49 protein-coding genes and 3 pseudogenes (2 of these 52 cut by a window edge) are annotated in these 57,671 nt (G+C 70.9%); 23 read left to right on the forward strand and 29 right to left on the reverse strand.

The window, feature by feature from the left end; all coding sequences use genetic code 11:
- The 3 genes from BCD48_RS06560 to BCD48_RS06570 all read right to left on the reverse strand — a co-directional run.
- Positions 1-115, reverse strand: the 5' portion of a protein-coding gene (locus tag BCD48_RS06560) for an amidohydrolase family protein (protein ID WP_071047398.1). 1,121 nt of this gene lie to the left of the window's left edge; the window shows 115 of its 1,236 coding nt (coding positions 1-115); its start codon is at positions 113-115; the stop codon falls past the left edge of the window.
- A gap of 19 nt (positions 116-134) precedes the next feature.
- On the reverse strand, positions 135-899 hold the full coding sequence (locus BCD48_RS06565) for an acetoacetate decarboxylase family protein (protein ID WP_071047399.1): 765 nt from the start codon (positions 897-899) through the stop codon (positions 135-137).
- Positions 900-1,003: 104 nt separating this feature from the next.
- Positions 1,004-2,119 carry a Rieske 2Fe-2S domain-containing protein gene (locus BCD48_RS06570; protein ID WP_083418258.1) on the reverse strand — a complete coding sequence of 372 codons (1,116 nt, stop codon included), beginning with the start codon at positions 2,117-2,119 and terminating at the stop codon, positions 1,004-1,006.
- Between the two features lie 174 nt (positions 2,120-2,293).
- Between BCD48_RS06570 and BCD48_RS06575 the strand changes: the two genes are divergently transcribed.
- Positions 2,294-3,928: an AMP-binding protein gene (locus tag BCD48_RS06575; RefSeq protein WP_071047400.1), complete on the forward strand. Its 1,635-nt coding sequence runs from the start codon at positions 2,294-2,296 to the stop codon at positions 3,926-3,928.
- Positions 3,929-4,025: 97 nt separating this feature from the next.
- Here BCD48_RS06575 and BCD48_RS06580 read toward each other — a convergent pair whose 3' ends face one another.
- The 4 genes from BCD48_RS06580 to BCD48_RS06595 all read right to left on the reverse strand — a co-directional run bounded on the left by BCD48_RS06580 (position 4,026) and on the right by BCD48_RS06595 (position 10,536).
- On the reverse strand, positions 4,026-4,721 hold the full coding sequence (locus tag BCD48_RS06580; RefSeq protein WP_071047401.1) for a GntR family transcriptional regulator: 696 nt from the start codon (positions 4,719-4,721) through the stop codon (positions 4,026-4,028).
- 652 nt (positions 4,722-5,373) lie between these two features.
- On the reverse strand, positions 5,374-8,214 hold the full coding sequence (locus BCD48_RS06585; RefSeq protein WP_071047402.1) for an ABC transporter permease subunit: 2,841 nt from the start codon (positions 8,212-8,214) through the stop codon (positions 5,374-5,376).
- Between the two features lie 138 nt (positions 8,215-8,352).
- Entirely contained in the window at positions 8,353-9,213 is an 861-nt protein-coding gene (locus BCD48_RS06590; protein ID WP_241841561.1) for an ABC transporter ATP-binding protein, read from the reverse strand.
- Positions 9,214-9,390: 177 nt separating this feature from the next.
- The gene (locus BCD48_RS06595) at positions 9,391-10,536 is read right to left on the reverse strand and encodes a thiolase C-terminal domain-containing protein (RefSeq protein WP_071047403.1); all 1,146 of its coding nucleotides are present in this window, start codon (positions 10,534-10,536) and stop codon (positions 9,391-9,393) included.
- 283 nt (positions 10,537-10,819) lie between these two features.
- On the opposite strand from BCD48_RS06595, the gene BCD48_RS06600 reads away from it, so the two are divergent.
- The 4 genes from BCD48_RS06600 (at position 10,820) to BCD48_RS06615 (ending at position 13,583) form a co-directional block, all read left to right on the forward strand.
- Positions 10,820-11,293 (forward strand): MaoC family dehydratase, encoded by a 474-nt coding sequence (locus BCD48_RS06600; RefSeq protein ID WP_083418259.1) that lies wholly within the window; start codon positions 10,820-10,822, stop codon positions 11,291-11,293.
- Positions 11,290-11,700 carry a Zn-ribbon domain-containing OB-fold protein gene (locus tag BCD48_RS06605; protein WP_071047404.1) on the forward strand — a complete coding sequence of 137 codons (411 nt, stop codon included), beginning with the start codon at positions 11,290-11,292 and terminating at the stop codon, positions 11,698-11,700. The genes BCD48_RS06600 and BCD48_RS06605 overlap by 4 nt, the downstream gene beginning before the upstream one ends.
- Positions 11,701-11,752: 52 nt before the next feature.
- On the forward strand, positions 11,753-12,241 hold the full coding sequence (locus tag BCD48_RS06610) for an FAS1-like dehydratase domain-containing protein (protein WP_071047405.1): 489 nt from the start codon (positions 11,753-11,755) through the stop codon (positions 12,239-12,241).
- Positions 12,242-12,338: 97 nt separating this feature from the next.
- Entirely contained in the window at positions 12,339-13,583 is a 1,245-nt protein-coding gene (locus BCD48_RS06615; RefSeq protein WP_491677119.1) for a CaiB/BaiF CoA transferase family protein, read from the forward strand.
- Here BCD48_RS06615 and BCD48_RS06620 read toward each other — a convergent pair.
- Positions 13,580-13,957, reverse strand: coding sequence for a PLP-dependent aminotransferase family protein (locus tag BCD48_RS06620; RefSeq protein ID WP_071047406.1), 378 nt, complete (start codon positions 13,955-13,957; stop codon positions 13,580-13,582). The two genes, BCD48_RS06615 and BCD48_RS06620, sit on opposite strands and share 4 nt — an antisense overlap.
- A gap of 99 nt (positions 13,958-14,056) precedes the next feature.
- On the opposite strand from BCD48_RS06620, the gene BCD48_RS52080 reads away from it, so the two are divergent.
- Positions 14,057-14,221, forward strand: coding sequence for a hypothetical protein (locus BCD48_RS52080; RefSeq protein WP_198543137.1), 165 nt, complete (start codon positions 14,057-14,059; stop codon positions 14,219-14,221).
- A 136-nt stretch (positions 14,222-14,357) separates the two neighbouring features.
- On the opposite strand, the gene BCD48_RS06625 is transcribed toward BCD48_RS52080, so the two are convergent.
- The 4 genes and pseudogenes from BCD48_RS06625 to BCD48_RS06640 all read right to left on the reverse strand — a co-directional run bounded on the left by BCD48_RS06625 (position 14,358) and on the right by BCD48_RS06640 (position 19,056).
- Positions 14,358-16,004, reverse strand: a complete 1,647-nt coding sequence (locus tag BCD48_RS06625) for a recombinase family protein (protein ID WP_083418260.1) — start codon at positions 16,002-16,004, stop codon at positions 14,358-14,360.
- Entirely contained in the window at positions 16,001-16,546 is a 546-nt protein-coding gene (locus BCD48_RS06630) for a hypothetical protein (protein WP_071047408.1), read from the reverse strand. The genes BCD48_RS06625 and BCD48_RS06630 overlap by 4 nt, the downstream gene beginning before the upstream one ends.
- 42 nt (positions 16,547-16,588) lie before the next feature.
- Positions 16,589-17,596, reverse strand: a pseudogene (gad, locus tag BCD48_RS06635) (glutamate decarboxylase); the annotation flags it as partial.
- A gap of 116 nt (positions 17,597-17,712) precedes the next feature.
- The gene (locus tag BCD48_RS06640; RefSeq protein WP_083418261.1) at positions 17,713-19,056 is read right to left on the reverse strand and encodes an ABC transporter substrate-binding protein; all 1,344 of its coding nucleotides are present in this window, start codon (positions 19,054-19,056) and stop codon (positions 17,713-17,715) included.
- A gap of 553 nt (positions 19,057-19,609) precedes the next feature.
- On the opposite strand from BCD48_RS06640, the gene BCD48_RS06645 reads away from it, so the two are divergent.
- Positions 19,610-20,275, forward strand: coding sequence for a TetR/AcrR family transcriptional regulator (locus tag BCD48_RS06645; protein WP_071047409.1), 666 nt, complete (start codon positions 19,610-19,612; stop codon positions 20,273-20,275).
- A gap of 197 nt (positions 20,276-20,472) precedes the next feature.
- On the opposite strand, the gene BCD48_RS06650 is transcribed toward BCD48_RS06645, so the two are convergent.
- The 5 genes from BCD48_RS06650 to BCD48_RS06670 form a co-directional block, all read right to left on the reverse strand.
- Positions 20,473-21,270 carry an OmpA family protein gene (locus tag BCD48_RS06650; protein WP_083418262.1) on the reverse strand — a complete coding sequence of 266 codons (798 nt, stop codon included), beginning with the start codon at positions 21,268-21,270 and terminating at the stop codon, positions 20,473-20,475.
- Positions 21,271-21,773: 503 nt separating this feature from the next.
- Positions 21,774-23,951 (reverse strand): acetate--CoA ligase family protein, encoded by a 2,178-nt coding sequence (locus BCD48_RS06655; protein WP_071047411.1) that lies wholly within the window; start codon positions 23,949-23,951, stop codon positions 21,774-21,776.
- A gap of 45 nt (positions 23,952-23,996) precedes the next feature.
- Positions 23,997-24,851: an enoyl-CoA hydratase/isomerase family protein gene (locus tag BCD48_RS06660; protein WP_071047412.1), complete on the reverse strand. Its 855-nt coding sequence runs from the start codon at positions 24,849-24,851 to the stop codon at positions 23,997-23,999.
- Between the two features lie 109 nt (positions 24,852-24,960).
- Positions 24,961-26,028, reverse strand: coding sequence for an acyl-CoA dehydrogenase family protein (locus BCD48_RS06665; protein WP_071047413.1), 1,068 nt, complete (start codon positions 26,026-26,028; stop codon positions 24,961-24,963).
- A 3-nt stretch (positions 26,029-26,031) separates the two neighbouring features.
- Positions 26,032-27,267, reverse strand: a complete 1,236-nt coding sequence (locus BCD48_RS06670) for an acyl-CoA dehydrogenase family protein (RefSeq protein ID WP_071047414.1) — start codon at positions 27,265-27,267, stop codon at positions 26,032-26,034.
- 371 nt (positions 27,268-27,638) lie between these two features.
- Between BCD48_RS06670 and BCD48_RS06675 the strand changes: the two genes are divergently transcribed.
- The 7 genes from BCD48_RS06675 to BCD48_RS06705 all read left to right on the forward strand — a co-directional run bounded on the left by BCD48_RS06675 (position 27,639) and on the right by BCD48_RS06705 (position 36,627).
- The gene (locus tag BCD48_RS06675) at positions 27,639-28,892 is read left to right on the forward strand and encodes an amidohydrolase family protein (protein ID WP_083418263.1); all 1,254 of its coding nucleotides are present in this window, start codon (positions 27,639-27,641) and stop codon (positions 28,890-28,892) included.
- Between the two features lie 296 nt (positions 28,893-29,188).
- Entirely contained in the window at positions 29,189-30,520 is a 1,332-nt protein-coding gene (locus BCD48_RS06680) for a hotdog family protein (protein ID WP_198543125.1), read from the forward strand.
- A gap of 60 nt (positions 30,521-30,580) precedes the next feature.
- Positions 30,581-31,423, forward strand: a complete 843-nt coding sequence (locus BCD48_RS06685; RefSeq protein ID WP_071047415.1) for an enoyl-CoA hydratase-related protein — start codon at positions 30,581-30,583, stop codon at positions 31,421-31,423.
- 5 nt (positions 31,424-31,428) lie between these two features.
- The gene (locus BCD48_RS06690; protein WP_198543126.1) at positions 31,429-32,850 is read left to right on the forward strand and encodes an acyl-CoA dehydrogenase family protein; all 1,422 of its coding nucleotides are present in this window, start codon (positions 31,429-31,431) and stop codon (positions 32,848-32,850) included.
- A 115-nt stretch (positions 32,851-32,965) separates the two neighbouring features.
- A complete protein-coding gene (locus BCD48_RS06695; RefSeq protein ID WP_071047416.1) occupies positions 32,966-33,829 on the forward strand; it encodes an enoyl-CoA hydratase/isomerase family protein in 864 nt (287 codons plus the stop codon).
- Positions 33,830-34,105: 276 nt separating this feature from the next.
- Positions 34,106-35,095, forward strand: coding sequence for an enoyl-CoA hydratase/isomerase family protein (locus BCD48_RS06700; protein WP_071047417.1), 990 nt, complete (start codon positions 34,106-34,108; stop codon positions 35,093-35,095).
- On the forward strand, positions 35,092-36,627 hold the full coding sequence (locus BCD48_RS06705; RefSeq protein WP_071047418.1) for a class I adenylate-forming enzyme family protein: 1,536 nt from the start codon (positions 35,092-35,094) through the stop codon (positions 36,625-36,627). Before BCD48_RS06700 ends, BCD48_RS06705 begins: the two co-directional genes overlap by 4 nt.
- 277 nt (positions 36,628-36,904) lie before the next feature.
- On the opposite strand, the gene BCD48_RS50515 is transcribed toward BCD48_RS06705, so the two are convergent.
- Positions 36,905-37,351, reverse strand: a complete 447-nt coding sequence (locus tag BCD48_RS50515) for a hypothetical protein (protein ID WP_131803821.1) — start codon at positions 37,349-37,351, stop codon at positions 36,905-36,907.
- A 698-nt stretch (positions 37,352-38,049) separates the two neighbouring features.
- Here BCD48_RS50515 and BCD48_RS06715 point away from each other — a divergent pair.
- A complete protein-coding gene (locus tag BCD48_RS06715) occupies positions 38,050-39,018 on the forward strand; it encodes a TIGR03621 family F420-dependent LLM class oxidoreductase (RefSeq protein ID WP_071047420.1) in 969 nt (322 codons plus the stop codon).
- A gap of 109 nt (positions 39,019-39,127) precedes the next feature.
- Here BCD48_RS06715 and BCD48_RS06720 read toward each other — a convergent pair whose 3' ends face one another.
- Entirely contained in the window at positions 39,128-39,883 is a 756-nt protein-coding gene (locus BCD48_RS06720; RefSeq protein WP_071047421.1) for an SDR family NAD(P)-dependent oxidoreductase, read from the reverse strand.
- Between the two features lie 50 nt (positions 39,884-39,933).
- Between BCD48_RS06720 and BCD48_RS06725 the strand changes: the two genes are divergently transcribed.
- Positions 39,934-40,695, forward strand: a complete 762-nt coding sequence (locus tag BCD48_RS06725) for a sugar phosphate isomerase/epimerase family protein (RefSeq protein WP_071047422.1) — start codon at positions 39,934-39,936, stop codon at positions 40,693-40,695.
- 11 nt (positions 40,696-40,706) lie between these two features.
- Here the strand turns inward: BCD48_RS06725 and BCD48_RS06730 are convergent, their stop codons facing one another.
- Entirely contained in the window at positions 40,707-42,245 is a 1,539-nt protein-coding gene (locus tag BCD48_RS06730; RefSeq protein ID WP_071047423.1) for a class I adenylate-forming enzyme family protein, read from the reverse strand.
- A gap of 5 nt (positions 42,246-42,250) precedes the next feature.
- Entirely contained in the window at positions 42,251-43,045 is a 795-nt protein-coding gene (locus BCD48_RS06735) for a class II aldolase/adducin family protein (protein ID WP_071047424.1), read from the reverse strand.
- Between the two features lie 127 nt (positions 43,046-43,172).
- Here BCD48_RS06735 and BCD48_RS06740 point away from each other — a divergent pair, with 127 nt between their 5' ends.
- The 3 genes and pseudogenes from BCD48_RS06740 to BCD48_RS56425 all read left to right on the forward strand — a co-directional run.
- Complete coding sequence (locus BCD48_RS06740) at positions 43,173-43,721, forward strand: TetR/AcrR family transcriptional regulator (protein ID WP_071047425.1); 549 nt, start codon at positions 43,173-43,175, stop codon at positions 43,719-43,721.
- A gap of 436 nt (positions 43,722-44,157) precedes the next feature.
- Entirely contained in the window at positions 44,158-44,586 is a 429-nt protein-coding gene (locus BCD48_RS06745; RefSeq protein WP_241841563.1) for a hypothetical protein, read from the forward strand.
- 132 nt (positions 44,587-44,718) lie between these two features.
- Positions 44,719-45,525, forward strand: a pseudogene (locus tag BCD48_RS56425) (helix-turn-helix domain-containing protein); the annotation flags it as partial.
- Positions 45,526-45,737: 212 nt separating this feature from the next.
- Here BCD48_RS56425 and BCD48_RS06755 read toward each other — a convergent pair.
- A complete protein-coding gene (locus BCD48_RS06755; RefSeq protein WP_071047427.1) occupies positions 45,738-46,925 on the reverse strand; it encodes a cytochrome P450 in 1,188 nt (395 codons plus the stop codon).
- Between the two features lie 484 nt (positions 46,926-47,409).
- The gene (locus tag BCD48_RS06760; protein ID WP_241841564.1) at positions 47,410-47,757 is read right to left on the reverse strand and encodes a hypothetical protein; all 348 of its coding nucleotides are present in this window, start codon (positions 47,755-47,757) and stop codon (positions 47,410-47,412) included.
- A gap of 146 nt (positions 47,758-47,903) precedes the next feature.
- Here BCD48_RS06760 and BCD48_RS06765 point away from each other — a divergent pair, with 146 nt between their 5' ends.
- On the forward strand, positions 47,904-49,310 hold the full coding sequence (locus tag BCD48_RS06765) for an aldehyde dehydrogenase family protein (RefSeq protein ID WP_071047428.1): 1,407 nt from the start codon (positions 47,904-47,906) through the stop codon (positions 49,308-49,310).
- A 299-nt stretch (positions 49,311-49,609) separates the two neighbouring features.
- Here BCD48_RS06765 and BCD48_RS06775 read toward each other — a convergent pair whose 3' ends face one another.
- From BCD48_RS06775 to BCD48_RS06795, 6 genes and pseudogenes are all read right to left on the reverse strand, one after another.
- Positions 49,610-50,350 (reverse strand): SDR family NAD(P)-dependent oxidoreductase, encoded by a 741-nt coding sequence (locus BCD48_RS06775; RefSeq protein WP_071047430.1) that lies wholly within the window; start codon positions 50,348-50,350, stop codon positions 49,610-49,612.
- A gap of 296 nt (positions 50,351-50,646) precedes the next feature.
- Positions 50,647-51,402 carry an SDR family NAD(P)-dependent oxidoreductase gene (locus BCD48_RS06780; RefSeq protein ID WP_071047431.1) on the reverse strand — a complete coding sequence of 252 codons (756 nt, stop codon included), beginning with the start codon at positions 51,400-51,402 and terminating at the stop codon, positions 50,647-50,649.
- 130 nt (positions 51,403-51,532) lie between these two features.
- Positions 51,533-51,787, reverse strand: a pseudogene (locus BCD48_RS45645) (TauD/TfdA dioxygenase family protein); the annotation flags it as partial.
- 10 nt (positions 51,788-51,797) lie between these two features.
- Positions 51,798-52,139, reverse strand: coding sequence for a hypothetical protein (locus tag BCD48_RS06785; RefSeq protein ID WP_071047432.1), 342 nt, complete (start codon positions 52,137-52,139; stop codon positions 51,798-51,800).
- 14 nt (positions 52,140-52,153) lie between these two features.
- Positions 52,154-53,449: an aromatic ring-hydroxylating oxygenase subunit alpha gene (locus BCD48_RS06790; protein ID WP_071047433.1), complete on the reverse strand. Its 1,296-nt coding sequence runs from the start codon at positions 53,447-53,449 to the stop codon at positions 52,154-52,156.
- 131 nt (positions 53,450-53,580) lie between these two features.
- Entirely contained in the window at positions 53,581-54,771 is a 1,191-nt protein-coding gene (locus BCD48_RS06795; protein WP_071047434.1) for a CaiB/BaiF CoA transferase family protein, read from the reverse strand.
- Positions 54,772-55,089: 318 nt separating this feature from the next.
- On the opposite strand from BCD48_RS06795, the gene BCD48_RS06800 reads away from it, so the two are divergent.
- The 3 genes from BCD48_RS06800 to BCD48_RS06810 form a co-directional block, all read left to right on the forward strand.
- Entirely contained in the window at positions 55,090-56,052 is a 963-nt protein-coding gene (locus tag BCD48_RS06800) for a TIGR03621 family F420-dependent LLM class oxidoreductase (protein WP_083418266.1), read from the forward strand.
- 68 nt (positions 56,053-56,120) lie between these two features.
- Entirely contained in the window at positions 56,121-57,041 is a 921-nt protein-coding gene (locus BCD48_RS06805) for an HpcH/HpaI aldolase/citrate lyase family protein (protein WP_071047436.1), read from the forward strand.
- A gap of 260 nt (positions 57,042-57,301) precedes the next feature.
- Positions 57,302-57,671: the beginning of an aldehyde dehydrogenase gene (locus BCD48_RS06810; RefSeq protein ID WP_071047437.1), read on the forward strand. Its footprint extends 1,082 nt past the window's final position; only the first 370 of its 1,452 coding nucleotides appear in the window; its start codon is at positions 57,302-57,304; its stop codon lies off the right edge, out of view.

Genomic DNA, 57,671 nt, shown 5'->3' on the forward strand with positions numbered 1-57,671 from the left:
TCGCGAGGGACTCGTCGAACGCCGCCCGGTACTTCGGGTCGATGTACTCGCGGTACCGCTCGGGCGGCAGGCCCGCGTGGGTGTCGGTGGAGATCAGCAGGTACTTCTCACTCATGGCCGGTGCACTCCCGCCGTCAGTGGTCGTAGCGGCTGTGGGCGAACGGCTCGAAGGCGACCGGGTCGACCGGGCCGACGACGCTGGTCCTGGCCTTCGACGACCGGGTCGTCCACGTGATCGAGACGGTCTCGAGCATGGGCAGGTCGACGATCGGGGCCGTCGGCTCGTCGCGCAGCACGAGCTTGCCCTCGACCTTCTCGACGGTGACCGGAGTGCGGACCTGGTCGTAGCGGACGAGCAGCGGGTCGCCGTCGAAGCCGGTGCCGGACACAGCGGGCATGAACTTGTACCACCACTGCGACGACGGGTAGGGCTCCGGCACCGGCAGGGCACCGGTGACGTCACCGACGATCTCCACGAATGTGACGCCGTTGCGGGTGATCCGGCCCTCGACGTGGTCGCCAGAGCGGGTGAGCTCGATGTCGGCGAGCTTCTTCGGCTCGCCGTTGCGCTCCCGGCTGATCGCGAGCGCGCTTTCGAGGTCGATCGGGATGAGCAGCGGGTACTCCCCCGTCACACCGTCGTACACCGCGTCGACGGCGAGGAAGCCGACCATCTCCTTGTACCGGTGGGCGCCGAACATCAGGTCGATGTCGCTGACCCGGACGTGGACGCGGGGCTCGGCCGGCGGGGTCAGCGGCGGCGGCAGGAGGGCGGCCAGCACGTCCGGGTCGGTCAGGTAGACGACCTCCAGGGACGGGATCGGCGGCAGGCCGGCTCCCAGGTCCTGCTGCTCGCCATCGGATAACTTCTTGACCTCATGTACCCACCGGTTGGCCATGGGATCTCCTTCACAGACGTAGATCTGGCGGTGGTTGGTTCTCGGGTGACGTCTCGGGGGATGGCCCGCGCACCGGGGCGGCGCTCAGGCTCCGGGGCCGGTACTCAGGCGTCGGGGTAGGAGTAGAACTGCTCGCACCAGCGGCGGTGCTCGGTGACGCCCTTCTCGGAAGGCCGCAGGACCGGCGGGTCCTTGTAGATCTTGTTCTCCCAGATTGGGAAGTCCTGGCTGACGCCGGCGACGAAGCTGTCGGCCGCGGCCTCGGCGGTGCCATCGCCGAGCGAACGCGGCGAGGTGAAGATCCACCGGCAGTGGACGTGCTCCTCGTCGATCGGCGTCGTGGAGCTCAGGAACGTGGTGTAATCGCGCACCCGCAGCACGCCGAGGCCCAGGCCGAAGCCCTCCCGGACGAAGGCGCCGTCGAGGGCGACGGTGCGCTTGTGGTGCCCGTCGGTGTGGAACTCCTCCTCCGGGACCGCCTCGGTGCCGTGCACGAACTTGAAGTGCGGGGTGTCGACGTTGTTCTCCGCCATCTCCTGGCAGCAGCTGGCGACCTCGAAGTCGCGGACGACGATGGGTGACCAGTCGTCGTCGTGGAACTCGGGCACCTCGGGCACGTCGTAGAAGGGCTCCTTGCCCTCCAGGTGGTGCCAGGCCCAGATCATGTGGTTGCGCTCGAGCGTCGGGTAGGTGCGGGCGGTGGCCGTCTTCGGGATGTGGTCGACGTCGTCGTAGGGCACCTCGACGCAGGTGCCGCTCTGGCCGTCGAACCGCCAGCCGTGGAACGGGCACTGCAGGGTGCCGCCGACGACCCGGCCGCCGGCACCCAGGTGGGCGCCCAGGTGGGGGCAGTAGGCGTCCAGCAGGTGCGGGGTGCCGTCGGCGCCCCGGAAGAGCACCAGGTCGCGGCCGAAGTAGTACAGCGGCTTGACCTGGCCGGGCGCGAGCTCGTCGGCGGTGGCGACGATGAACCAGCCGTTCGGGATCGGGAAGGGGAAACGCGGCCGCCGCTCGCGGCGGACCCGGTAGCGCATCGAGAGGTCGGTGACGGTGTCCGGACACTGCGGCATCGGGAGGCCGACCAGCTCCGTGAGGGGCCCAGTAACGGTCGGGACCTCGACACCCTGGTAGAGGCTGTCCGCGGGAGGCTGCGCAGGCTGTCCCAAGGGTTCCGCCCGTGTCGCCTGCTGGGATAAGCGAGCCTCGCTCGAGATCGTCATGTGCTGCCTCCGAAGCAGTGGACGCAGAGTGGATAAGATATACGATCAGGCCTTGCGGCCTGGGCTGGCGTCGAGCGTCCAACCGACCGCCGCGATCACTGAACCATCATTCAACAACGTTGTTCGCTGATTCACAAGACCCGTTCACCCGACGACGAGAAGCGGGAGAGCCACGTGACCGACGGCGTCTGGGGTAGCGCCCCCCGGCACACCACGACCGCGCTGCTGCTGGCACGCACCGAGAAGGACCCGGACTCGGAGTACCTCGACGTGAACGGCGCCAAGTTCAGCGCGGCCGACGTCGCCCAGACGGCCGCGGCTCTCGGTGCCGCGCTGGTGCGCGAGCTCGGCCTCCAGCCGGGCGACCGGGTCGCGAGCCTGCTCGAGAACTCGCCGGAGGCGATGCTCGTCTGGTGGTCCACCCAGTGGGCCGGCGGCATCGCGGTACCGATCAACACCGCCTACAAGGGCGAGTACCTGCGCCACCAGCTGCGCGACTCGGGCGCGACCGTGCTCGTCGTCGCCGCCGACCTGGCCGACCGGGCGCGGGCCGTCACCGGCGACCTCGAGGCGCTGCGCCACGTCGTCGTGACCGGGCCCGAGCCGGTCGACTTCCCGGGCGCCACATCCCACCGCTGGGACGACCTGGCGAACGCGAGCCCGCTCGCCGCCCCGGTCGAGCGCCGGCCGTCGGACCTCGCGACGTTCATCTACACCGGCGGCACGACCGGTCCGTCGAAGGGCTGCATGCTCAGCCACAACTACCACGAGGCGCTGGCCACCCAGATCGGCGTCACCTGGGGGCGGACCGCTGACGACGTGCTGTGGACGCCGCTGCCGCTGTTCCACTACAACGCGCTGACCACCGCCGTGATCGGCGCGCTGGTCTTCGGCGGGCGCTCCGCGATCTACCGGAAGTTCTCGGTCTCGAACTTCTGGCCGGAGATGAACCGCGCCGGCGCGACCCTGACCTCGACGCTCGGCACGATGGCCTACCTGCTGGCCCACGACGTCGACCGGCCGGAGATGCCGAAGTCCGGCGCGCCCGAGGCGAACACGTCGCTGCGGATGATGGGCGCCGCCCCGCTGCCGCCCGAGGTCGACGACATCCTGCGCGGCCGGTTCGGCATCGACACGTTCTCCGGCGCCTACGGCGTCACCGAGGCGAGCCTGATCTCCAGCCTGCCGCCCGGTGCGCGCAACAGGCCGCGGGCCGCCGGCATGATCAACAAGGACTACTTCGACGTCCGCGTCTTCGACGACGAGGACAACGAGCTCCCCCGCGGCACCGACGGCGAGATCGTCATCCGGCCGAAGCTCGCGCACGTCATGTTCGAGGGCTACTGGGGCCGGCCGGAGGCGACCGTCGAGACCAGCAGGAACTGGTGGTACCACACCGGCGACATCGGCCGGATCGACTCCGACGACTTCCTCTTCTTCGTCGACCGCAAGGCCGACTACCTGCGCCGACGCGGCGAGAACATCTCCAGCTTCGAGGTCGAGCGCATTCTCATGGGCCACGGCGAGCTCGCCGACGTCGCCGTGCACGCCGTCTTCAGCAAGCTCACCGAGGACGACGTGAAGGTGACGGCGACCCGCAGGGAGGGCTCGACGCTCACCGAGGAGCAGCTCTTCCGCTGGTGCGTGGACGCGCTGCCGTACTTCGCGATCCCCCGCTACGTCGAGTTCCGCGACGAGCTGCCCCGCAGCCCCGTGGGCCGCGTCCTCAAGCGTGACCTGCGCGCCGAGGGCGTCACTCCCACCACCTGGGACGCCGAAGCCGCCGGTATCACCTACGAGAAGCGCTGACCCACCGCGTCGGTCGCGGTCCCCGCCTTCCCGAGATTGTTTGTGGCCGACGGCGGTGCCCGAAACGCACCGCCGTCGGCCACGACTCAACGCCGGGTCAGTCCTCCGGGCTCCAGAGGATGTTGCGGGACTTGAGGAGGTCGACGACGAGGTCGCCGTGACCGCGCAGCATCTTGACGAACTCCACGGAGGCGCGCTGGCCGTTGCGGGCCCTTATGGCCCGGTTGACCGCGGCGATGCCGCGCTTCTGCGGCTGGATCGTGCCGGGAACGAGCGCGAAGAAGTTGCCCGGAATGACGCCCGTCATCAGCCGGCCGAACGACGACAGCCGAGGTGACTGCGCCATCGCGAAAATCTGGCGAATATAGGCCTCGTTGGCGTGCAGGACATCGTCGGGGTCCTCCGCCGCGCGCAGCGCGCGCTCGGCCGTGGACAGCGCCTCGATGCCGTCGTCGTCGCCCCGCTCGGTGGCCCGTTCGGAGGCCAGGCCGTACAGCTGGCCAAGCAGCGCGTAGTGGTCGCGCACCGAGTTCAGATCCAGGCCGTGGACGAACGCGCCGCGGTGGGGCTCGATCGAGATCCAGCCTTCGCTCTCCAGCGCGATCATCGCCTCGCGCACGGGAATGCGGCTGACACCCAGCTCCTCGGCGATCTCGTCCTGGCGGACGTGGTCGCCCTGGCGCAGGGTGCCGGCGAAGATCAAGCCCCGGATGTGGTCGGCGACCTGGCTTCCGCTGCTCCTGCGGTCGACGACGGACCGCTTGCCCGGGGCGTGGTGCCCAAGCGGGCTCACCGCGGTCGCCGTCCGGCGGTTGGGAGGTATGGCCGGCTCCTTCAGCTCAGGTCCAGGGTGCCGAGTTGCTGGCTCCTTCGACTGGGTCGAGCGAAACGCCCACCCACCAGTCCGCACGCGGACCAGTGGATACCCCACAACGGCGAGAGCTCGCCCGGGGGTCCAGGAAGGCCGGGTCCTCGCCGTGCCTTCTGCGGCCTCGGCGGGAACCTTTCTGCTGGGAAGGCATCACGGGCCGCCGGGAAGCCGGCCGAGGCCGGCGAACAGGTGACCCGCCGTGTTCCCGCGCGGGCAGCGGACCGCGGGGAACTTGCAGGAAGTATACGACTGGGCAGTGGTGACATCGTCGCTCTAGGCGTTCGCCCGGACATCGCGTCCGTCACTTTTGCTCCATCGGTACCACCCTGAGGACACCTGGATCCGATACCCGAGAGACCGCGAGTTACCGCAGCCATACCCATTTGTGACCACGCGGCGCCCGGCCCGGGGAGCCTCGGATTCCGGAACCGGGAGAAGACAGCGGACGGGTACACGGTCCGCGTCACGCCGAACACGTCCTTTACCGCTCGTGTCCGGCCGTGCCGCGCCGCCGGGCCGTCGGCCGGGCCATCACGGCGAGGCGTCGCGCGGTCACGGGCCTGCGCGGCATGCGTCAGTCCTCCAGGTCGACGCGCGGGCCGCCACCCGCGCCGGAGGTCGCGACGGCGTCGAGCGGCCGCGCGCCGGCCACCGCCGCCTCGGCAGCCTCGGGGATGATGCCCAGGTAGGCGGTGGCCAGACGCTCGGCGTCGACCTCGGCCGCCGGACCCGTCCAGGTGATGTGGCCGACGGTGAGGAACGCGACCCGGTCGGCGATCGCCAGCGCGTCGCGGGTCTTCTCCTCGGCGATCAGCAGCGTGGTGCCCTGGCTCTGCAACTGCCGCAGCGCGTCGAAGATCTGCCCGATGATGAGCGGCGCGAGGCCGAGCGACGGCTCGTCGGCGACGAGCAGCCTCGGCGGCCGCACGAGCGCCGGCGCGAGCGTGAGCATCTGCTGCTCACCGCCGGACAGGGTGCCCGCCGCCTGGTTGCGCCGGTCCTTGAGCAGCGGGAAGGCCGCGTACGCGGTCTGCCGCTCCTCGGCCGCGCGCAGCCACAGCATCAGGTTCTCCTCGACCGTCAGGTCGGGGAAGATGCCACGGCCCTCGGGCGCGAGGTAGACGCTGTCGCGCTCGCGGCGCCGCGCCGGCACCCGGGTGACGTCCTGACCGGCGAGCCACACGCCGCCCGCGCGGATCGGGACCAGGCCGCCGACGACCGAGCACAGTGTCGTCTTGCCGGCACCGTTGCTGCCGAGCAGCGCGACCGCCTCGCCGGCGCCGACGGTCAGGTCGATGCCGTGCAGCACCTCGATCTCGTCGTAGCCGGCCTTCAGGCCGGCGATCCGCAGCACCGGCTCCGCCGACGCCCGGTCCCCGTCCGTGGCCGCGACCGGGGACGTCGTGGCCACGGGCAGCGGCCGCAGCGTCGTCGCGGGCAGCGTCGTCGCGGGCGCGTCCGCCCCGGCCGTGCCAACCGTCGCGGCCGCCTGCTGCCTGGCCGCCTTGCGCGCGGTCCGCTCGCGCTTGGCCCGTGCCCCGGCGGACAGGCCGCCCTCCGGGTCGCGCGCGAGGCCGATCGCGCCGAGGCCGAACAGCATCTGCATGAAGTAGCTCGACGCCGGGACGCCCTCGAGTGCCTGCGGCGCGAGCGCCATGACGAGGCCCGCCAGCACCGCGCCGGCCGGCCGTCGGATGGACAGCGTGACCGTGGTGGCCAGCCACACCAGGCCGAGCAGGGCGTCGTAGTCGGTGTTGGTGACCCGGCCGCGGCTTGCCGCCAGCATGACGCCGCCGAAGCCGGCGATGCCCGCGGAGATCACGAACACCAGCAGCTTCATCCGGTCGACGGCGATGCCGCTGGTGCGGGCGCCCGCCTCGCTGGAGCGGACGGCGAGCATCGCCCGTCCGGTGCTGGAGGAGCGCAGGGCGTGCACGACCCAGACACCGAGGCCGACCAGCAGCAGCATGAGCAGCACCAGCCAGCGCGGGTTGGACAGGTCGATCCCGCCGATGTGCCCCGGGGTCACCGCCCAGCCGCCGGAGCCGTTGGAGATGCTCCGGATCTGGAAGAGCAGGTTCTGCCCGACGTAGGCGAGCGCCAGCGTCGACAGCGCCAGCGGCAGGCCGCCGAGCCGGCGGGTCGGCAGCGCCACGATCAGGCCGATGATCGCCGAGACCAGCGTGCCGGCGATCAGCGCGGGCAGGAACGGGACCCCGCCGTCGAGAAGGATGCCCGCCGTGAACGCGCCGGCGAGCACGAAGGCCGCCTGCGCGAGGCTCACCATGCCGCCGATGCCGGTGACGACCGTGAAGGACAGCAGCACGATCGACGTTGCCAGGCCCTGGGCGAGCAGGCCGGCCCAGAAGTCGGTCGCGCCCCAGGCGGTGTAGGCCAGCAGGCCGACGGTGCCGATCCCCCAGAGGATGCGCCGCTGCCAGGGCGACCCGTGCTCCCCCAGCGCGTCCGCCGGCGGCTTCTCCTCCAGCGTCGTGCCGGCGCTGCGGCCGCGCTCCGCGCCGAAGTAGATCAGCAGGCCGAACAGGATGATGAACGGCACCGCGGTGCGGAACCCGGTGATGTCGAGGTCGACGTAGCCGTCGACCAGGTTCTGCGCCACGCCGAGCAGCAGGCCGCCGAGCATCGCGATCGGGATCGAGGCCATCCGGCCGAGGACGACGGCCGGGATCGAGATGAACAGCAGCGTGTTGTAGCTGAACGAGCTCAGGCCGAACATCGGCGCGAGCAGAACGCCCACCAGGCCCGCGAGCCCACACGAGGTGATCCAGGAGATGGCGGAGGCACGGTCCGGGTCGACCCCGCGTAGGGCGGCGAGGTTCGGCCGGCTGACCGAGGCCCGCATCTCCAGGCCGATCCGGGTGCGCCGGACCAGGTAGTAGAGCAGCGCCGCCGAGAAGATCGCCGCACCGAGCATCGCAAGCTGGTCGCTGTCGATGACCAGGCCGTCGCCGATGACGTGGATCTTCTTCGGGCTCGGACCGAGGCCGGGGATCCGGTAGACGTCCTCGATCGCGGGCAGATCCCAGTGCGCCTTGTCCTTCAGCAGGGCCACGATCCACAGCCCGAGTGAGGGCAGGGCGATCAGCAGGCCGAGCGAGGCCACCATGCGGGCGGCGATCGACGCCTCCCGCAGCGGGTTGAACAGCACCCGGTGCAGCAACCAGCCCAGCAGGGGCGCGAATATGCCGACACAGATGATCGCGCTCGGCACGATCGGCAGACCTTGGCCGGTGTTCAGCTGGAAGAACAGGTAGGCCGTCGAGAAGGCGACGCCACCCTGGCCGAAGTTGAAGACACCGGACGTCTGATAGCTCAGGGTCAGGCCGGACGCGAGGATCGCGTATAACGCACCGGTGACCAGCCCCGAGACCACCAGGTTGAAGAACTCGGTCACGAACTCCTCCTTATGGCGTCCGCGCATGAAGCCGCGCGGACGCGGCGTCCGGAAACCCGGTGCCGACGGGCGGGCAGCCGCCAGGACCGGGGTGGAGCTGTGCCGCTGTGCCGCTGTGCCGCGGCCAACGCGCTGGCGCTAGCCGAGATATGCATCGCGGACGGCCTCGTCGGCCTGGATCTCGGCCGGTGTGCCCTCCGCCAGCACCGAACCGAGGTTGAGCACGGCGATCCGGTCGCACATCCGCATGACGAAACCGGCGTCGTGCTCGACGAGCAGCACCGCGGTGCCCCTGCCACGCAGCGACTGGACCAGGTCGCCGAAGCGTTCGGACTCGGCGTGGTCGAGCCCGGAGGTCGGCTCGTCGAGCAGCAGCAGCGTCGGAGTGTCGACGATCGCCCGGGCGAGCTCGACGAGGCGCTGAAGGCCGAGCGGCAGCGAACCGGCGGCGACCCGGCGGCTGTCGGCCAGGCCGCACCATTCGAGCACCTCGTCCACCTGCTCGCGGCGGTCCTTCTCCAGCGAGCGCCGCTTCGGCCAGGCGACCAGGTCGGCGAGCACGCCGCCACCACCGCCGCGCCACTCCAGCGCCGCGAGCACGTTGTCCTCGACGGACAGCCAGCTGAACACCTGGGCCCGCTGGAAGGTGCGGCGCATCCCGAGGCGCGAGCGGCCGGTGGAGGTCAGCCTCGTGATGTCCTGGCCACCGAACTCGACCTTGCCGGTCGTCGCCGCGGTGATGCCTGAGACGACGTCGAACAGCGTCGTCTTGCCCGCACCGTTCGGGCCGATGAGCCCGCGCACCATTCCCGGCGCGACGTCCAGCGAGACGTCGGTAAGCGCCTGGACACCGCCGAACCGCTTGCTGATGCTGGTCAGGCGCAGCAGTGGCTCGGCGACGGCTGTCGCGGCCGGTCCGGCCGGTGACGGCCGTGGCGTCGGTGTCGCGGCCGTCACCGACTCGGTACCGCCCATCGACTCAGTACCGCCAGACGACATGGGGCCTCCTGGTGCAGCCATACGGCAGTTGAGAGTGGATATGATATGCAATCCGACCTCGATGTAACAAGGGTCACGTCTGACTCGGCTGCCAGTTCCGCCACCCGCGGGCCGACCAGTGCGGGCGGCGCCCGCGCGCACCGGGCCGGCACGCGCCGGGCGGGGAGGCTGGCGGCATCAGTCGACGCCCAGCAGGACGGTCGAGGTGGACGAGAACCAGCCACCGGTCCCGTTGACACACGCCACTCTGGCGCCGGGGACCTGTCGGCCGGCCGCCTCGCCGCGCAGCTGTCGGACGGCCTCCACCAGCAGGAAGATCCCGCGCATGCCGGGATGGCAGGCGGATAGGCCGCCCCCGTCGGTGTTGGTCGGCATCCGCCCGCCGACCCGCATCGCGGCGCCCTCCAGGTAGGCACCGCCCTCGCCGCGACCGCAGAAGCCGAGCGCCTCGAAAGTGAGCAGCACCGTGGAGGTGAAGGAGTCGTAGAACTGGCAGACGTCGACGTCGGCCGGGGTGAGCCCGGCGCGCTCGAACGCCAGCTTCCCGGAAACCGCCGCCGGCGACACCGTGAAGTCGGTCCACTCCGACATCGTCGTGACGTTGCTGGCGGTGCCCGTGCCCAGTACCCGCACCGCGGGGCGCGGCAGATCGGCGGCGCGCTCGGCGGAGGTCAGTACCACCGCGCCGCCGCCGTCGCTGCGGATGCAGCAGTGCAGCTTGGTGAACGGAGTGGCCACCATCGAGGCGGACAACACGTCGTCGACCGTGATCGGGTCCCGGTACATCGCGTCGGGATTGAGGCCCGCGTTGTACCGGGTGTCGACCGCGATGTTCGCGAACTGCTCGATCGTTGTGCCGAACTCGTGCATGTGCCGCCGTGCCGTCATCGCGTACTTGGCGATGAGCGTGTGCCCCCAAGGCGCCTCGAACTGGCTCGGGCCGCGGGTCGACAGCGACAGGTTCGCGGTGCGCAGCCGCTTCTTCAGGTCGGCACGGGCCGTCGAGCCGTACGCCAGCAGGACGGTGTGCGCCGTGCCAGCCTTGATCGCGTCGACGGCGTGCTCGAGCATGACCTCCCAGGTGGAGCCACCGACGCCGGTCGAGTCGACCCACGTCGGGCGCAGGCCGAGGTATTCGGCCAGCTCGACCGGCGCCAGCACGCCAAGCCCGGTGGAGCCGAAGCCGTCGACGTCCGCATGGCTGAGGCCCGCGTCAGCGAGGGCGCGGGCGGCCGCCTGGTAGTGCAGCGCGAACGGGGTCGCGTTGTCGACCCGCCCGCAGTCCGACAGCGCCGCGCCGACGACGGCCACCTGCCCCGTCATACGTCCTCCTCGCCCCGTACCAGTCTGGTACCGCTTCATCCGACCTATTCAGCCGGTGCCGTACCACCTACGGCCCGCCATCAGGTGGCCAACGGCGACGGGCCCGCCCCCAAGCTGACTACGCCCCGCCACTCGCCCACCGAGCCCGCCGATCCGGCGAAGACTCCGGCCTACCCCGAATTTTGTATATACTATCCGATTACGGGTTCGAGTGCCTGCACCGGCGCCGTCCCGGGCACCGCTCCTTGACAGCACCCCATGGACAGCACCGCCGGGAGAGCGCATGGACGACGCAACGGCGCCCGCCGAGGCCGCCGAGCCGGGCACGGAGACGGAGAAGGGTGCCGTCTACTTCGAGGACCTCGAGGTGGGCGGGAAGGCGCCGGTACGCACTCTTACGCTGACCCGGACGGACCTGGTCCGCTACGCGGGCGCGTCCCACGACTTCAACCCCCTGCACCACGACGACGAGCGGGCGCGCGCCGCCGGCATGAAGAGCGTCTTCGGGCACGGCATGTTCTCGGCCGGGGTGCTCGCGACCGCGCTGACCGACCTCGTCGGCATCGGTAACCTGCGCGGCTACAAGGTGCGCTTCACGACGCAGGCCTGGCCGGGCGACGTGCTGAGCACCGACATCACGGTGACGAGCAGGGACGAGGCCACCGGCCTCGTCGAGCTCGACTGCCAGCTGGTCAACGCGGAGGGCGCGGCCGTCGTCGCGGGATCCGCGGTCGCGGCGCCAAGGAGGCGGGCATGAGCGGTCCACGGTTCGATCTGCCGACGATCGAGGAGGAGACCGCGCCCTGGTGGGACGCCGCCCGCAAGGGCGAGCTGCTGATCCGCCGCTGCGGCGACTGCGGCAAGGCGCACCTCTACCCCCGCCCGTTCTGCCCCTCGTGCTGGAGCCAGAACGTCACCTGGGAACGGGCCGCCGGCACCGGCACGCTTTACACCTGGTCCGAGGTGCGGGTGAACGACCTGCCGCCGTTCAAGGCCCGGGTGCCCTACATCGCGGCGATCGTCGACCTCGACGAGGGCCCGCGGCTGGAGACCAACATCGTCGACGTGACCGAGGCCGAGCTGGCGATCGGCATGCGCGTCAAGGTCGACTTCCGGGCCGACGACGAGGCCGACCTGACGGTCCCCGTCTTCCGGCTCGCCTGAGGCCTCCGCCCCGGCCCGCCCGTCTCCCCGCCTGTCTCCAGAGGAGAGCACCGTGAGCGCGACCGACTTCATCGGCACCCAGCTGCCGCCGGCGACCGTCGTCGTCGAGCGGGGCGCCGTCGCCGCCTTCGCCGAGGCCGTCATCGACACCTCGGCCGTCTACCAGCGGGCCGGGGCGGCGGTGGCGGCGGGCTTCGAGGACGTCCCCGCCCCACCCACGTTCACGTTCGCCGCCCGGCTGCTCGGCGCGTTCCCCGACCTGCAGCCCGCCCGCCCCGACGGCGCCCTCGACACCACCGAGATCATCGCCGCGCTGCGCAAGGACGGTGGCCTGATCCTGCACGCCGAGCAGGAGTTCGCCTATCACCGGCCCGTGCTCGCCGGCACCACCGTGCACGTCACCGGCGAGGTGGAGGACGTCCGCGTCACCACCAACAGCCGCGGCAAGCGGATGACCTTCGTCCGGCTTCGCTCCGACACCCGCGACGAGGCCGGGGAGCTCCTTGTCACCGAGGTCATGACCCTGCTCCACCGGGCCTGACATCGCCCCTCCCCAGGCGGGGTGGTGGTTGTCGCATTTACCCGGGGACGGCTCCGGGGCAATGCGGGTCGACGCCAGCCAGGGAATGATGTCGCACGTGACGACCTCCACCTCGACGACAGACGCGACGACGACCGAGACCGTTCCCGCCGCCCCCGGAGCGTTGCCGCTCGCCGGGCTGCTCGTCGTCGGCCTGGAGCAGGCCGTCGCCGCGCCGCTGGCGACCCGGCACCTCGCGGACCTCGGCGCCCGCGTCGTCAAGGTGGAGAACCCGAACGGCGGCGACATGGCCCGCTCGTACGACGGGGCCTGGCATGGCGAGATCGGCGCGCACTTCGCCTGGTTGAACCGGGGCAAGGAGTCGTTCGCCGTCAACCTGCGCGACCCGCGCGGCGCGGCGGCGTTGGAGGAACTGGTATCCCGCGCGGATGTCGTCGTGCAGAACCTCGCCCCCGGGGGCGCCGCCCGCCGGGGGCTGGCCGCCGAGCAGCTGCACGCGAGATACCCGCGGATCATCGCCGTCGACATCTCCGGCTACGGCGAGGGCGGCCCGCTCTCCCACAAGCGTGCCTACGACCTGCTGGTCCAGTCGGAGTCCGGCTCCTGTGCCATCACCGGCCACCAGGGGCACCCCGCGAAGGCCGGCGTCCCGCTCGCGGACATCGGCGGCGGCATGTACACGCTGACGTCCGTGCTCGCCGCGCTGCACGCGCGCACCACGACCGGCCGGGGCGCCGCGATCCAGGTCGGCCTGTTCGACGCGGCCGTCGAGTGGATGGGCTACGCGCTCAACTTCACCATGGGCTCGGGCCTCGTCCAGGAGCCCAACGGCGTCAGCTCCCCCGCTGTCTCCCCCTATGGCAACTACAAGACGGCAGACGGCCAGGTGCTCGTGCTCGGCACGACGAACAACGGCGAGTGGCAGCGGCTGGCCCGCGAGGTCCTCGGGCAGCCCGACCTCGCCGACGACCCGCGGTTCACCGAGAACGACGACCGGGTCAGCCGGCGCGCCGAGCTCGACGTTCACCTCGCCGCCTGGGCGAGCACCGTGACCCTCGAGGACGCCCGCGAGCAGCTGGACAAGGCCGGCATCGGCAACGCCCGCCTCAACACCATCCCCGACGTCATCGACCACCCGCACCTGGCCGCCCGTGACCGCTGGCGCGAGGTCTCCTCCCCCGCCGGCCCCGTCCGCGCCGTCCTGCCGCCCCCGGTCAACAAGGACTGGGCCTTCCCGATGGGCGACATCCCGGCCCTGGGCGCCCACACCGAGTCGATCCTCACCGAGCTCGGCCGCACCCCCGACGACCTGGCCGCCCTGCGCGCCGGCGGCGTCATCTAGTGATGGAAGCCGGTGACGGCCGGCTCGTCGCCGAGCTGGGCCGGGTGCCCAACGGCCGCGAGGCGGTCGACGACGCGGCGCAGGTCCGTGGCCAGGTGATCGGCCAGATCCGGGCCGAACCCGTTGCGGACGACGACCCGTAGCACGGCGAGTTCGTCCAGCGCCGGCGGGAAGCGGTAGGCGGGGACCTGCCAGCCTCGGGTCCGCAGCAGCTCCGAGACGTCGAACACGCTGAACCCGGCGGCGCGAGCGTCGCGGATCGCGAAGGCGAACGCGGGAATGCCGGTGGCGCCGTCGGAGACGAGCTCGAAGGGGCCCATCGCGGCGATCGTGCCGGACAGCCAGGTCGCCACGTCGCGGCAGCCCTGCGTCACCTGCCGGTAGCCCTCGTGGCCGAAGCGCAGCAGCGAGTAGTACTGGCCGACGACCTGGGACGAGTCTACATCATTGGAACGTCCCGACCTGGTGGGGGAATGACGATGCAGGTAGAGATCACCTGGACGAACGGCGAGGAGATCGCGCCGGACGTGTTCGCCTACTACCGTGAGTCGGTCGAGCTGCCGGACGACCATACGGCCGACGATCTGGTACGCGAGCTGGCGCGGCTCGGCGCCGCGACGGCACCGAAGGACGAGTGACGCCGTCGGTAGGCTGCCGGACCCCGACTACCGGGACCGTACGAACGGGCGCCTACGTGGCTCACAGCGCCCATAGCGGGCAGATACGACGAAGACCCCCCGGTACGTCGGGGGGTCTTCGGGTTGTTCGGCCTGGTTACTCCTCTGCCAGTAGTTCCCGGATGCGAATGAGATCTTCGGCCGGTACCTCTTGCTTCACTTTCGAGACGACCAGTCGGGCAACCGCCGGTGTCTCCACCGGTACGGGGGGCATTTCTAGTCCGCCTGTGTATGCGGGGTGCTTGGCCGCTGACTCGGCGAGCCCTGCGAGATTTTCCAAGCCAAGGACGCGCCCGGGATCAAACCCGCGTCTGCCGCGCTGCCCCTTGGCGACTTTCAACCCGGGGGCAACTACCTTCACGATCTCCCGTTGAGCCGGCATGCTCATCCCCCGTAGGCGTGCCTCAATGGCCCCAGGGTCGCCCGTAGTGCCCTCTAGCAACTCCCGCAAGGCTTCCGGCACGGATGCGTCCTGTGCACGCTGGCGGGCAGATGTCAGGGCTTGCTCTAGTTCGTCGATCTCATCCAACAGCGCGATCTTGGATGCGCCCTTGCGTGTCTTCACCAGGGCTTGAAGCTCCACCAACTCTGCCCCAAGGTCGGCAACCTTGATCTGTGCCCGCACCACGCTGGACTCGTCCGGCGCGCCAATGATCGTCATGGCGTTCTCTGACGCCAGCACGTATGCGATGTGTCGGATTACGTGATCGTCCAAACCCTTGGCCTGAATCATGGTGCACTGCCCGATGCCGCAACACATGTAGCCCTGGTATCGGTACGGGCCGATCTTCCTAGACGTCACGGTTGAGTCGCAAACTCCACACCGGGCGATGCCTGCCAACAACGATGTGAACCGCGTTGGCCGTGCGACGTGCCGGTACTGCTCGGCAGACTCTCGGCGCCTGGCCTGGACGCGCAGGAACTCACCCTGACCGATCATGACCGGAATGTTGATCGCGTACTCACCAGCGTCAAGGTTCTCCGAACCTTCAAAGGTGCGCACGGCGGTGTACGTCTGGTTCTCCAGAATTCGACCAACGGTTGCGGCGGACCACTCATCGCCATTGCGAGGGGTAGGCACTCCCCGGGCATTCAGGTCCATGGTGATCGTGTGCCGACCCTCACCGTTGAGATATCGGGCGTAGATCTCCCGGACGACGGCGGCCGTAGCAGGGTTCTCGACCCAGCCCGTGAGACGCCCACGGGCGTCTCTCACCGCGTCGTATCCGTATGCGACGGATGATGGGGGGATTCCGGCAGCGATGTTGGCGTCAAGGCCACGCTTGGACCGTTTGCGAAGCTTTACGATCTCCTGTCGGGCGTCGTCCAATGCCTCTGTGATCGTCTTCCGGTCGCGCTCGTCCCGTGGGTCATAGACCCGATCACCTTCGGCGATCTTCACGCCCAACCGGGCGCATCGGTCGATGAACACGCGCCCCCGAGTGTCGTCACGGTCAAGGCGGGAGATCTCCCAAACGGCGACAACGTCGACCTGTCTGGCTTCGACCATCGCCACGACCCGTGGCCACGTCTCGCGCGGTGACGCAGACCAGGGAGAGGCACCCTTGCCGTCTTCGACGATCACGTCAACGATCGTCCAGCCGAGACGCTCAGCCACGCCGCGTAGAGCTGCCTCCTGCTCACCTACGGACTTGCCCGCCCGGTCGTCTGCCTTGCTTCGACGGCAGTAGAGAACGACGCGCACGTCAGCCACGGTATGCCGGCCGCCAAATGTGCTGGTCACGCGGCCACGCTCCGCACCAGCGGGCGACGGAAAATGATCGTGATGCGCTCGTCCGCCCGAAGCTCACGCCACATGGCCGAGTGCGGCCCGTCCGGGCCGCCCGTGACGCCGTCTAGCTCAATCTCGATCGTGTCCCCGTAAGGACGGTGGAAGCGCTCGACGTAGGTCACGGTGCCCGTGTTGCCGTCGGCCAGACGGGCCCTGTCACCCATGCGGACGGCGGACGCGCACGCGGGAGCTTCGTTGGTCCGGTCAACGATCGGGTACTCGACCGGCGCGGCCGGTTCCGGCGTGTTGCTGGCAGGCACGGTCAGGGCTTCGATGCGGAACGCGCCACGCTCGCGCGGGTTGACCATCTCGACCAGGCCACGGCGAACGAGAGACCCAACCGTCCGGCCGTCCAGCCGGTTGCCCTTGGCGTCGCGGTACTCGCTTCGGGCGTTCGCGCCGATCGTCCCGTAGACCTGCTCAACGGCGGTGCAACCGCCACCTGTGATGATCGTCAGCGTGCGCCGCTGAGCGTCGGAAAGCCTGGTAGCCATGGGGTTTGCCCCTCCGGTGCCCTCATCTGCTGCTGATCAGCGGATGACCTGCGCGCCGGGGCGGGAGAAGTTGAGCGCGAACGTGGGTATCGTGCCGCCGAGGTAGTCGACGTGGAAGACGAGCTCCTCGGGCAGGTGGTCGTGGTCGCGCCAGAGCACCCAGCCGACGCCCGGGTACACCAGGCCGTACTTGTGGCCCGAGGCGTTGATCGAGACGACCCGGTCGAGCCGGAAGTCCCAGACGAGGTCGGGGTCGCAGAACGGGGCGACGAAGCCGCCGGAGGCCGCGTCGACGTGCACCGGCACGTCCGGTCCGCCGCCGGCGGCGAGCCGGTCGAGCGCGGCGGCGATCTCGGCGACCGGCTCGTACGTCCCGTCGAACGTCGAGCCGAGGATGGCGACCACCCCGACCGTGTTCTCGTCGCAGTGCCGCACGGCCTCGTCCGCGGTGAGGTGGGTGCGCCCGGGCGCGAGCGGGACGAGCCGGGCCTCGACGTCCCAGTAACGGGCGAACTTCTCCCAGCAGACCTGCACGTTCGCGCCCATCACGAGGTTCGGCCGGTCGGCGGGCAGGCCGGCGGCGCGCCGCCTGGCCCGCCACCGGCGGGTCATCGCGAGGCCCGCGAGCATGCAGGCCTCCGACGAGCCGGTCGTCGAGCAGCCGACCGCGTCGCGGGCGTCGGGCGCGTGCCACAGGTCCGCGAGGATGTTCACGCAGCGCGCCTCGAGCTCGGCGGTCTGCGGGTACTCATCCTTGTCGATCATGTTCTTGGCCGCGCACTCCGCCATCAGCCGGTCGGCGTGCGGGTCCATCCAGGTGGTGACGAATGTGGCCAGGTTCAGCCGGGCGTTGCCGTCGAGCATCAGCTCGTCGCGCACCAGCTGGTAGGCGGTCTCCGGGTCCATCGGCCCCGCCGGGAGCCGGTACCGGGGCAGCTCGCCGCCGCCCTCGGCCGCGACGCCCGCCGGCCGCGTCGGCAACCGCAACTGCGGCCGCACCGCCAGTCGCGCGTCCGCCCGCTCCCCCATCGCCTGCCTGTGCAGCGCCACACCGCAAGGCTAGGGGGTCGCGAAACCCTCGGCGGCCAGGGGGCGCCAGCGGGTTCCGCGGCGTCGACGGCGCCGCGGAACCCTGGCTGTACGAACTGGCCGTCCAGATACCCCGCTCAGCCCTCGATGGGCGTGGAGGCGACGGCGCGGAACTCGGTGGGCTGGCCCTTGTCGTCCAGGGAGGTGACCAGGCCCCCGCGGACGCAGACCGCCGGGGTCGCCGGCGCTGCCTTGCCGCTGCAGCGGAACTTCATCGGGTCGGCGCCGGGCAGGTCCTTCTCCGGCATCGACTTGATCGCGGCAGTGATCGACGCCGGGGTGATGTCTCCGGAGATGCCCTCGGTCGCCGCCTGCAGCGCCGCGACGACGGTGAACATGCTCAGCGAGCCCTGGCGGTTGACCTGGATGCCCTTGCCCTTGCCGTAGCTGTCGACGACGGCGGAGAACAGCCGCGTCGACGGGTTGTCCGTGCCGATCGGGGCGGTCGCCGAGACGGTGATGCCCTTGAGCACAGAGCCCGGAACCGCCTTGCGTAGGGCGTCGGTGACGCACTGCGAGATGGCGACGACCGGGCCGGTGAAGCCGACGGAGTGCAGACCGTTGAGCCCGGCGATGCAGAACGAGTCGCTACCGATCATCTGCACAACCCGCGGGCCGGCGGCCGCGATGCGCTGCATCTGCGGCGTCATGTCGGCGGTGCCCGGCGGGACTGGCACGAGGTCCAGCTTGATGCCGGCGGCCTTGAAGGCGGCGGGCGCGACCGTCTGGTAGATGCTCATCACGGCCGGCACGTCGATGGCGACGACGGACACCGTGTCGATCTTCTTGTCCTTCGCCAGCTGGATCGGCAGGCTGACCAGGGAGAACAGCGCATCGCTCAGGACGAACGTCGAGTCCTTGTCCGTGAGGATCGAGGCCGCGTTGGCGCCACCGAAGATCACCGGGATGTGCGCCTGGTGCAGCGGCTCCCACATGCTCTCCACGACGGAGGACGACCCGACGACGACCGCGGTGACGTTCTTCTCGACCATCTGGTTCGCGCAGTCGGTGCCCTTGGCCGGGTCGGCGAGGGCGTCGCACTTGACCAGCTCGATCGGGTGCCCGCCGATGCCGCCCTTGCGGTCGTTGAGATAGGCGACGGTCGTGTCGGCGACGGGACTCTCGAAGGAGAGGTCCGTGACGGCGCCCTTGCCGTCCGAGATCATCCCGATCTTGACGGGCGCGCCCTTTGCGGGGTTCAGGGCGCCGAGCACCTGATCCGTGCCGGCCGTGCTGGCGGTGGCCGCCGGGGCCGCGCCGCCCTCGTCGTCGCTGCCGGAGCCGCCGCAGGCGGCGAGCAGCAGGCTCGCCGCGACGGTGGCTAACGCGGCTAATGCGGCTGACGCGCGGACGTGCCCACGCGCCCGCCGTCGCCCTCGGTCGCCGGACGGGCTGTTGGCTGGTATCTCTATGGCGTGCATGTGGTATCCCTCTACTCGCCGGAGCTCGGGAGTGAATGCTCGCGTACCATGGTCATTTGGTCAACGGATTGACAAATGCCCTGGATAAATGAGCCAGAAAGCCGCGGTCACGCCGCGTCACGAGGACGAGGGATCCCGGGTCAGGTCGGCTGCCGCCAGCCGACAGACATCCCATGGGCTCGGATGTCCAGCCACGCGGCGGCCCGCGACACGGTCCCAGCGACCAGCAAATGCACCTCGGCCACACCTGGTGACAGCGCATCGGCGCTCTACCAACCCGACCACCTCGTCAGCCCGGCCCAAGGCGCACCACCGCCAGAAGCCAGGACCCCGGCACCACGCCAGGAGCAGGGTTCCTGCCGGATCGCGAAGCGATCTGGGAGGTTAGGCTCAGCGCCCGACACGGGGCGAGCGCGCCCAGCGCCTCGCCCCGACGGGTGAGCAGCGCCCGACGGTATGATTTTCCGATGGTGGCCTGTCGCCCGTCGGCTCCGGAGGCCTTAGCCAGGCGGCGCGCGACAAGGGCGCGCATGGCTGGGGATGGTGTCCTGCCATGACGGCGGAGGTTCGACCTCACCTGCGAGCCGACGCGCGCCGCAACCGCGACCGCATCATCGCCACGGCCACCCAGGCATTCGCCGACGACGGGCCCGACGTGCCGATGGAGGAGATCGCCCGGCTCGCCGGCGTCGGTGTCGGCACGCTGTACCGCCACTTCCCCGACCGGGAGGCGCTGGTCGTGGCCGTCGTGCGCGACAGCCTGGCGACCTCGCTCGCCAGGGCCCGCGCGGCGGCCGACGAGACCGCGGCCGACGAGACCGCGGCCGACGGCCGTGCCTGGGACGCGCTGGTACGCAGCCTCAGCCCGTCGCGCGAGCTGCGGCTCACGATGCGACTGACCGTCCTGTTCTCACCGGGGATGGCGGCGGCCGTGCGCGCCGACCCGGCCATCACCAGGATCCGCCGCGAGTACGCCGAGGCGCTCGACGCCCTGATCCGCGCGGCCCAGACCGAGGGGTCACTGCGCCCCGACGTCGGCTCCGGCGACGTCGCCCACCTGCTCGCGCTCGCCGCCTACAGCCTCAGCCGCGGCCTCGGCACGACGGCCGAGATCGCCTTCGATCGCGCCCGCGCCATCATCCTCGACGGCTTGCGCGCCCGCCCCACGACGCCGCTGCCCGGCCATCCCCTGACTACGACCGACCTCGCCGCCGAATAGCGCCGACCAGCCGACCGGCCCGCGCCGTAAGCGTTCCGGCGCAGGCTGAGAGACGAAGAGCCCGCCCATGATCTGGTGGAATTTTCGGAGCCATGGCTCCCACAACTCCACCAGATCATGGAAACCGGCCGGTGGGACAGCCCGCGGGCGGGCACGCCGCGCCCGCGTTCCGCGGGCGATACGCGGGTGGCTTCCGCTCAGCCGTTCGGAAGGCGTAGAACCAACTCAACCCGACGGTTGAAGGCCTGGCCTTCGGGGTCGGGTGAACCGTCGGGGTTGGCGTTCTCGGCGAGGGGTCTGGTGCTGCCCATGCCGACGGCGGTGACCTCGGTGGCGTTGACGCGGTGGTCAAGCAGGTAGGCCCGGACGGCGCCGGCCCGGCGTTCCGACAGTGCCTGATTCGCGCCGGCGGTGCCGGTCGAGTCGGTGTGGCCGCGGACCTGGATCTTGCCGCCGGGGAACCTCGAGTTGATCAGCTTGATGGTGTTGTCCATCGTGTCGGTGCTGCCGATTGCGTCGCTGCCGGTCGCGAACAGGTTGTCGCTGTTGAACACGACGATGACGACCTTCACGCCGGCCGTGTCCCGGGCCAGCAGCAGGCTGCCCGAGATTCCGGTGAGGTCGATGTCGGTGGAGCCCGGCAGTCGATACAGCGATCCGTCGACGAGCCGGCTGCCACTTTCCGGCTCGTTGGCCGTGCCGATCTCGCACGGGATGCGCAGCACCAGCCCGCCACCGAAGTCCTGCGTGTCGCAGGTCGGGTCGGGCTGACCGTCGCCGTCGTAGTCGTCCAGTCCCGGCTGCGCCCCCGGCGGCAGGGTGGTCGCCGCGTCGTCGGGAGCCGCGTCCGCCGTCGGTTCGGCGGATGTGGCCGCGACCGAGGTGGGGCTCGTGGGCCCCGTATCCGGCCCACCATCCGATCCCCCGCACCCTGTGCAGCCCACCCCGAGCGTGACCGCCGCGGCTAGCAGACGCCACCCGTGAAGCCGTTTCATATATCCCCCCATGGCCGAAGCAGACGCAGCGTAGCCCTCCGAGAGAAAGCCCGGAGGGCGCCGAGCGTGTCGGCCATCCGTCCGCACACGGAAGTGGGGAATACGGTTGACTTGGACGCACGGCGCAGGAACGGGCCGACGGATTGGTTCCAGCGCCGGCGAAGGGTCGTCGAAGCCTGGCACGACGCCAGCTGCATGCGCCGCGCGGCCGGGACGGCGTAGCACGGTCTCATCTCTACGCTTTCCTGAAACAGGCGCAACCCTTTGCGTAGGTCCCGTTCTTCGACCACGAGTAGCGGCGCAGCAGTCCGATGTAGGCGCGCGCCCGCTCCGTCGCGTCTTTCCGGTCGCGGCGACGCGCCCGGCCATGCGAAAACTTCTGGATGACCTCCACTGCCGTGGTGGCCAGGATCTCGCCACCCGCGATGGCACGGATCAGGCGCTGGCAGGACTCCTTCAGCCTGGCCGGGCCGGGCCCCGGCCAACGCGGGCAGGCGGTCGGGTCAGGGCTGCCTGGTGGGGACGACGAGGGCGTCCACGGCTACGACGCCCTGGCCCGCCGGGCGGACCAGGATGGGGTTGATGTCGAGCTCGGAGATGGCGTCGCCGAGGTCGAGGGCCAGGGACTGCAGGCGCAGGATGACGTCGACGAGGGCGTCGATGTCGCCGGCGGGGCGGCCGCGGGTGCCGCGCAGGATCTTCACGCCCTTCGTCGACTCGATGACCCTGCGGGCGCGGGCGGCGTCGAACGGCGGGACGGCGAAGGCGACGTCGGCGAACACCTCGGTGAACACGCCGCCGAGGCCGAACGTGATGGTCGGGCCGAACGGGTGCTGATGCGACAGGCCCAGGATCACCTCGGCGACCGCGTCGGTCACCATCTGGGCGACGAGCACGCCGTCGATCGCCGCCTCGGGCGCGGCGCTCGCGGCGGTGGCCAGCAGCCGGTCGTAGGTCGCCCGGACAGCGTCCTCGTCGGCGACGCCGACGGCTACCAGCCCGAGATCGGACTTGTGGGCGATGTCCGCGGAGACGATCTTCATGACGACCGGCGGGCCAAGCTCGGCGGCCGCCGCGACGGCGTCGTCGGCCGACGTGACGACCCGCTCCCCCGCGACCGGGATGCCATAGCCGGCGAGCAACTTCTTCGAGTCGACCTCGTTGAGGGTCGCGCCGGCCCCGGCCAGCAGCTCCCGGCCCGCGACCGCGGCGACGGCGCGCTCGGCCGGCGCCGGAATGCCGGCCGTCGCGTCGTCGCCGAACGGGCTCCGGTACGCGCGCACGAACCGCGAGTACCGGCCGAGTTCCGAAAGCCCGCGCACCGCCGCGTTGAATGAATGGAACACCGGCACACCGGCCTCGCACAGCGACCGGTAGGAGTCGTCGCGGATCGGGGAGATCCACGCCGCGACCACCGGCTTGCCTTCGCCGGCCAGGAACTTCTGGTGCAGCGCGATGAGGTCGCGCGACAGCGCGTCGCTCATGCCGGGAAACACGCCGGTGATCGGCGCGAACAGCACGTCGGTGTTCGGGTCGTCGAGCATCAGCTGGAGAACCTCGCGGTTCTCCGGGCGGGCGGTGATGACGCCGCCGGAGTCCACCGGGTTGTCCCGGCGCAGGTACCAGGGGATGTACTTCTCGAGCGCGTCGACCGTCTTCTGCCCGAACTTCGGAATTTTGACCCCGGCGGCACCGAAAAGGTCGGCGACGTGCGAGGCGGTGCCGCCGGACATCGCGTAGACGGCGATCCCGCCGGGGCCGTCGACGAGCCCCGTCTGGCAGAACATGTTCGAGATCTCGATGACCTCGTCGAGGTCGTCGACGCGGATGACGCCGTACTGGTCGAACACGGCGTCGTGCACGGCGTCGGGACCGGTGAGGTGGCCGGTGTGCGCGGCGGCCATCACCCGGCCCTCCTCGCTGCGACCGATCTTGATGGCGACGATCGGGATGCCCGCATTCGCGCAGGCGTCGGCGGCGCGCATGAACGCCTCGCCGTTCTGAAAACCCTCGACGTATGTCGCGATGGCGCCGACGTTCGGCCGGTGGGCGGCGAGGTAGCCGGCGAAGTCGGCCCACTCCAGGTCGGCCTCGTTGCCGATCGTCGCCCAGATCTCGATGCCGACACCAAGGGCCTGCGCCTGGGTGATCGGGCGGCCCTGGTAGCCGGACTGGGTGATGATGGCGAGTTTCCTGCGGCTGGGCAGCCCGTCCGGCCACGGCTCGAAGATGTTGAGGTTGGTGTTCGGGCCGAGCACCCGGGTCGCGCCGCTGGCGAGTTCCCGCAGCCTCGCCTCGGCGGCGTCGCCCTCGGCCGTTCCGAGCTCCCCGAAACCGGCCGAGAAGACGACGACGAAACCGGCGTTCCGGTTCACCGCCTCCTCGACGACCGGCAACGGGTCGCGCACCAGGACGATGACGATGTCCGGGTCGGCCGGCAGCGCGGTGACGCTCGGGTAGGCCTTCACGCCGAGAATGTCGGGCTTCTTCGGGTGCACCGGGATGACCTCGGCGCCAAGCGCGCCTAACCGCTGGTTGACCTGCGTCCACTGTGCCCGCTGTGGGCTTCCCTCGGTGTCGGACGCACCTACGACGGCGACGACCCGCGGGGAGAACAGCCGCGACCAGTCGACGTGCCGCAATCCAGGGTTGCGTGGGCCAGGGTGCCGCGGCTCGGGCATGACACAGACCTCCTCGACGTACGGGCTGACGGCCGGCGGCGGATCTTAAAAGCCGCGGAAGCGGGTGGGCCGGCGTTCGACGAAGCTCGCGACGCCCTCGTTCGAGTCGACGGTGTTCGACATGACGTCGACGATCCAGGCCTCCTCCTGGGCGAGGGTGTGCCGTTCGACGTCGAGCGACCGGTTGAGCAGCCACTTGTTCGCGCTGTGCGCCCTGGTCGGCCCAGCGGCGAGCCGCCCGGCGATGTCGGCGACGGTGGCATCGAACTCGTCCGCCGGCACCGACCGGGTGATCAGCCCGATCTCGGCGGCGCGCGGCGCGGGAACGTCCTCGGCGAGCAGCACCAGCTCGCGCGCCCTGGTGAGGCCGACCAGCCGCGGCAGCAGCCAGGTGCCGAGACCGTCGACGGCGAGGCCACGGCGGGCGAAGACCTCGATGAACTTCGCCTTCTCGGTCGCGACGACGATGTCGCAGGCGAAGGCGATGTGCGCGCCGATGCCGGCGGCGGTGCCGTTGACGGCGGCGACGACCGGCTTCTCGCAGTCCAGGATGGCGTGGATCAGCCGGATCGCGCCGCGCAGCATGGCGCGCCGGACGTCGCCGACCAGCTTCTCCGGGACGTCGTCCGGCCGAGCCGGGGGCGCGGACTGGTTACGCAGGTCCGCCCCGGTGCAGAAGAACCGTCCGGTCGCGGTCAGCACGACGCAGCGGACCGTCGGGTCCTCGTTGAACTGGTCGAGCCAGGCGATGATCTTCTCACGCTGGTCCGCGGTGAGCGCGTTACCGGCGTCCGGCCGGTTCAGCGTGATGGTGGCGATCCCGTCCTGGACGTCGAGCGTGATCTCCCGAGGCGGGACGTCGGAACCCTCGACACCCTCGACGACGGCCGAGCTGGTCATGCGGCAGCCCTTCTTTCCATGTCTCTGATGGCCTCCATGGACGGAGGGGTGATCATGCTGCCATCCATTTCGGCCGAGTCTCTGATGGCCTCCATGGACGGAGGGGTGATCATGCTGCCATCCATTTCGGCCGGGCAAGCGAGTGTGCGACCGTGTCGGCCGCCTCCTCGGGAGTCGTGAACGCGTTCCGCAGAATCCACGCCCGCTTCAGGAAAAGGTGGATCGTGGTCTCCCACGTGAAGCCCATGCCACCGTGCACCTGGATCGCCGTCTTGGCGTTGCGCGACGCGGCATCGGCCGCCAGCACCCGGGCGCCGGCGATGGCGCGGACCGGGTTGAATGTCGGATCCGCGTAGCCGTCGTCGAACCCTTCGCCTTCGCCGTCGCCCACGCTCGTGCCGGCGTCGTCGAGCGCGACCGCGGCCGCGTCGACGGCGACACGGGCGACCTCGGCCCGGGTGAACGCCTCGGCGAGCAGGTGCTTGACGGCCTGGAAGCCGCCGATCACCCGGCCGAACTGCTCGCGCTGCTTGGCGTACGCGGTGGCGAGTTCGACGGTCCGCGTCGCGTTGCCGGCGAGCAGCGCCGAGGCGAGGACCGAGCCGCGCAGCAGCCAGCCGCGCGCCAGCTCCGGCCCGCCGACCTGCTCCCCGGCCGGCACCGCGTCGGCGAGCCACATCGGCGTCGTCGGGTCGAGCGGGTTCGGCACCGGCGTGCCCTCGACGGCGCCCGCGGCCGTCCGCCAGACGCCCTGGTCGTCGACGACGTACACGTCGGCGGCGAGGTCCAGATGCGGGATGACCCATGGCCCGCCTGCGCGGGCCGGCCCCGAGCCCGCCGGCGGGCGGGTGACGACCGTCGCGAACGCCTCGCCCGCGCCGACCCGCTCGTCAAGGTCGGCGACGAGCGCGGCCGCGACCAGCGGCCCGGGGACCAGCTCGGCCCCGAGCACCTGGAAGACCAGGCCCGCGTCGGCGACGCCGAGCTCCAGCCCGCCGCGCGCCTCCGGCTGGGTCATCGTGAACGCGCCGAGCCCGGCGAGCGCGGACCACGCGGCGCGGTCGAAGCTCGCCGCGTCCGTCCAGTTCCGCGTCGTCTCCAGCGGGAGCCGCGCACCGCACAGGTCGCGGACGGTCGCCTGCAGGGCGAGGCCGTCCTCGTCGAGATCGAAGTGCACCGCTCACCGCTCCCGGGGCAGGCCGAGGACGCGCTCGGCGAGGATGTTCTTCTGGATCTGCGAGGTGCCGGCGCCGATGCTGATCGCGAAGGCGTGCAGATGCTCGATGATGTGGCGACCGACGGGCAGGCCGGCGCCAGCGCCCAGGGGCAGCGCGTCGAGGCTGATCGCGTAGCGCTCCAGCACCTTCATCGCGACCTCGCCGAAATGGTGGATCGCCTCGGAGTAGGTCAGCTTGAAGGCCGACCCGCCCGAGGGCGGCACGCCGCCGCCGCCGGCCGCGCGGGTGACGTTGCGCCGGGTCAGCGCCCACATGGCGTCAAGCTCGGCGGCGACCTGGCCGATCTCCCGGCGGATCGCGTCGTCGTCCCAGGCCGTGCGGCTCTGGCCCGCCCTTGGCCCGGAGTGATATTGCCCGTGGCCGAGCGTCTTGGCGAGCGTCGCCAGTTCCTCGACCATCGTCATCGCGGTGAGCAGCTCGCGCACCAGCGATGTCCCGCGCTCGAAGCTGAAGGTCACCATCGCGACCCGCCAGCCGTCGTTCTCCCGGCCGACGAGGTTCTCCACCGGGACGCGGACCTCGTCCAGGAACATCTCGGCGAACTCGCTCTCGCCCTGGATGGTGCGCAGCGGGCGGACGTCGATGCCGGGGGTGTCCATCGGCATGATCAGCCAGCTGATGCCGCGGTGCTTGCCGGCGTCCGGGTCGGTGCGGACCAGCAGCTCGCAGTAGTCGGCGGCGAAGCCGTAGGACGTCCAGATCTTGCTGCCGGTGACGACGTAGTGGTCGCCGTCGCGCACGGCCCTGGTGCGCAGGCTCGCCAGGTCGCTGCCGGCACCCGGCTCGGAGAAGCCCTGGCACCAGATCGACTCGCCGCGCAGGATCCGCGGCAGGTGGAAGTCCCGCTGCTCGTCGGTCGCCTCGGCGATCAGCGTCGGGCCGGCGTGCAGCTGACCGACGAAGTGCACCCCGAGGTCGGGGGCGCCGGCCGCCGCCGACTCGGCGAGGAAGATCAGCTGTTCGGACGCGGTCGCGCCGCGGCCTCCGTAGGCGGCCGGCCAGTCGATGCCGGCGTAGCCGGCGTCGAAGAGCATCCGCTGCCAGCGCTGGTCGTAGGCCTTCTTGGCCGGCCAGTCGCCGTAGGCGGGCCGCGGGCCGAGGACTGGCAGGTTCTCGGCGAGCCAGGCACGCACCTCCTTGCGGAACCTCGCGTCGGACTCGGAGTCCCGCAGCCGCATGCTCCACCTCGTCTCGTCCGGCGGACCCGGCCTCGCCGGTCCCTGGGCAGGCCCCGGGCACGTGGCCTCGCCATCGTCGCGCGCCCTTCGCCCAAGCAGGCGCCCACGCCGGAGGGGACGGGGGCTACGCCCCCTCCGGCGCCGCCTCGCCCGCGGCGCCGACATCGTTGGCGGCTCCGCAAACGGTTGGCCGGGCAGATCGTATACATTATGCTAGCGCAGCGGACCGCCGCGACACCAGCGACAGCCGCGATCCGCCGGGAGCGGCCGGACGGCGGTGACCGCGGGCGACGCAGGCGGCCGTACAGCGGCGCGGCGGTCGATCGAGCAGTGACGAGCAGTACTCAGCCGGATCGGTGGTGCATACGGCCATGACAGACCTGACGACAGAGCAGCTCCCGCAGGTGGTGGGCGGGCCCGACGTCGACGCGTCGGTCCTGGCGAAGATCCCGGATCTCATCGACATGGACGCGCACGTCGTCGAGGCGCCGGAGGTGTGGAGCTCCCGGCTGCCCGCGAAGCACCGCGAGCAGGGCCCACGCATCGTCATGGCCCCGGCCGGCGAGGTGAAGCTCGTCGGCTCCAGCTACATCGAGGCTCCTGGCACCGACGGTCCGGACGTTGCCTGGTGGAGCTACGAGGGCCGGATGACGAGCCTCAAGCGCTACATCGCCGCGGCCGGCGTCCCCGCCGACGAGGTCACCATGGACGGCATCACCTTCGACGACATGCGCCCCGGCTGCTGGAAGGTGGCCGACCGGATCGCCGACATGGACATCAACGGGGTCGCCGCGCAGCTCGCATTCCCGAACTACCCGCGGTTCTGCGGGCAGATCTTCCTGTGGGGCAAGGACAAGGAGCTGTCGAAGCTCTGCGTCGAGGCCTACAACGACTGGATGGTCGAACAGTGGTGTGGCACGTCGGGCGGGCGGCTGCTCCCGCTGTGCATCGTGCCGCTGTGGGACGTGAGCCTGGCCGCCGCCGAAGTGCGCCGCAACGCGGCCCGTGGCGTGCGCGCGGTCGCGTTCACCGAGCTTCCGGCGTACCTGGACCTGCCGAGTCTGCACTCGGGGTACTGGGACCCGTTCTTCGCCACCTGCGCGGAGACGGGCACCGTCGTCGCGATGCACATCGGGTCGGGCACCAAGGTCATGCAGACGGCACCGGACGCGCCCGAGGCCGTGCAGGCGACAGTCCTGTTCAGCAACAGCGCCGGCAGCCTCGTCGACTTCCTGTTCTCCGGCGTGCCGCATCGTTTCCCGGACCTCAAACTCATGTACGCCGAGGCCCAGATCGGCTGGATCCCGTACGTGCTCGACCGGGCCGACGACGTGTGGCTGACCCACCGCGGCTGGGCGCACGGCCAGCTGCACTGCCCCGAGCCACCGTCGGTCTACTACCGCCGCCAGGTCTACAGCTGCTTCTTCAAGGACCCGGTGGGCGTCGACCTGCTCGACCGGATCGGCATCGACAACGTCGTCTTCGAGACCGACTACCCGCACCAGGACGGCACCTGGCCGCAGTCGAAGAAGGCCGCCGCGCAGCAGTTCGGCCACCTGCCCCAGGCGGACATCGACAAGATCGCCCGTGGCAACGCGGCCAGGCTCCTGGGCCTGGAGCTGTGATTCTTGGTTCGCTCCGTCCGGGCGCGGCGCTGTGTTGCTGGTTCGCTCCGTCCGGGCACGGCACTCCGGCCCCGTACTCGCTTCGCTCCCACGGGACCTCCGCGCCGTGTCCTCCTCCGCGAACGTGCGCTTCGGCGACCTCCGCTGCGGCCCAACCACGTTCGCTTCGCTCCGTGGCCGGGCCTCCGCGGAGGCGCGCCTCCGCGCCAGCTCGGTTGCTCGGTCCTGACCGTTACGACCGGGGTCTTCCGCATCTACCGTCATAGCAGGCCGTAAGACCGAAAGGCGGCCCATCCGTGGTCACGAATGCCAACGACGCCACCGCGACCGAAGGGAAGCCCGAGGCCAACGGCGAGGCCAGGACCGAGGCCAAGGAGCGCAGGCCCGACGGGACGATCACCGACGAGGGGATCGCGCGGCTGCGGGCCCGGATCGGCATCGCCGAGCCGCACACCGCCCCGCCGCAGTACCGGCGCCCGAACGTCGACGCGTTCCGCAACGTGGCCCGCTGCTACGGCGACGACAACCGGCTGTGGTGCGACGAGGACTACGCGACCGCCTCGGTGTGGGGCGGGCCGATCGCCCCGCCGCCGCTCGTCGGCGGCGACACCCTCATCGGCGAGGACGAGGTCACCCGCATCCCGGACCACCTGCGCGACGTGATGAAGGGCGACCCGCTGCGCGGGGTGCACGCCTTCTACTCGGCGGCGTCCCGCGAGTGGTGGGCACCGCTGCGGCCGGGGCTGCGGGTGTTCCGCCGCAACGCCCTCGTCGGCGTGCACGACAAGGTGAGCGAGTTCGCCGGCCGGGCGGTCCACGAGTGGGGCGGCCAGGTCTTCATGGACGAGACCGGCACGCCGCTGTCCGGGCAGTACCGCAACATGGTCCGCACCGAGCGCCGCAAGGCCCGGGAGCGCGGCAAGTACGCGAAGGTCGAGCCCCAGCGCTACACCGACGAGCAGATCGCCGAGATCGAGGCGGCCTACGACGCCGAGGCCGCCGCCCGGCGCGGCGGCGACCCGCGCCACTGGGAGGACGTCCAGGTCGGCGACACGGTCGGGCCGATGGTGAAGGGCCCGCTGCGCGTCACCGACATGGTCTGCTGGCACGTCGGCATGGGCATGGGCCTCTACGGCGTCGCCCCGCTGCGCCTGGCGCTGACGAACCGCCGGCGCATCCCGGGCTTCTACTATCGCGACGACCTGAACATCCCGGACGTGCAGCAGCGGGTGCACTGGGACCCGGAGCTCGCCCGCCGCGCCGGCAACCCGACGACCTACGACTACGGCCGGATGCGCGAGACCTGGCTCATTCATCTGTGCACCGACTGGATGGGCGACGACGCCTGGCTGTGGAAGCTCTCCTGCGAGTTCCGCAAGTTCAACTACGTCGGCGACACGCAGTGGCTGCGCGGCACGGTCGTGAAGAAGTACCTGGCCGACGGCGGCCGGCCCGCCGTCGACCTGGAGCTTGCGGCGACCAACCAGCGCGACGAACTCACGACGCCCGGTACGGCGACGATCTTGTTGCCCAGCCGGGAGCACGGCGCCGTCCGCCTGCCCGACCCGCCCGGCGGCACCGGCAACCTCCAGAGCACTCTCGACGCGATCGTCGAGCAGTTCCGGTGAGCGTGACGAGCGTGATGAGCGCGGCGACGCGGCGAGCCCACGACCTGGGTCAGGGCTGACGTGACGAGCGACGATCCGGCCGCCGTTCCCGGCGCCGCCGCCTACGACAGCGTGCCGGGCCTCAGCATCGTGCTCGACGGGCCGGTCCTGCGGCTGACCCTGGACCGGCCGACGAAGCGCAACGCGATCAACGACACGATGATGTACGGGCTGATCGACGCGATCGCCCAGGCCGGCACCGACGAGGCCGTCCGGGTCATCCTGCTGCGCGGCAACGGCGAGAACTTCTGCGGCGGCGCGGACATCGTCGCCCGCAATGCCGCCGGCGGGGCGAAGCCGCGGGCGGGCTCGATCCAGCGCCGGCTGCCGTTCCAGGCGCACCGGCTGATCCCGCTGATCTGCGGCCTGCAGACCCCGGTGGTGTGCGCGGTGCAGGGCTGGACGACCGGGATCGGCCTGGCGCTGGCCGTCGCGGCCGACGTGACGGTCGCCGCCGCGGACACCCGGTTCTGGGCGCCGTTCTCCGAGCGCGGCTTCACCCCGGACAGCGGCCTGACCTGGCTGCTGCCACGCCGGGTCGGCGAGGTGCGGGCCCGGCGGATGCTGCTGCTCGGCGAGCGGATCGACGCGGCCACCGCCGTCGAGTGGGGCCTGATCCACGCCGCCGCCGCGGCCGAGGAGCTCGAGGCGGCCGTGGGCGGCGTCGTGGCCCGGCTCGCGGCCGGCCCCACGGTCGGGCTGGGCCTGACCAAGTGGCTGCTGCACGTCGGCGCGTCGAACAACCTGGACGACCAGCTGCGCAGCGAGGGCTTCGGCATGGAGCTCTCATCGCGCAGCGAGGACTTCCGGGAGGGCCTGGCAGCCTTCGCCGCCAAGCGCTCGCCGAACTTCAAGGGGCGGTGACAGGGATGTCGGTGACGACGCCGGACGCGCCGGACGCGGCCAGCGGCCCGGACGCGGTGCTTCCCAAGGGCGCCGCGGACGCGAAGGGGCCGGTCGGGCCGGACGGCAGGCTGCTGCTCGCCGCGGACGCGACGCCGGAAGAGACCCACGCCCAGGTGCGCGCGTGGGTCGAGGCGAACGTGCCGGTGGCCTGGCGCGAAGCGGCCACGGCTGGCGGGCGGGCGGCGATCCGGAGAGTTCGCAGCCGGGCGGACTACGAGCGCTGGTACCCGGTGTTCGGCGTCTCCGGGCTGGTCGCGGCCCGATGGGCGCCCGAGTACGGCGGCCTCGGTCTGTCGTCGGGGGCCGCCCGGGCCGCCGACGAGGAGCTGCGCCCGTACAACCTGGGCCGGCTCAACCCGCTGGGCCTGGCGAACGCCGCCGCCGCGCTGTTCGCGCACGGCACCGAGGAGCAGAAGCGCCGCTTCCTGCCGCCGATCGTGCGCAACGAGGAGGTGTGGTGCCAGCTGTTCTCCGAGCCCGGCGCCGGCTCCGACCTCGCGTCGCTGGCCACCCGGGCCGTCCGCGAGGGTGACAACTGGATCGTCACCGGCCAGAAGGTCTGGACGACCTGGGGCTTCCTGGCCGACTACGGCGTGCTGCTGGCCCGCACCGACCCGGACGTACCGAAGCGGAACGGCATCACCTACTTCCTCATCGACATGCGCCAGCCGGGCGTCGAGGTGCGCTCGCTGCGGCACGTCACCGGCGAGGTCGACTTCTGCGAGGTCTTCCTCGACGACGCGGTCGTCCCGGACAGCCAGCGGCTCGGCGCGGTCGGCGACGGCTGGCGGGTCGGCAACTCCACCCTGTCCGGCGAGCGGCAGATGGTCTCCGGCTCCGGCTCCGGCGGCGTCGACCGGATCGGCGGCTCGGGCGCGCTGCATCTGGTGAAGCTCGCAAGGGACGTCAGCGCCGCGGGCCGGCCGGGCGGCTGGGACGAGCCGACCGTCCGGCAGGAGATCGCGCACCTCTACAGCGAGGAGCGGATCCGGGCCTGGACGAACGAGCGCATCCGCGCCCGACTCGCCGCCGGGCTCGCGCCCGGTCCGGAGAGCTCGATCGGCAAGGTCCACCAGGGCGACCTCAACCAGCGCACCCAGGCGCTGGCCGCCGACCTGCTCGGCGCGTACGGCGCCGCCTGGGAGTCGGAGTTCCTTCCCGGCACCGAGCACGCGGGCGCTGACGGCGCCCCGCTCGACCCGGCCGAGGTCTACGCCGAGTCCCTCCCCCACGAGGTACGGGGCATGCTGCGCAGCCGCGCCAACACGATCGAGGGCGGGACGTCCGAGGTGAACAAGAACATCCTCGCCGAGCGGGTGCTGGGCCTGCCTCGCGAGCCCGACCAGTACCGCGGCAAGGCCTGGAAGGACGTCCCCCGCAGCTGACCGCGCCCTCACGAGATCGCTGCCAGTCAGAGCTGGTCGACGTCGGGGCCAATCGAAGTCAGAGCTATTCGAAGTCAGAGCTATTCGGAGTCGGAGCTATTCGGAGTCGGAGTAGATGGCTGAGGAGTACCAGACCCTTCGGGTCAGTCGGGACGGGCCGGTCGGCTGGCTCGAGCTGAACCGGCCGAAGGCCGGCAACGCCATGGACGGCGCCATGTTCGACGAGCTGCCGCGCGCCTGGGCCGAACTCGACGCCGACCCGGAGGTGCGCGTCATCGTCAACGTCGGCGCCGGCCGGGACTTCTGCACCGGCCTGGACGTCGTCCAGCTCAGCCGCGACCCGGGCGCGCTGCGCGAGCAGTCCCGGCGGACCAAGCGGTCCGAGCTGCGGATCACCGGCTGGCACTGCGGGGTCGTCAAGCCGGTGATCGCCGCGATCCAGGGGCGGGTCGTCGGCGGCGGCCTGCACTTCGTCGCGGACGCGGACGTCGTCATCGCCGCATCCGACGTCACGTTCATCGACTCGCACGTGTCGGTCGGGCAGGTGACCGCGTTCGAGGGCATCGCGCTGACCCGCAAGCTCGCCGCCGAGACGATCATGCGGCTGGCGCTCGCCGGGCGGCACGAGAAGCTCGGCGCCGCCCGGGCCTACCAGCTCGGCATGGTCAGCGAGGTCGCCCGGGACCCGGCCGACCTGCGCGAGCGGGCCGCGGACCTGGCCGCGAAGATCGCCCGCAACTCGCCGGCGGCAATGGCCGCGACCAAGCGCGCTCTCTACCGCGCGCTGGAGGACGGCCTGACGGCCGCCTGCCAGGCCGCGGCCGCCGACCTCGTCGGCCTGTGGGGCCACCCCGACCAGGTCGAGGGCCCGGCGGCGTTCGTCGAGAAGCGCGCGGCGCGCTGGGCGTCACTCGACCGGGAGGCGGAGCACGAGAAGGTGCTCGCCTCGCGGAAGCCGACAGCGGAGCGTGTCAGATGAGCCCGTCTATAGGCTTGCCCATCCGCCACGAACCCCAGGCCGTCCGTTGGACTGTGGCGGATGGGCAAGCCTCTGGGCTTGCCCATCCGCCACGCTTCGGCCTCGGCGGCTCGCATGGACCAGAGCTGAGCTCGCCGACGGCCCACCCCTCACCCCTCCCGCGGCCGTCTGGCGCCCCAGCGGCCCACACAGCCGTGTATGCCCGAACACATTCTGTGTCCGCGGCGGAGCTCCGGCCCGTCTCCATTCCAGATCTCGAAGAAACGGCCTAGGAGGATGAGCGTGACGGACTCGTCGGCGACCGGGGCGGCGTCGGTGGCGCCGGGGACGCCCGCGACCGAGGCTGACTTCGACCACCTGTACCCCGGCTACGAGACGCTCGTCGTCGCCCGCCGCGGCCACGTCGGCTGGCTCATCTTCAACCGGCCGAAGCAGCTGAACGCGATGAACAACCGGATGCGCGACGAGCTGGCCAAGGCCTGGCTGGAGCTCGACGGCGACCCGGAGATCCGCGTCATCGTGCACACCGGTGAGGGCCGGGCGTTCCAGACCGGCGTCGACGTGGCCGAGATCGCCACCGACGGCCTGGGTATGGAGCGCTACCGGGCGGAGGCCGAGGTCTTCGACCTGCACTTCACCGCCTGGCACCAGAAGGTCGAGAAGCCGGTCATCGCGGCGGTCAACGGGCTGTGCGGCGGCGGCGGGTTCCACTTCGTCGCCGACGCGGACATCGTCATCGCCGCCGCGGACGCGAAGTTCTTCGACCCGCACGTCTCCGTCGGCCAGGTGGTCTCGTTCGAGCTGATGGCCCTGCTGCGCAAGATGCCGTTCGAGCCGGTGATGCGGATGGCGCTGGTCGGCGCGCACGAGCGGATGCCGGCGGCGCGCGCCTACGAGCTGGGCATGGTCAGCGAGGTTGTCGACCCGCCGGCACGGCTGCGCGAGCGGGCCGCCGAGATCGCCGAGCTGGTCGCCCGCAACTCGCCGGTGGCGATGCGCGCGACCAAGCGTGCGCTGTGGGGGGCGCTGGAGGACGGGCTGACGGCCGCGTGCAAGGCCGGCGCCGCGCACCTCGTCTCCGTCTGGGGCCATGCCGACCAGGTCGAGGGCCCGGCGGCGTTCGTCGAGAAGCGCCCCGCCAAGTGGGCCGAGCTGGAACAGGAGCCGAAGCCGGCCACCGCGGTCGCGGCCGCGAAGCGGGCCGACGAGCGGACCACGACCACGGCCGCGGCGACGGACCCGACCGATCCGGAGGGGTCGGCATGAGGCTCGTCGACCTGCTGGAGCCCCGCGCCGACGACGAGACGACGCCCGCGGTCTTCGTCGGGGACGAGGAGACGACCCGGGCGGCGCTGCGCCGCGGCGCCGAGGCGCTGGCAGCGGCGCTGCGGACGGCCGGGGTGCGCCCCGGCCACCCGGTGGCGGTGATGCTGCCCGGCGGGGCCGAGGTCGTAGCCGCGATGTTCGGCGTCTGGACCGCCGAGGCCGTGTACGTGCCGCTCAACCCGCGCACGTCGGACGCGGAGATCGCTTACCTGGTCGAGGCTGTTCGCCCGGCGGCGGTCGTCACGATGCCCGGCTGGGCGGGCCGCGTCACCGGCGGCGACCTGCCGGTCGTCGTCCACGCGGGTACGAGCGGTGGCGAGCTGGCCTGGGCCGAGGCGGTGCCCGGTCTGCGCACGCCCGCGGACGTGCCCGCGCACGACGCCGACATCGCGCTGGTGCAGTTCACGTCCGGCACGACCGGCCGGCCCAAGCCGGTGCTGCTGCGGCACTCGGGCTACCTGGCACTGCTGGAGCCGGTGCTGGCGAAGCTCGTCGGCGACGCGGCAAAGGACAAGCTGGCGCAGCGCAAGGTACCGATGCCGAACCTCATCCCGACCTCGATGGCGCTGTCCGCGGGCATCTACAACGTGCTGTTCGCGTTCCGCGTCGGTGCTCCCGCGGTCATCATGCCGACGTTCACGACGGCGGCGTTCGGCAAGGCCATCACGAAGCACCAGATCCGCTCGACGGTGCTGCCACCAGCGGCGATGAACATGCTGACGGACGACCCGTCGATCACCTCGCTCGCGCCGCTCCGCTACGTCCGGGGCATCACCGCGCCGCTCTCGCCGCTGCGCGCCCGGCTGTTCAAGGACAAGTTCGGCGTCACCGTGCTCAACTGCTACGGCCAGACGGAGATCGGCGGCGAGATCGTCGGCTGGAACGCGGCGGACGCGCGGGCGTTCGGCGAGTCCAAGCTCGGCTCGATCGGCCGCCCGCACGCGGGGGTGACGCCGCGCATCGTCGGCCCGGACGGACGTGAGGCCGAGCCGGGCGGGCAGGGCGAGCTCTACGTCCGCACGCCGGCGGTGTCCGCCGGATACGCCGACGGCAAGGCGCTGGGCGACCGGCTCACCCCGGACGGCTGGTTCCGCACGGGCGACATCGCCCGGATCGACGAGGACGGCTTCCTCTGGATCGAGGGCCGCGTCTCCGACATGATCAACCGCGGCGGCCTGAAGGTCTTCCCCGGCGAGGTCGAGGAGGTCCTCCGTCTCTCCCCCGCGGTCGCCGACTGCGCCGTCGTCGGCATACCGGACGACCGCCTCGGCGAGGTCCCCTGGGCCTTCGTCGTCACCCACCCGGGCGCAGCCTTCGACCCGGCGGCCCTCGCCGCGGCGGCCCGGGAGAAGCTCCTCCCCTACAAGGTGCCGGTCCGTTTCGTCCAGCTCGACGAGCTCCCCCGCACCGAGGTAGGCAAGATCCGCGCCGGCGACCTCGTCAGACTCGCCACCCAGCCCACCACCAGCTGACCCGGATCGGACCAGCCCGGATCAGACCGCGGGAGAGTCGCGACGGGGTTGTCCCGAATCGGTCCGGCGCGCCGCGGCCGCGCCCCGGCCGGTTTCACGGCCGGGTTATGAGCACGCATCGGCCCATTGAAGGCTCGCAAAGGAGACCGGCGCCCAAACGCCCCTATGACGCCTGGACGCCGGTCGATTGAGATCTCACGCTTTCATCAGCTAGGTAGGCCGTGACGTCGCTCAGGCGCGGTCAGGGCGGGCTTCGTCACAGCAGGCGGGTTTCCGGTCAGCCCCGGACGCGGCGGTTGGCGGCCTGGCTGTTGTCGTAGGCGGTTTGCGTACGAGTCCCCGGCGTCACACAGACATGGTCGCTGCGCCTGGCCTCGCGCCAGACGTAACCCTGCTTACAGGTGTCCCGGCCGTATGCCCCATAACCTGCCCGCCGCGCCGCGGCGTGCAGGTTGTCATCCGCGGCCTGCGCACGAGTTCCCGGCGTCACACAGACATGGTCGCCGGAAAAGGCTTCCCGCCAGACGTAGCCCTGCTTGCAGGTGTCCGGTCCATACGGCAACGCCGCCGCCGCGGGGGACGCTCCCGCCAGCCCCACCGCGGTCACGCCGAGGGCGACGGCCGCGGGCAGGAGCCGCCAGCTGGATCCGCCAGCCCACGCCGGCCGGTCGACGGCCCGGTGGCGCGCACGGTTCTTTCGCCTGGCGGACGAGATAGCCTTCATGATCGGAATCCCCTCCAAGTGAGCGAACAAACCCGACCGAAGGTTCCCCGAAGGCCGGCACGGGCGGCCGACCTCGGCACGCAGGAGCCCTCGCGCCGAGCGGCTCCGGAGAAGGTCCGACCATCAGGTCGATATTGTCACCTTCGACTACCCGGCATTACATGACGGAAATACCGTGCCCGCGTTCTCGGGCCGGAGCCGTCGGCGCGGTCCGTATTCCCGCGCGGCAGGTGACTGCAAACATGCTGTCGGACGAATTCCGCCGCGTCCGCCCTCGGCACCGAGAGGTAACCAGGGGCCGCGTCACCGACCGGTCGAAATCGCCACCGAACTCAGCAGCTGACCGGGAACGCCGGATGCCTACGCTCCTGACATGACCGGTGGCGCGGGTACTGGGACGGCGACAACGGTCAGTTCGTCGATGCCGGCAAAGTCCGCGGGGTTGCAGGTATATACGGGAAGGCCTCTGGACAGCGCGGTCGCCGCGATCATGGCACTGGATCGTCACCCCGGCCACGAGTCCGGTGAGCCCCCGGCTGTCCCCTTCACGTCCCTGTCCCCTTACGTCTGGGACCACCACGCCGCTCAGGACAGCCCGGCCACACAACCCCAGCCCGCCAGATCCAAACGATCACAGAAGTCGGACTGGGTCAACGATCGTGGACCGGCGGCAGTCCCTTGCTCTAAAGTTCACGATCATGGCGAGTTCGAGGGCCTTCCGATTCGCGGTGCAGGCGACCAAGGCGCGTTCCGGCGGTGAGTGGCGAACGCTCGCCCGCCGGATCGAGGACCTGGGGTTCTCCACGCTCTTCCTGGCGGACCACTATCTGGGTCGTGGGCCGGCGAGCAGCGAGGCCCGCCAACCGCCGCAGCATCTCGCGCCGATCACCGCGATGGCCGTCGCCGCGGCCGTGACCGAAACGCTGCGGATCGGCTGCCGGGTCTTCTGCGTCGACTACCACGTGCCGGCCGTGCTGGCGAAGGAGGCGGCCACCCTCGACCTGCTGTCGGACGGGCGGCTGGAGTTCGGCATCGGCGCCGGCTGGAGCGCGCCCGAGTACCGGGCGATGGGACTGGAGTTCGCGCCGGGGCCACGGCGGATCACCAAGCTCGAGGAGGTGATCGCGCTGTTCAAGGCGCATTGTGCGGGCGAGGAGTTGGACCGGCACGGCGAGTTCGTCGAGGTGAGCGGCTACACCGGGCTGCCCCTGCCCGTGCAGCGGCCGCACCCGCCGATCATGATCGGCGGCGGGAAGAAGCGGGTGTTGTCGCTCGCCGGCCGGCAGGCCGACATCGCGAGCATCGCGAACGTGCCGTTCACGCCCGTGAACGACGACGGGTTGACCCCGCACCAGGAGGCGGAACGCCGGCTCGGGTACGTGCGGGACGCGGCCGGCGAGCGGTTCGCCACGCTCGACGTCGAGGGCTCGCCGTTCTTCACCCGGGTGACCGACGACCCGGAGGGCGCGCTCGCGCCAGTCGCCGAGGCGATGGGCATGCCGCCGTCCGAGCTGCGCAGGCACCCCAACGTCCTGGCCGGCACCGCCGACGAGATCGTCGACCTGCTGGAGCTGCGGCGGGAGACCTTCGGGGTCAACTACGTGAGCGTCCAGCAGTCCGACGCGGAGGCGTTCGCGCCGATCGTCGACCGGCTGGCCGGGAAGTAGGTCCCTGGAGGGCCAAAGGGCGTGCGAAAATGATCTTCTTCGCATGCCCGGCCGGGGTTCCTGCCGGATCGCGAAGCGATCTGGCAGGTCCGATTGTCCCCAGGATCACTCAGCGGGCCGTGTAGCCGCCGTCCACCGGGAGCAGCGTGCCGGTTATGAACGACGACTCGTCGCTCGCCAGGAAGAGCGCGGCGGCCGCCAGCTCCTCCGGCATGCCCCACCTCTTCATCGGCTGCGGCGGGATCAGGTCGGGCGGCGGGGTCGAGCCGGGCTCCCCGCCGGCGAGGCCCGTCCAGACCATGCCGGGGCAGATCGCGTTCACCCGCACCCCCTTGGTGGCGTAGTCGAGCGCGGCCGACCTGGTGAGCTGCACGACCCCGCCCTTGGCCGCCGCGTAGACCGCCTGGTTCTTCATCCCCACCAGGCCGGTGACGGACGCCGTGTTGACCACCGAGCCGCCGCCGCTGCGCAGCATGGCCGCGATGCCGTGCCGCATGCCGAGGAAGACGCCCTTGAGGTTGACCGCGACAACGTCGTCGAAGATCTGCTCGTCGAACTCGGCCAGCGGGCGGCGCGGGCCGCCGAAGCCGGCGTTGTTGAACAGCACGTCGAGGCCGCCGAATTCGCGCTCGGCGGTTTCGATCATTCGCGCGACGTCGTCGTTCTGTGATACGTCGACATGAACCGCGACCGCTCCATCACCGATCTCGGCAACGGCTTCCTTCTCTCGCCCGCTGATGTCCGCGCATACCACGCGAGCACCTTCCCGCGCAAAGAGGAGGGCTGTCGCGCGCCCTATTCCTGAACCGGCGCCGGTGACCACGGCGACCTTTCCGGCAAGCCGACCCGTCTTTTCGTCGCTCATGGGGGAAAGTATAGTACAACGGTATAGTGGGGGCGGATTTTGAGGAGGCCATGGTGACTGTCGAGTTCGCGCTGAGCCCCGACACGATGTGGGATGTCGACATTGACGCAATGGCCGGCGCGACCCAGGCGGCCGGCTTCTCGGCGCTCGGGCTCGTGGTCGGCGGGGCGGACGAGAAGGCCGCGGCCGCGTTCGACACGGCCGGGCTGCGCTGCCACGAGCTGATGGCGCTGCTGTTCACCGGGCGGGACGACACCGTGCTCCGGCACGCGGCCCGGCTCGCCACGTCGGCGGCGGCCGTACGGGCCGAGTGGGTCGTGGCGACGTTCCTCGCGCCGCTCGGCGGGCAGACGCTGGACCTCATCAAGCGGAGCGCGGACGTCTTCGCCGAGGCGGGGGCGCGGCTGGCGGTGGAGTTCAGCCCGCTCGGCGGGGTGCCGTCGATCGACGCCGCGCTCGAGGTGGTCGAGGCCGCGGGCCCGGAGCGGGCCGGAGTGCTGATCGACAGCTGGCACTTCTTCCGCGGCGGCGCCCCCTGGGAGCAGCTCGAGCAGGTCCCGCTCGACCGCGTCGCGTACGTGCAGCTCGCCGACGCGCTGCCGCCGGCCTCCGACGATGCGATGAGCGAGACCGCGCACCGGCGCGCGCTTCCGGGGCAGGGCGAGCTGGACCTGGCCCGGTTCGTCGGGACGCTGCGCGACCGCGGCTACGACGGGCTCGTCAGCGTCGAGGTGCTGAACGACGAGCTGCGCCGCCGCCCGCTGGAGCTGCCGCAGGCGGCCATGGCGGCGACGGTGCCGTACTGGCGCTGACGGCGGGCCGCTCACGCCGAGCCGATCCGGAACCGGCGGACCTTGCCGACGCTGGTACGCGGCAGCTCGTCGATCAGGTGCCACTCGCGGGGGCGGGCGGCCGGTGGGAGGTTGCCGGTCGCCCAGTCCGCCAACGCGGCCAGGTCGGGCGGGGCGCCCGCGTCCCGCGGCACGACGTACGCGACGGGGACGACGTCGCGGGTCGGGTCCGGCCTGGCCACCACCGCGGCCTCCAGGACGCCCGGCGCCTGCGCCAGGACCGACTCCACTTCGGTGAGGCTGACGTTCTCGCCGGAAACCTTGATCACGTCGTCGAGCCGGCCGACGAAGCGCAGCCGCCCGTCGGCGTCGGCCGCCACCAGGTCACCGGTCGTGAACCAGCTCGTCCCGTCCGGAAGGTCGGTGAACGACCGGCCGTTCGTCTCCGGGTCGTCGAGGTAGCCCGCGAAGAGGTCCGCGCCGCGCACCCCGCGTACCCGCAGCATGCCGGGCGCCCCCGTGGCGGCGGGACCGCCGTCCACCGGGTCGACCACCGCGATCTCGCGGTCGCCGAGCGGCTCGCCGATCACGTCGTGCCGCAGCGGGACGCTGGTGTCGCCGGTGACCGCGGCGATGGTCTCGGTCATCCCGTACAGCTGGCGGGGCCGGCACCCGACGATCGCGGCGAATCGCTCGTAGTGCTGCTCCCCGAGGCTCTGCGCGAACCACACGTGCCGCAGCCGCAGCGGCGGGAGCTCGGTCCCGCAGCGGGCGAGGATCATCCGGATCGGCGCCGCGAACAGGCTCGCGTGCGTCACGCCGAGCTCGTCCGCCTGCCGCAACCAGCGGGACGCGGAGAACGTGTGGGTGAGCGCGACGGCGGCGCCGGTCGCGATCGCCGGGGCGAAGCAGTAGTACTGCGCGTTCGCGTGGAAGAGCGGCAGCGTGACGAGCCAGCGGTCCTCGGGGCGCAGGCCCACGGCCGCGGCCATGACCGCGCCGACCGTCCGGTAGTTCTCCTGCGTCAGCACGACGCCCTTCGGCTCGGACGTGGTGCCCGACGTGAACATCACCGCGAGCCGGTCGGACGGGCCGATGCCGGCCGCGGCGGCGGCGACGGGCTCGCCGCGGGAGAGCGGGCCGCCCGGTGCCACATCGGCGGCCGTCTCGGCGAGCTCGACCACCACGGGAACCGCGCCGGCGGCGCCCGCGCGGTAGGCGTCCGCGCGGGCGGCGGCGCACAGGGCGACGGCCGGCCGGATCCGGCGGACCTGGGAGGCGATGTCGCGCGCCGTCGACGCCGGGTCGGCGGGCGCGATCCAGGCGCCCAGCCGGGCGGCGGCGAGCCAGGCGGCGACGAAGGCCGGGCAGTTGGCGAGCGCGAGGTGCACGCACGAGCCGGGCCCGACCCCGGCGGCCCGCAGCGTCCCGGCGGTCTCGGCCACGACCTCGTCGAACTCCTCGTACGAGTACGCGTTGATCGCGTGGTCGTCGCGAAAGAGCAGGAAGAGCCGGTCGCCGTGGCCGGCCACGGCCGCGGACCACAGCTCGTGGAACGTCGTGGAAGGCACGGGCGTCAGTCCGCGTAGGACGGGTCGAGCCGCTCAACCTTCCGCAGCAGCGCGGGCCACTCGCGGTCGTGCGAGCCGGCGAGGTCGCGCAGCCACTGGCGGACGGTCAACGCGACGACCTCGGGCGGCGGGATGGTGAGCGGCTGCCCGCTGGACAGCGCCAGAAGCTGCGCCCGCGCGGCCTTCTCCAGATAGAAGGTCTCCGTGATGGCGTGCCCGACGCTGCGGCCGACCGTGATCGTCCCGTGGTTGCGCAGGATCAGGCCGGCGTGGTCGCCGAGGTCACTGACCAGTCGCTCCCGCTCTCCCGAGGCGAGCGCGATGCCCTCGTAGTCGTGGTAGCCGAGCCGGTCGTGGAAGCGCATCGCATGCTGGGTCAGCGGAAGCAGCCCGTCGGCCAGCGTCGACAGCGCCATGCCGGCCTCGGTGTGCAGATGCACCACGGCGTGCGCGTCCTCGCGGGCGGCGTGGATCGCGCCGTGGATGACGAAGCCCGCCGCGTTCGGCCGGAACGGGCTCTCGCCGACGACCGTGCCGTCCAGGTCGATCTTCACCAGGCTGGACGCGGTGATCTCGTCGAAGCCAAGGCCGAGCGGGTTGACCAGGAAGTGGCCGCCTGGGCCGGGTACCCGCGCCGAGATGTGGGTGTAGATCAGGTCGTCCCAGCCGAAGAGAGCGCACAGACGGTACGCGGCGGCCAGATCGCGCCGGATCCGCCGCTCCTCGGCCGACATCGGCCCGGCCTCGGCGACCCGCGTGACGGGCAGCTCGAACGACGCGTACTCGGCGACCGCTGCCATGACTGCCCACCGTCCGACTAGGCTGAACTGAACGTTCAGTTCACTGTGTCAACCGGGCAGGTGCCGTGTCAACCGGCAGCGCGGCGTCAACCGGGCAGCTCAGCGTCAACAGAAAGGAGCGCCAGCCATGGCGGCACGAGCCGAGTCGGCGATCCTCGACGCGGCGTACGCGCTGCTGGTCGAACGCGGGCTCGAGGCCACGACGGTCGAAGCGATCGCCGCGCGGGCGGGCGTGAGCAAGGTGACCATCTACAAGTGGTGGCCCAACCGCGCGGCGGTGATCATGTCGGCGTTCCTGCGCGAGTCCGCGGACCTGCTGCCCTACCCCGAGCGCTTCCAGCTACAGCAGGTCGAGGACCGGCTGCTGATGATGACCGCGGCGTTCCGGGGCGCGACCGGGACCGCGATGGCGGCGCTGATCGCCGCCGGCCGGTCCGACCCGCAGCTCGCCGAGGCGTTCCGCGACGGCTACATCAACGCGCGGCGGCGCCAGGGCATCGCGATCGTGCGGGCGGCCATCGCGGCCGGGGAGATTCGGCCCGCCGATCCCGACGTGGTGCTCGACCTGGTGTACGCGCCGCTCTACTTCCGACTGATGGTCGGGCACAAGCCGCTGGACGAGGACGACGTGCGCGAGCACGTCCGGTTGGTGCTCGCGGCGCTGCGCCCCGCCTAGAGGGCCAAAGGATGTGCGAAAATGATCTTCTTTCGCACATCCGGCGGCCGCCGTCCCCAGGGTCACCAGAGGGCCAAAGGACGTGCGAAAATGATCTTCTTTCGCACGTCCGGCGGCCGCCGTCCCCAGGGTCACCAGAGGGCCAAAGGACGTGCGAAAATGATCTTCTTTCGCACGTCCGGCGGCCGCCGTCCCCAGGGTCATTGACAGGCACCCCGCACACGACGAAGGCCGCCGGGGATCCGGCGGCCTTCGTCGATCTGTGGCGGGGGCAGCGGTGGGCGGATGGGGCTCGAACCCATGGCCGGAAGACCATGAGGCCCTCGGTCCCGCTGACGTCAGGGCGTCCGCGGGACCGAGGGCCTCTCGTGGCCGACTACGGCGCCTCGGCGCGGGCCTCGCCACCCGGCTGGCGGCGGCCGGGGCGCCCTCGGGTGTGACGTACTGGCGGACCAGCCACCTGGGCGGCCACCGCTTCGCCGCGACCTTCTTCGTGCTGCCGGAGGGCACCGCCTGGGCCTACGGCGACGAGGACCTCGTCGAGACGGTGCTGCGGCGCAAGGGCGAGTTCGCCGACGTCGCCGACCACTACCGCGGCTGCTGCGGGCTCAAAGGCCCTCAGGTGCAAGCACTCGAGCTCGAGGTCCTGCGCCAGGTGGGCTGGAGCCTGCTGGACTCCCCCCGCACGGGCTCGTTCGACGGCTCGCGCGCCGAGCTGTCCTGCGGGTATGACGGCGAGACCGTCACGTGGTCGGCAGACGTCCGGCCCGGCCGCGGCGTCCCGGCCCCCGACTGCCCGAGCCCGCCCGCATCCGCCACCAAGAGTCAGACCGAATGGGCGGTCTCGGCGATCAGTCGCGCCTAAGCGCCTATCCAGGGGTTCTGCGCGTAACCCGGGTGAGATCACCGGGTGGGAGGTCGTGTTGACACCGGCCCCGCCGGGGGTTGGATCGAGGTTGCACCAGTCGTCCACCCGTCCGGCGAGGTCGTGGTCAGTATGCGCCCGCCCACTGTGTTCGCCAACCGCCCCACCTGCGACCTCGAGCAGCTGCGAGGGGATCTGCGAGGCCGGTGGCGGGTGGCGGTGCGGGCGGTGATGGTGCTGCTGTCCCTGCACGGGCTGACCGCGGCCGAGATCGGGGCACTGCTGGAGTGTCATCCGGCCACGGCGCGGCGCTGGATCGGCCGGTTCAACATCGCCGGACCGGCCGGGCTGGCCGACCGGCCCCGACCGGGACGGCCCCGGCTGGGTGGACGCCGGCTGTGCGCGCGGATCGCCGCCCTGCTGGAGTGCCCGGGGCCGTGGACGGTCCGGCGGGTCTGGCGCTGTCTGGGCCGGCCGGACCTGAGCCTGCGCACGCTGTACCGGCGGATCCGTCAGGTCGCCGTCTGGCGCCGGCCCTGTCCCGGAGGAGGACATCGAGGAGGCGCGCCGGTGGTTCCGGCCGTGACGAGGCGGCGTCCGCACAGCGGCCGACTCGGTATCCCGTTCGTGCTCGATACCGGTGCGGTGATCGCGTTGTCCCAGCTCGACAAGACGGCGCGAACGATGCTTGCCGCCGCTCTGCGTGAGCAGTCTCAGGTCTGGGTTCCCGCTCCCGTCATCACGGAGCTCGTCCGTGGCAATCAACGGCGAGATGCCGCCGTCAACCGCGTGTTGAAGTCCGTCAGTGATGTCCATCCGCTCGACGAGCCGCTCGCGCGGGATGCCGGCAGGTTGCTCGCCGGTGGCGGCACGACGGTGGACGCCATGGTGGTGGCGACCGCGCAACGTGTCGCGGGCGCCGGCTCAGTGGTGATAATGACTGGCGATCCCCGCGACATCACGGCACTTGTCGCTGACGACTCACGGGTACGAGTGGCGGCTGTATGACCCGGTCTCCCCAGGTCATACGCGGTGTTCTCCCCGGGGCTGCCGATGCCCGTCGCAGCGAAAGTAGGTAGAGCCGGTCACGCGAAAAGCACGGTCCGCATGCGGACCGTGCTTTTCGTCGTTGTCGGGCCGGGTGATGGCGGCTACAGGGTGATGGGCAGGCGCTTGTGGCCGCGGACGGTGCTGGTGTGCAGCATCTCGACGCCGTCCCGGTCGATCTCCCATTTCGGGAAGCGGCGCAGCGTCTCCTCCAGCGCGGCCCGCGTCTCCAGCCGGGCAAGTGCCGCGCCGAGGCAGAAGTGGATGCCGTGGCCGAGGGAGACGTGGCCGTCGACCTTGCGGCGGATGTCGAACCGGTCCGGGTCGGGGAACCTGCGCTCGTCGCGGCCGGCGGACGCGGTCAGCAGCAGCACCTTGGACTTCGCCGGGATCGTCACGCCGTGCAGCTCGACGTCCCGGATGGCGGTACGGCCCTGCACCGCCGACGGCGCGGCGTAGCGCAGCAGCTCCTCGACGGCGTTCGGGATCAGTCCCGGGTCCTGGGCGAGGTCCGCGCGCGCCTCCGGGTTCTCGGCGAGGATGAGGCCGGCCCAGCCGACCAGCCGGGCGACGGTCTCCGTGCCGGTGCTGACGAGCAGGCAGGCGAAGTCCGTCGCCTCCTCGCTGGTCAGCCGGCGGGTGCCGCCGTCCTCGGTGCGCATCTCGGCCTCGACCAACGCGGTCATCATGTCGTCGCGCGGGTTTGTGCGCCGGGACTCGATCGCGTCGCCGAAATAGTCGTACAACTTGATCTGGGCGCCGAACGAGATGTCGTTGACGATGCCCTTGTTCTCGTCGATGTGGAACGCCTGGTCGATCGTCCGGCGGATCTCCTCGCGGTCGGCCGGGTCGACGCCGAGCAGCTCGGACATGACCCTCGACGGCAGCTGGGCGGAGAACTCCTGGACGTAGTCGAAGCCGGCGGAGCCGAGGTGCGGGTCGAGCAGCTCGGCGCACACAGACCGGATGTAGGGCTCCAGCTCGGCGATGCGCCGCGGGGTGAACGCCCGGGAGACCAGCAGTCGGATCGCGGTGTGCGCCGGCGGGTCCTTGAAGATCATGAAGCCGGTGTCCATCGGCTCCGAGCTCATGATCTCCAGAACCGTGCCGTAGACGGAGCTGAAAGTCGCCGGGTCGCGGTGGGCGGCGTCGATGTCCTGGTGCCGTGACAGCGCGTAGAAATCGAGCCGGTCGTTGCGGTAAACGGGCGCCTCGTCACGCAGCCGGCGCCAGACCGGGTACGGGTCGACGTCGATCGCCTTGTCAAACGGGTCCCAGTACAGATCGCGCACTGCCGAAGCCCTCGCCCCCGTGATTGTAATTGGTATTTGCCCAACCAAATCGGAGCATAGCCCGCGGCGGAGACCACGCCGAGCGGCGGCGGTGAAGCCCGGTGGGTGGTACGTCACATCACATTTCCATTCCCAGCGATAGAACTACGTCACGACAACAGGCAAAAGGGGGAATCGCCCCGCGCGCTCATGCCCTCACCTCATGGCGCACGGCCACCACCCTCGGTGCGCGCCACAACCGTTTTGGCCTGGCTGATCTCACGGACAGAAGCCGGGGCTGTCGCCCATCTGTCAACGGCCAGACAGGCCCGGTCGCCGCCCCCGCCACTCCGCAGGGCAGGTGACAGCGCGGTACCTTCACGCCAGAACGCGCACGGAGTTCGAGCCTGCCTGTGGTTGGTTTTCCCGAGTGAGACGTCCACCTCGACGTGGGTCTCCGCGGTTAGGCCGTACCTATTTCAGTACTCAGATCAATACAGAACCTTCAGGCGGGCCAGCTTTCGGTCAGGATCCGCGGGCCGCGGCGGGAGAGCATTCCGACACTTTCGCCGCGGGACGCCATGCGTTCGTCCGTCGACTCGCCGCGGATGTAGCGGGCATAGAGCTGCTGGCGGATGACGGCGAGCCGCCAGCAGGCGAACGCCTCGTACCAGGCGATGGCGGCCAGGTCGAGACCGCTGCGCGCGGCATGGCGGTCGACCACCTCCGCGCGGGTCGGCAGGCCCAGCGTGTCCATGCCAGGGTCGTGGAGGGCATGGTCATCGTCCGTGTCAGCCGGGTCGGGCCAGTAGCTCAAAAGCGTGCCCAGATCGACCAGGGGGTCAGCCAGCACGGCCGGCACAGCCGAGGGCACGCCTGGTGGAGGACACCGGCGGTGCCGCTCGTCGGTTGACGCGCGAGCAGCCCGCACGTTAGTCAGATTTCAGCACAGTTTCAGTGGCACAGGCCGGCGCTCCAGTGCCAGATACGGAGGAACCCATGTCCGACGTTTCTATGATCATCGACGGGGAGCGCCGGGCCGCCCCGTCGACCTTCGGTGTCGTCAACCCGGCGACCGGCACGGTCCACGCCGAGGCGCCGGACTGCTCCCGCGAGCAGCTCGACGAGGCGTTCGACGCCGCGGCCAAGGCCTTCACCGACTGGCGCAAGGACGAGACCGCCCGCCGCACCGCACTACGAGAGGCCGCGACAAGGCTCGCCGCGGCCGCCGACCAGATCGGCCCGGTCCTCACCGCCGAACAGGGAAAGCCACTGAAGGCAGCGAAGATGGAACCACTCGCCGCCAGCATGTGGCTGAAGTACTTCGCCGACCTGGAGGTCGGCCGCGAGATCATCCAGGACGACGCCCGCGCCTACGCCGAGGTCGTCCGCCGCCCCGTCGGCGTCGTCGCCGCCATCACCCCCTGGAACTTCCCGATCGTGCTGTCGGCGTGGAAGATCGGCCCCGCGCTGCTCGCAGGCAACACGATGGTCCTCAAACCCTCGCCGTTCACCCCCCGCAGCACCCTGCTCATGGGCGAGATCCTCGCCGAAGTCCTCCCACCCGGCGTCCTGAACGTCGTCTCCGGCGGCGACGAACTCGGCAAATGGATGACCACCCACCCCACACCCCGCAAGATCAGCTTCACCGGATCCGTCGCCACCGGCAAACACATCGCCACCGCCGCCGCCCCCGACCTCAAAAGAGTCACCCTCGAACTCGGCGGCAACGACGCCGCGATCATCCTCGACGACGCCGACCCCACCGCCATCACCGAGAAACTCTTCCGCGGCGCCTTCGACAACAACGGCCAGGTCTGCTCCGCCATCAAACGCCTCTACGTCCCCGAGTCGCTCTACGACGACGTCGTCGACGCACTCGCCGCCCGCGTCGCCCGGGTCAAGGTCGGCGACGGCATGGACCCCACCTCCGAACTCGGCCCCATCCAGAACCGCCCCCAGTACGACCGCGTCTCCGGCCTCGTCGCCGAAGCACTCGCCGGCGGCGCGAAGGCCGCCACCGGCGGCGCCCCCATCGACGGCCCCGGCTACTTCTACCAACCGACCATCCTGACCGGCGCCGCCGAGGGCACCCGCATCGTCGACGAGGAACAGTTCGGCCCCGCCCTACCCGTCATCTCCTACCGCGACCTCGACGAGGTCGTCACCCGCGCCAACGCCACCATGTACGGCCTCTCCGGCTCCGTCTGGTCCACCGACCCCGACCGCGCCGCCGCCATCGCCGAACAACTCGACTGCGGCACCGCCTGGGTCAACACCCACGTCGCCCTCGGCCCCCACCAGCCCTTCGGCGGCTTCAAATGGAGCGGCCTCGGCGTCGAGAACGGCCCCTGGGGCCTCGCCGGCTTCACCGAAATCCAAGTCCAATACCGCGCCAAGAAATGACGCCCGCCGGCCGCCGCACCCCCGACCAGAGCCTGGCCGGGGCGCGGCGCGTCCGGAGCGCTGAAGCTGGTGCCGCTCCTGCCTGGATCCCTGGGCGATGCGCTCTGTGATCGTCGTGGCCTCGTCCTCGGTCAGGACGACGCCGGCGACGCTCTGCGCGATCGCCCGCCGGAACGGGCCGCGCCCGGCGTCCGCCACGGTCAGGCAGGCGACCGACGTGGCGCCGGCCGACTCGCCAGTTCTGCCGTATTGCGCCGTCATTTCCAGGCACATCACCCGTCAATGACCAGCCATGGTCGTCAGCGCGCGACGTAACCGCCGTCGACCGGCATCGCCACGCCGGTCATGAACGACGACTCGTCGCTGGCCAGGAAGAGCGCCGCGGCGGCGAGCTCCTCCGGCCTGGCGAAACGGGCCATCGGGTTCGGCACCTTGATGTCCGCGGGCGGCGTGGGACCGGCCTGGGCGACGGCCATGCCGGTCCAGGTCATGCCCGGGCAGACCGCGTTGACCCGGATGCCGGACTTCGCGTAGTCGAGCGCCGCCGACTTGGTGAGCAGCACGACGCCGCCCTTGGCCGCCGAGTACCCGGCCTTGTCCTTCCAACCGACCATCCCGGCGTTCGAGGCCGTGTTGATGATCGAGCCGCCGCCGGTCCGCAGCATCGCGGGAACGGCGTACTTGATGCCGAAGAAGGTGCCCTTGATGTTCACCGCGAGGAGGCGGTCGAGCGTCTCCTCGTCGAGCTCGTGGATCGGCCCGAACGGGCCCGAGATGCCAGCGTTGTTGAACAGCACGTCGAGCCGGCCGAACTCGCGCTCCGCCGTCTCGACCATGTTCTGGACCTCGGCCGCGACGGCCACGTCCACCTGGACCGCCACCGCGCCCGCGCCGATCTCCGCGACGGTGTCCTTCTCCGAGCCGTTCATATCCGCGCAGACGACCTTCGCGCCCTCCGCCGCGAACAACAGCGCCGACGCCTTCCCGATCCCAGACCCGGCTCCCGTAACGATCGCGACCTTGCCATCCAGCCTTCCCACAACAACCTCCGTCGGACGTCGATGTGGCTACCGGCCGACGCAGGGGCCGGCAGCCGGAATCCAGCCACAACTGGTGACGGCGCATCAGCGCTGCACCAACCCAGCCACCTCGCCAGGCCAGACCAGCCCCGACCACCGCCATATGCCTGTGCCCGGAACCACGCGAGGAGGGCGCTCAGCGCCCGAAAGGCGCTGCCCGGTTGCGGGCGCGAAGCGTCCGGCAACGGGAGCGCCCCACCCCGCCGCGGGCACCGCCCCTGGGGACGAGGCGCTCCGCGCCTCGTCCCCAGCCGGCTTCAGGTGTTGCGGCCGCCGTTGACGCCGATGATCTGGCCGGTGATGTAGCTGGCCTCGTCGCGGCACAGGAACGAGGTGGCCGCCGCGATGTCCTCCGGCTTGCCGGCGCGACGGACCGGGGTCTTCTCGGCGTGGTCCTCGACGCCGCCGCCCAACATGCCGCGACGCTCGGACTCTCGCAGCATGGGAGTGTCGACGAAGCCCGGCGGGATCGTGTTGACGGTGATCCCCTCCGGGCCGAACTCGAGCGCGAGTGCCTTGGTCATACCGATCAGGCCGGCCTTCGAGGAGACGTAGTGCGTCATGTACTGCTGGCCGCCCTGGGCACTCGAGGACGAGATGTTCACGATCCGGCCCCAGTGCGCCGCGATCATGTCGGGCAGCACCGCCTGGGTGACGTAGAAGGGCCCGGACAGGTTGACCGCGATGGTCTTGTCCCAGGACGCGTCGCTGATCTTCAGGAACTCGCGGAAACCGGTGACGCCCGCGTTGTTCACGAGTACCAGGACCGGGCCCATCGACGCCCGGATGCTCTCGACGGCCGCGTTCACCTGCTCGCGGCTCGACACGTCGACCCCGCCGAAGGCGACAGCCTCGTTCCCCGCCTCGCCGATCTCCTCGGCGACCTTCTTGGCCGCGTCGGCGTTGAGGTCCAGGACGGCGACCGCGAAGCCGTCCGCGGCGAGCCGGTGGGAGATGGCCCGCCCGATACCCGACCCACCGCCGGTGACAAGCGCCGTCCGCTGCTCGGTCACTATGCCGAACCTCCTTTGGTTCCTGAATGTGCCCTGATCGGCCTGAGTGGCGGGCGGGTGCCCACGGCGGCCCGGCCGCGCGCGGCGCGGCGCCGCGGCGCCGCGGGCACCCGCCCCGGGTGTGCGGAGCCTAGGAGATGGCCTCGTCCCCGGCGATCGAGGTGCGGTGCATCAGCCGGCTGGAGGTCTCGCCGTAGGGCAGCGCCCGGTGCAACATGCCCGTGTTGTCCCAGATGACGAGGTCGCCACGCCGCCACTTGTGGCGTACCACAAACTGTGGCTGTGCCGCCCAGGTGAGCAGCCGGCCGAGCAGCGACTCGCCCTCGTCGGCCGATCGGTGGTCGGCGTGATCCGCGTCCTGGTGACGCTCATCGCGCGTTCGTCTCCTGGCCCACTCAGATGGCGGGTTCGACGGTGGCGTTGAAGAACGCCGCCCCCGAGTCCGGGATACGGGGCTGCTTGAAGATGTTCACCGGATACGAAACCATGATCATCGAGTAGAGCAGGTGCAGCAGCCGGGTCTCCGCCTCGGGCAGGTCGTTCACCTCGAACGTGTCGAGGTAGGCGATCGCCTCCTCGGCCAGCGGCGCGATCGCGTCGTAGAACTCGCCCAGCTCGTCGATCGTCTTCGTCAGCCGCTTCGCGTACCGCTCGGGCCGCGACGCCAGCGCCCAGTCCTCGACCCAGGGCTCGAGAACACTGAACTTCCCGGGCAGGGTGCCCGTCGTGGTGCTCATCTCGTGGGCTCCTTCTACTTCTCTTTACCGGCCTGGTGGGCGGCGACGGCTTCCCGGACGACGTGGTGGAACTGGCGGATCATCAGCTCCATGTCGGACAGGTGGAAGGTGCCCTGCGCGCGGTTGTTCAGCGCCGACCAGGTCGCCTCCACCGTGTTCGTGTCCTGCATCGCGAACTCGATGGTGCTGTCGACCACCAGCTCCTGACCGAGCCGCTCGGTGACGTTCTTCGGCTCCGGGAAGTAGATGTCGACCTCGTACGAGTGCGTGCCGACCGACTCCGGGATGTACTGGTAGGTGATGTAGTACCCGCGGTGCCACAGCTGGATCGACAGGTTCGGGAACAGCCAGTACTGGTCGTTGCTCCAGTACTGGATGTTGCCCGGGTTGCGCTCGGGGGTCAGGTAGTCGATGTCCTCCGGCAGGTCGTCCGGGCCGAAGATGCCGCCGCGGAACAGCCGGTAGACCCAGTCCTGGTCGCGCTGGGCGGGGCCGACGGACTGCGTCCGCTTCTTCAGCGGCGGCGGGCCGGGGACCGAGGTCAGCATGTGCGGGGCGAACAGGTCGTAGTGGTAGGAGTCCATCGGCGGGACGAGCTTCTCCGCCTTCGACATGTCCGCGTTGAGGAACCGCCCGTGGACGTACGCCGGGTGGTACCACTCCAGCAGGGCGTCGATCCCGATCTTCCAATTGCCCTTGATGAGGGTCTTGAAGCCCCAGTGGTTGGTGAACTTCTCGAACGGCCACGCCTCGAGCTCGGTGACCAGCTTCTCGCCGAGGAAGTCCCGCAGCGTCGGGGCGTCCTGGCTGAAGTTCACGAAGATGAACCCGGCCAGCACCTCACAGCGCAGCTGGGGCATCCCCAGCTCGTCGTCGGGCAGCGAGTCGAAGAACTGGTCCCGCTTCGTGACGTAGCTGCACCTGCCGTCGAGGCCGTAGCGCCAGCCGTGGTACTTGCACTGGAACTGGCGCGCGGAGCCCTTGGACTCCTCGCCCGGGTGCTCCTGCCACACGACCTTGTTGCCGCGGTGCGCGCAGACGTTGTGCAGCGCGTAGACCTCGCCGTCGGTGTGCCGGCTGATCACGATCGACCCGAGGCCCCTGAACTCGCGGGTGAAGAACGTGCCGTTGCGTGGCAGCTGCTCGACCCGGCCGACCTTCAGCCAGGTCCGCCTGAAGATCGCCTCATGCTCGGCCTGGTAGAACTCCTCGGAGATCGAGTCCTCGTAGCTGACGGGCCCGGTGCCAAGTTCCGGGTAATCCAACGTGTACTTGGCCCGGCCGGTCGCCAGCTTCTCGATGCTGGACATTTCTCCACCCCCTCCAGGGATGATCTCGGACCGGACGGAATCCGGCGCCGATCAGCGATGCTGCGGTGATCAGGATGTGGATGTGACGGGGACGGCGCGCGGGCCGCACCGCCAAGCCGAGACGGCAGCCATCAGACGACGCCGTCCGCGCGCAGCTGGGCGATCTGCTCGGCCGAGCGGCCGAGGATCTCGCCGAGGACCGCGTCGGTGTGCTCGCCGAGCTCAGGGCCGAGCCAGCGGATCTCGCCCGGGGTCTCCGACAGCGCCGGGATCACTCCCGGCACCGCGAGCGGGCCGATCCGCGACTCCTCCACCGTGATCGTCCCGCGGTGCTGGTACTGCTCGTCGTCGAAGATGTCGGCGATCGAGTAGAGCTTGCCGGCCGGCACCTCGGCCGCGCGGCAACGGGCCACGACCTCGTCGCACGACAGTGAGCCGACCCAGTCGGTCACCAGCTTGTTGACCACGTCGCGGGCCGCGAGCCGATTCTGCTTCGGCCCGAAGAGGTCGGGGGCGGACAGCTCGGGCCGGTCCATTGCCCGCGCCAGCCGGGCGAACATGTCGTCGTGCGAGCAGGCGATCGCCACGAAGTGGCCGTCGGCGGTCCGGTAGTGGCTGTGCGGCACGACGTTCACCGTGTCGGCGCCCATCCGCTCCCGGACGAAGCCGTTCTTCTGGTAGGCCGGCGCCAGCTCGTCGAGCGCCCGGAAGATCGTCTCGAACAGCGCGATGTCGACGACCTGGCCGCGCCCGGTGCTCTCCCTGGCCCGCAGTGCCATCAGCACCCCGATAACGCCGTACATGCCGGACATGTAGTCGGCGAGCGAGGTGGAGCCGGGCGTCACCGGGATGCCGCCCGGCTCGCCGGCGAGGTAGGCCAGGCCCGAGAACGCGTGCGCGATCCGGGCGAAGCCCGGCAGGTTCCGCAGCGGGCCCGACTGCCCGTAGGCGGACACCCGCAGCAGGATCGCGCCGGGGTTGATCTCCTGGATCGTCGGGAAGTCCAGGCCCCACTTCTCCAGGACACCGGGCCGGAAGTTCTCGATGACGACGTCCGCCCAGGCGATCAGCTCACGGAGCAGCTCCTGGCCGCGCGGGTCGGCGAAATTGATCGTCACCGACCGCTTGTTGCGCGCCTCCGAGAGCCAGACGAGCGTGTCGCCGCACTCCGTATCACTGCCGAACCGGCGCAGGTGGTCGCCGACGCCGGGGCGCTCGACCTTGACGACCTCGGCGCCGAACTCGCCGAGCACCGTCGCACAGAACGGGCCGGCCAGGAAGGTGCCGAGATCGAGGACCTTGACTCCGTCGAGCGCATGCATGCCGTGGACCTTCTGACGAGACGGGCGGGCGAGATCGAAGATCGGGTTACCGGCCGGATCAGGGCGAGGCGCGGGAACGCCCTCCACTCTTCCGGCACCACCCGGGCCGGTCGCGAAGGAGCGCCACGGCGTTCCGGCGGGCACGCCACGCGGGCGGGGCTCCCGTCATCACGCCCTCCAGAAGAACGGTCGTCTCTCATACGAGAATGATCAGCCCGTCATGATGAGAACGATCAGCGTACGCTGGCGAGAACGACGCTACCACAAATCGTAGGTCGTCCTATAGTTCTGCGAGCATCGTATAATCGCGCCATGCCAATGGTCCGTCCGTTCCGCTTCGCCGTCCAGGGCACCAAGGCCGCGTCCGGCACCGCGTGGCGCGACCTGGCCCGGAAGGCGGAGGACCTCGGGTACTCGACACTCTTCGTGGCCGACCACTACCTGGGCCCCGGCCCCGTGGCACGGGCGGCGAGTATGCCGCCGCAGCACCTGGCCCCGCTCGCCGCGATGACCGCCGCCGCCGCGGTGACCACCTCCCTGCGGGTCGGCTGCCGGGTTTTCTGCGTCGACTACCACGTGCCGGCCGCGCTGGTGAAGGAGGCGGCGACGATCGACCTGCTCTCCGACGGCCGGCTCGAGTTCGGCATCGGGGCGGGCTGGAACGGGGCCGAGTACGACGCCATGGGCCTCACCTTCGCCCCGGCGCCGCGGCGCATCGACAAGCTCGTCGAGGTCGTCGCCCTGGCGAAGGCGCACTGGTCCGGCGAGCCCATCGAGATCAAAGGCGACCATGTCAACGTCTCCGGCTACCGCGGCCTGCCGGCGCCCGTGCAGCTGCCGCGCCCGCCGATCATGATCGGCGGCGGCAAGAAGCGAGTGCTTTCGTTCGCCGCCCGCGAGGCCGACATCGTCAGCATCTCCAACGTGCACTTCAGCGCCCGCAACGACGACGGGCTGACCCCCAACGAGGAGCTCGCCCGCCGGGTCGACTACGTCCGGTCGGCCGCGCCCGAGCGCGTGGGCGAGCTCGACATCGAGAGCTCACCGTATTTCTCCGAGATCACCACGGACAAGGCGGCGGTGTTCGAGAAGCTGGCCGGGTGGATGAAGACCACGCCGGACGTGACCGCCGCGCACCCGAACGTGCTCGTCGGCACCGCCGACGAGATGGCCGACCAACTGCTTGCGCGCCGTGAGGCCTTCGGCATCAACTACGTGACCATCCAGTGGGACCAGCTGGAGAGCTTCGCGCCGATCGCCGCCCAGCTGACCAGCAAGTAGCCCTCCGGGCACCCAGGCCCCGGTCCCGGCCCGGCAGGAACCCAGTCGGCAGAAACCCAGGAGGACCCGTGCGCGAACCGCGCGCCCGCCGCTCGGAGCTGGCGACGCCGGCCAGCAGCGAGAAGATGTGCATGAAGGCCGGCTCGTCCGGGGCCGACCTGGTCTTCCTCGACCTGGAGGACGCCTGCGCGCCGCCCGCGAAGGCGTCCGCCCGGGGCATCGCCGTCAAGGCGCTGACCGGCCAGGACTGGGGCCACACCGTCCGGGCCGTCCGCGTCAACGGGCTGGACACCGAGTGGTGCCACGACGACATCATCGAGATCGTCACCGGTGCCCGCGAGGCCGTCGACGTCCTGATCGTGCCCAAGGCGCGCTCGGCCCGCGACGTCTGGTGGGTCGACGTCCTGCTCACCCAGCTGGAGACCAAGCTCGGCCTGCGCAGGCGGATCGGCCTCGAGGTGCTCATCGAGGAGGCCGAGGGCCTGTCGAACGCGCCCGAGATCGCCAAGGCCAGCCCCCGGTTGGAGGCCATCATCTTCGGCGCCGGCGACCTGTCGGCGTCGCTGCACGCCCGGGTGAACGGCAACTTCGACCCACTCGGCGACTACCCCGGCGACTTCTGGCACTTCGCCCGCGTACAGGTGCTCGCGGCGGCGCGCGGCGCCGGCATCGACGCGATCGACGCGCCCTACCCCGCCTACAAGGACCCCGACGGCTACCGCCGGGCCGCGACGCACGCGAGCCTGCTCGGCTTCGACGGCAAGTGGGCGATCCACCCGTCCCAGGTGCCCATCGCGAACGAGGTCTTCGCCCCGACGGCGGCGCAGATCACCGAGGCCCGGGACTCGATCGAGGTCTACCGCGCCTCCGAGCGCGACGGGGTCGGCGCGATCGGGCGCGACGGCCGGCTCGTCGACGCCGCCCACATGCGCCTGGCCGCCAACGTGCTGCACCGCGCGGCGCTGGCCGGCCTGATCGACGAGGTCTAGACCACCGGAAACCAACCGCCACCGCTGCCTCGCGTCCGCCCGCCCAGGGCCGGGCCGGGGCCGCCAGGGAACCCGACCCGAACGCGACCGCCGCTTCAAGCCAACCCGACACATAGCGCAAGAAGGCAGTAGAAGGCGCCCTACCGCGCGACCGGCAGCAGGAAGCGAAAGGTAACCGCACGATGCACAGCGCAAGAAGGCAGTAGAAGGCGCCCTACCGCGCGACCGGCACCAGGAAGCGAAGGGCAACCGGAGGAACCATGCAGGTTCAGGATCGTCTGTTCATCGGCGGCGAGTGGGTCGCACCGAGCGGCCCGGACACGTTCGACGTCATCTCCCCGGCCACCGAGGAGGTCATCGCCAGGATCGCCGAGCCGACGCCGGCGGATGTCGACAAGGCGGTGGCCGCCGCGCGGACGGCGTTCGACGAGGGCCCCTGGCCCCGGCTCGACCCGGCGGAGCGGGTCTCGGCGGTCCGCCGGCTCGCCGCGCTCTACAAGCCGGGCCGCGCCGAGCTCGCCAGCCTGATCACCGCCGAGATGGGCGCGCCGATCAGCTTCGCCAAGGTCGGGCACGTCGCCATCCCGATGTTCATGATGAACGCCTTCGCGGGCATCGCCGAGAACCTCG

This window comes from Pseudofrankia coriaricola (assembly GCF_001854805.1).
Classification (GTDB): domain Bacteria; phylum Actinomycetota; class Actinomycetes; order Frankiales; family Frankiaceae; genus Pseudofrankia.

Coding starts and splice junctions, on each gene's coding strand:
- BCD48_RS06605 (WP_071047404.1), top strand. CDS start 11,290: ATGAGCGGTCCACGGTTCGATCTGCCGACGATCGAGGAGGAGACCGCG.
- BCD48_RS06740 (WP_071047425.1), top strand. CDS start 43,173: ATGGCGGCACGAGCCGAGTCGGCGATCCTCGACGCGGCGTACGCGCTG.
- BCD48_RS06630 (WP_071047408.1), bottom strand. CDS start 16,546: ATGGCTACCAGGCTTTCCGACGCTCAGCGGCGCACGCTGACGATCATC.
- BCD48_RS06650 (WP_083418262.1), bottom strand. CDS start 21,270: ATGAAACGGCTTCACGGGTGGCGTCTGCTAGCCGCGGCGGTCACGCTC.
- BCD48_RS06645 (WP_071047409.1), top strand. CDS start 19,610: ATGACGGCGGAGGTTCGACCTCACCTGCGAGCCGACGCGCGCCGCAAC.
- BCD48_RS06720 (WP_071047421.1), bottom strand. CDS start 39,883: ATGAGCGACGAAAAGACGGGTCGGCTTGCCGGAAAGGTCGCCGTGGTC.
- BCD48_RS06565 (WP_071047399.1), bottom strand. CDS start 899: ATGGCCAACCGGTGGGTACATGAGGTCAAGAAGTTATCCGATGGCGAG.
- BCD48_RS06590 (WP_241841561.1), bottom strand. CDS start 9,213: ATGTCGTCTGGCGGTACTGAGTCGATGGGCGGTACCGAGTCGGTGACG.
- BCD48_RS52080 (WP_198543137.1), top strand. CDS start 14,057: ATGACGATGCAGGTAGAGATCACCTGGACGAACGGCGAGGAGATCGCG.
- BCD48_RS06690 (WP_198543126.1), top strand. CDS start 31,429: ATGTCGGTGACGACGCCGGACGCGCCGGACGCGGCCAGCGGCCCGGAC.
- BCD48_RS06795 (WP_071047434.1), bottom strand. CDS start 54,771: ATGCATGCGCTCGACGGAGTCAAGGTCCTCGATCTCGGCACCTTCCTG.
- BCD48_RS06655 (WP_071047411.1), bottom strand. CDS start 23,951: ATGCCCGAGCCGCGGCACCCTGGCCCACGCAACCCTGGATTGCGGCAC.
- BCD48_RS06785 (WP_071047432.1), bottom strand. CDS start 52,139: ATGAGCACCACGACGGGCACCCTGCCCGGGAAGTTCAGTGTTCTCGAG.
- BCD48_RS06670 (WP_071047414.1), bottom strand. CDS start 27,267: ATGCGGCTGCGGGACTCCGAGTCCGACGCGAGGTTCCGCAAGGAGGTG.
- BCD48_RS06765 (WP_071047428.1), top strand. CDS start 47,904: ATGTCCGACGTTTCTATGATCATCGACGGGGAGCGCCGGGCCGCCCCG.
- BCD48_RS06640 (WP_083418261.1), bottom strand. CDS start 19,056: ATGCACGCCATAGAGATACCAGCCAACAGCCCGTCCGGCGACCGAGGG.
- BCD48_RS06725 (WP_071047422.1), top strand. CDS start 39,934: ATGGTGACTGTCGAGTTCGCGCTGAGCCCCGACACGATGTGGGATGTC.
- BCD48_RS06700 (WP_071047417.1), top strand. CDS start 34,106: ATGAGCGTGACGGACTCGTCGGCGACCGGGGCGGCGTCGGTGGCGCCG.
- BCD48_RS06735 (WP_071047424.1), bottom strand. CDS start 43,045: ATGGCAGCGGTCGCCGAGTACGCGTCGTTCGAGCTGCCCGTCACGCGG.
- BCD48_RS06675 (WP_083418263.1), top strand. CDS start 27,639: ATGACAGACCTGACGACAGAGCAGCTCCCGCAGGTGGTGGGCGGGCCC.
- BCD48_RS06595 (WP_071047403.1), bottom strand. CDS start 10,536: ATGACGGGGCAGGTGGCCGTCGTCGGCGCGGCGCTGTCGGACTGCGGG.
- BCD48_RS06695 (WP_071047416.1), top strand. CDS start 32,966: ATGGCTGAGGAGTACCAGACCCTTCGGGTCAGTCGGGACGGGCCGGTC.
- BCD48_RS06800 (WP_083418266.1), top strand. CDS start 55,090: ATGGTCCGTCCGTTCCGCTTCGCCGTCCAGGGCACCAAGGCCGCGTCC.
- BCD48_RS06570 (WP_083418258.1), bottom strand. CDS start 2,119: ATGACGATCTCGAGCGAGGCTCGCTTATCCCAGCAGGCGACACGGGCG.
- BCD48_RS50515 (WP_131803821.1), bottom strand. CDS start 37,351: ATGAAGGCTATCTCGTCCGCCAGGCGAAAGAACCGTGCGCGCCACCGG.
- BCD48_RS06660 (WP_071047412.1), bottom strand. CDS start 24,851: ATGACCAGCTCGGCCGTCGTCGAGGGTGTCGAGGGTTCCGACGTCCCG.
- BCD48_RS06715 (WP_071047420.1), top strand. CDS start 38,050: ATGGCGAGTTCGAGGGCCTTCCGATTCGCGGTGCAGGCGACCAAGGCG.
- BCD48_RS06790 (WP_071047433.1), bottom strand. CDS start 53,449: ATGTCCAGCATCGAGAAGCTGGCGACCGGCCGGGCCAAGTACACGTTG.
- BCD48_RS06705 (WP_071047418.1), top strand. CDS start 35,092: ATGAGGCTCGTCGACCTGCTGGAGCCCCGCGCCGACGACGAGACGACG.
- BCD48_RS06600 (WP_083418259.1), top strand. CDS start 10,820: ATGGACGACGCAACGGCGCCCGCCGAGGCCGCCGAGCCGGGCACGGAG.